Raw genomic sequence first — 57,671 nt, forward strand, 5'->3', positions numbered from 1 at the left:
CCGCTCGGCGACCGCGTTGTCCGACGGCACACCGGTGATGGTGATCTCGTTGCCGCGTACGTGGACGTCGCTGGCGAGGGACTGCTCGACCAGCCGCAGGATCTCGTCGCCTGCGCCGAGCAGGTTGACCATGATCTGCTGGTCCGGGACGGTGATCCTGGTCTGCACCCGGGCCTGCCCGGGAGGTGGAGTGCCGGTCATGGGTCGGCCTGACGGCCTTTCGCACCTGCTTCCATTTCAGCGCCCCGACCCGGTCGGCCGTGGCGGGCGGACTTGCTGCCATCGTATCCGCTCAACGCCCGGCGCAGCGGCTCCATTTCCGCCGGTTGTCACCGGGACAGCAGCGGACCGAGCGGTGCTCCGCCGAGCACATGGGCGTGCACGTGGAACACCTCCTGACCGGCGTACCGGCCGGTGTTGAAGATCAACCGGAAGCCGTCCGCAGCGAGCCCTTCGGCCTGCGCCACTGCGGCCGCCGTGGCCAGCAGCTCGCCCGCGACGGCGGGGTCGGCCGTGGCAAGCGCGGCGACGTCGGGGTGGTGCTGCTTCGGTATCACCAGTACGTGGGTGGGTGCCTGCGGGTGGAGGTCCCGGAACGCGACCGTGTTGACCCCGTCGTACAGCAGGGTGGTCGGCAGTTCCCCGGCGGCGATCCGGCAAAAGACACAGCTGTCGCTCACCCGACGGATGGTAGCGGTGACCGGGGTCCGGCCGGTCCACCGCCGCGCCACCAGCGCCTCAACCACCGCGCTACCAGCGGTCCAGCCGACCGGAGAGCAGGGCGAGTGCCGCGACACCGGCGGTCGACGTCCGCAGCACCGCCGGGCCGAGCCGCACCGGCCGGGCCCCGGCGTCGACGAAGGTGGCCAGCTCGGCGTCGTCGATCCCGCCTTCCGGCCCCACCACCAGCAGCACCGACCCGGTGGTCGGCAGGTCGGCGACGGCCAGCCGCTGCTGCGCCGACTCGTGCAGGACGAAGCTGGCGGCCGACGCCGCGCACCGGGCGGCGACCGCGTCGGTGGGCTCGGCCGGCTGCTGGTCGGACCCGCCGATCGTCGGCAGCCACGGCCGGCGGGCCTGTTTGGTGGCCTCCCGCGCGGTGCCGACCCATCGTTGCCGGGCGCGGGCACCACGGTCGTCGCGCCAGCGGGTCACCGAGCGGGCGGCCGCCCACGGGACGATCTCGTCAACCCCGACCTCGGTCATCGCCTGCACCGCCAGCTCGCCCCGGTCGCCCTTGGCAATGCCCTGCGCCACCACCAGCCGGGGGTCGGCGGCGCTGACCTGCCCGGTGTCGGTGATCCGCAGGTCGAGCTGGTGCCGGCCGACGGCCTCGACCACCGCGTCGGCGACACCGCCGCGCCCGTCGGCGAGCCGCAACCGCTCACCCGGGCGCAGCCGGACCACCGTGGCGGCGTGGTGGCCCTCCGGCCCGTCGAGGGTGTGACCCGGCCCGGTCGGCAGGCGCTCGACGAGAAACAGTGGGGCGCTCACGTCGGATCGGTTCTCCGCTGCTGCTCGGCGGCCGGCGTCGGGTCAGCCGTGGCCGTTGAACGCGTCGCGCATCCGGGAGAAGAACCCGCCCTGCTTGGTCAGCTCGGCGACCTCCTCGCCCCGGGCCTTGGCGAACTCCCGCAGCGTCCGCTCCTGCTCCGCGTCGAGCTTGGTCGGGGTACGCACGTCGAGGTGCACGTAGAGGTCGCCGCGGCCGGTGCCGCGCAGATGCGGCACGCCGCGCCCACGCAGCCGCAGGGTGGCACCCGGCTGGGTGCCCGGCTTGACGTCCACCGGCTCGTCGCTGTCCAGGGTCCGGATGGTCAGCCGGGTGCCGAGCGCCGCGGCGGTCATCGGCACGGTGACCCGGCAGTGCAGGTCGTCACCCTTGCGGGAGTAGACGTCGTGCGGCCGCTCGTGGATCTCGACGTACAGGTCACCGGCGGTGCCCCCGCCCGGCCCGACCTCGCCCTGCTGGGCCAGCCGGATCCGCATCCCGTCCTCCACCCCGGCGGGGATCTTGACGGTCAGCGAACGTCGGGTCCGCACCCGGCCGTCGCCGGAACAGGTGGTGCAGGGGTGCGGAATGACGGTGCCGTAGCCCTGGCAGGCGACGCAGGGCCGGGACGAGACCACCTGGCCGAGGAAGGTCCGTTGCACGGACTGCACCTCGCCGCGCCCGCCGCACGCCTCGCAGGTCGCCAGGTGGGTGCCGGCCGCGGTGCCCGCGCCGGAGCATGTGGTGCAGATCACCGCAGTGTCGACGGTGATCGGCGCCTCGACGCCGAACGCGGTGTCGGTCAGATCGAGCTCGAGGCGCAGGATCGCGTCGGCGCCGGGGCGGGTCCGCGACCGGGGCCCACGGGAGCCGGCCGCCGCCCCGAAGAAGGCGTCCATGATGTCCTGGAAGCCGACGAAGGGCCCGGCCCCGCCGGGGCCGCCGCCGGGCGCGCCGCCGGGTGCCAACGGGTCGCCACCGAGATCGACGATCTGCCGCTTCTGGTCGTCGGAGAGCACCTCGTACGCGGCGTTGATGTCCTTGAACTTGTCAGCCGCCACCGGATCCGGATTGACGTCCGGATGGTACTGCCGGGCCAACTTGCGGTAGGCCCGCTTGATGTCGTCAGCGGAGGCGTCCCGGCTCACGCCGAGAATCCCGTAGTAGTCCTTGGCCACTGCGTCTGGTGTCCTCATGTGTCAGTCTCGCATGTGCAGTTCGCCGGGTCGTATTGATCCTGCCCGCCGGTCAGTTCTGCGCCAGCAGATCGCCGACGTAGCGTGCCACGGCGCGAACCGTGGCGATGGTGCCGGGGTAGTCCATCCGGGTGGGCCCCAGCACGCCGAGGCCACCGACCATGACAGTGCCCGGACCGTAACCGGTGCTGACCACGGATGCGGCCCGCAGATTGTCGATTTCGTTCTCGTCGCCGATGCGGACCCGCAGGGTGCTCGGCTCCACCTCGCCGATCAGTTTGAGCAGGACGACCTCCTCCTCCAGTGCCTCCAGTATCGGGCGCAGGGAGCCCTGGAAGTCGAGTAGTCCCCCTCTGGCCAGGTTAGCGGTCCCGGCCAGGGCGAGGCGTTCCTCGTGCCGCTCGACCAGCGTCTCCAGCAGGACCGTCGAAAGCGTGGTCATCGCCGGTCGCAGGTCCGCTGGCACCTCGTCGACCAACGCCTGGACCAACGGCGGGGTGTCGGAGAGCCGACAACCGTCGAGCTTCTCGTTGGCCAGCCGACGCAGGTCGGTCACGTCGTCGGCACTGATCGGGGCCGGCAGCTCCACCAGTCGCTGCTCGACCCGGCCGGTGTCGACGATCAGGACCAGCATCAGCCGAGTGGTCGAGATCGGCACCAGTTCCAGGTGCCGGACCGACGACCGGGCCAGGCTCGGGTACTGCACCACCGCGACCTGGCGGGTGAGCTGGGCGAGCAGCCGGACGGTGCGGTGCACGACGTCGTCGAGGTCGACGGCGCCGGCGAGGAAACGTTCGATCGCCCTGCGCTCGGCCGGGCTGAGCGGTTTCACCCGGGACAGCCGGTCGACGAACAACCGGTAGCCACGGTCGGTCGGGACCCGCCCGGCGCTGGTGTGCGGCTGCCGGATGTAGCCCTCCTCCTCCAGCACCGCCATGTCGTTACGGACGGTCGCCGGTGACACCCCGAGCTGGTGCCGCTCGACCAGCGCCTTGCTGCCGACCGGCTCCTGGGTGGCGACGTAGTCCTCGACGATCGCCCGGAGCACGTCGAGTTTGCGGTCGTCGAGACCCATCTGCACCTCCTCCGCTGACACCGGTCGGACCGGTCCGAGGCTACGGTCCCGGCCGTCACGGCGGCCGCTGGGTGGCCGGACCGACGACGGACGCCGTTGCTGGCACTCGCCGGTTGTGAGTGCCAGCATACGTCGATCGGGCCGGGCCGGCGATGATCAGTTCGCCGGGCGGGGGCGTACCGGGCGATATGTCACCAAACGCACTCACCCTGTCGGATCGGGCGGTTCGCTCGGGCTCGGATCGGTCGGCCGGCGGGCATCGTAAGGCCGGCCGGCCAACCCAGCGCAAGCCGACCGACCAGCGGAGACGGCCTACCCGGACGGGAAATTCGTCGGCGGGGCTAACTGGCGCGGCTTGATCCCTCCCCCTACCGTGTCGGGCATGACTGAACCACCTCGCCCACCAGGGGAGTACGGTCCCGGCGGCATGCCGCAGGACCCCAACTCCCCGCCGCCACCTCCAGCGTCCTACTCGATGCCGGGCGAGGCCTCCTCTCCCGGATACCCCCCGCCGCCCGGCGGCGCGAGCCCGCCCCCCGGCGGATACCCCCCGCCCGGCGGTTTCCCGCCCGGCGGTCCGGCGTACGGAGGTCAACCCCCGTCCGGCTACGCCACCAACGACGACAAGACCTGGGCGCTGATCGCCCACTTCGGTGGCGCCCTGGGCGCGTTCATCAGCTTCGGACCGCTCGGTTTCGTCGGCCCGCTGATCGCCTACCTGGTCAAGGGTCAGCAGTCACCGGCCGTACGGGCGCATGCGCTGGCCGCGCTCAACTTCCAGATCCTCTGGTCGGCGATCGCCTTCGTGCTGCTCTTCGTCAGCTGGTGCCTGTTCTTCATCCCCAGCCTGGTGGTGTTCGCGATCCAGATCATCTTCGGGATCATCGCGGGCGTGAAGGCCAACGAGGGAACGCTGTACAAGTACCCGATGTCCGCCAACTTCATCAAGTGACGCCGCTCGCCCCCGGATCCGTACCGGCTCCGGGGGCGTCACCGGTGGTGACAACGGGCCACCCACGGAAGGTCGCCCAGCAGCGGTTTCACGGCAGCAGGTCACGGACGATCGCGTCGGCCAGCAGCCGGCCACGCAGGGTCAGTACCGCCTGCCCGGCAGTGAGCGCTTCGGGGTCGAGTAGTCCGTCGTCGCCGGCCCGCCGGGCCGCGACCCGGCCGGCCGGGGCCAGGCGCGCCAGCGGCAGCCCGCTGGCCAGACGCAGCCCCAGCATCACCTCTTCGAACTGCTGCTCGGTGTCGGTGAGTAGTTCCCGGCCGTGGCCGGGCGACCGTCCGGCGGCCAGCCGCTCGGCGTACGACCGGGGATGCCGCACGTTCCACCAGCGGACCCCGCCGACGTGGCTGTGCGCCCCCGGCCCGAGCCCCCACCAGTCGCCGCCGGTCCAGTACAACAGGTTGTGCCGGCACCGGCCGGCGTCCGACCGTGCCCAGTTCGACACCTCGTACCAGTCGAATCCGGCGCCGCTCAGGGCCGACTCGGCGGCGAGGTAGCGGTCGGCGGCGACGTCGTCGTCGGGGTACGGCAGTTCGCCGCGCCGCATCCGGGCCGCCAACCGGGTGCCGTCCTCGACGATCAGCGCGTACGCGCTGACGTGGTCCACCCCGGCCGCCACCACCGCCGCCAGCGACTCGTCGAAGTCCGCCGCGCTCTCCCCCGGCGTACCGTAGATCAGGTCGAGATTGACGTGCTCGAACCCGGCCTCCCGGGCCTCTCGGGCGGCGGTGACCGCGCGGCCCGGCGCGTGCCGGCGGTCCAGCACGGCGAGCACCGCCGCCGCGGTCGACTGCATGCCGAGCGACACCCTGGTGTAGCCGGCGGCGCGCAGCGCCCGCAGCGACGCCGGCGTCACCGACTCGGGGTTGGCCTCGGTGGTGACCTCCGCGTCGGCGGCCAGCCCCCAGGTGGCGTCGATCGCGTCGAGCAGCCGGGCCAGTGCGTCGGCGGGCAGCAGACTCGGCGTGCCGCCGCCGACGAAGACCGTGTCCACCTGCCGAGGCGGCCGGTCAGCCAGGACCTTCGCGGCCAGCTCCAGCTCGGCCAGCACGGCGTCCAGGTACTCCCCGACCGGTGCGCTGCCGCCGAGTTCGGCAGGCGTGTACGTGTTGAAGTCGCAGTAGCCGCAGCGGGTGGCGCAGAACGGCACATGCAGATAGACCCCGAAGCCGCGCCGGCCGCTACGGGCGAGCGCGGATGGCGGTAGCGCCCCGTCGGCGGGCACCGGCGTACCGGCGGGTGGTGCTCCTGGCATGGGACTAGTGTGCCGGCATGGATGAGCCCCGACCCACCAGGTCCGCGCAGCCACTGATCCGCACGGCCACCGCCGCCGGGATCACCACCCTGACCCTGGACAGCCCGGGCAACCGCAACGCGCTGTCCACCCCGCTGATGACCGACCTGCTCGCCGCGTTGTCCGCAGCGGTCGCCGACCCGCAGGTCCGGGTGGTGGTGCTGAGCCACACCGGGCCGGTCTTCTGCTCCGGTGCCGACCTGAAGGAGACCGCTGAGGCGTACGCGACCCGGCAGGTGCCGGTCGGGATGCTCGGCGACGTACTGGCGGCGATGTGGGAATGTCCCAAACCGGTGGTGGCCCGGGTCGGCGGCCCGGCCAGGGCCGGCGGGCTGGGGCTGATCGCCGCGGCCGACATCGCGATCTGCGACGCGGCGGCCACCTTCGCCTTCACCGAGGTACGGCTCGGAGTGGTCCCGGCGGTGATCTCCGCCACCGTGCTGCGCCGGCTGCAGCCACGGGCGGCGGCGCAGCTGTACCTCACCGGTGAACCGTTCGACGGTGCCCGGGCGGCGCAGATCGGTCTGGTCAGCGCCGCCGTACCGGCCGGGGAGCTGGACGCCGCGGTGACGGCGAGCTGCGCCGCGCTCGTCCGGGGCGCTCCGGGCGCCCTGGCCGGCACCAAGCAGCTGCTCCGGCGCACTCCGCCGACGGACATCCGGGCCGAGACGGCCGAGCTGCGCGAGCTCTCCACCGGATACTTCCTCTCCGACGAGGGCCGCGAGGGCGTACGGGCGTTCCGCGACAAACGCGACCCGAGCTGGCTGCCGGGACGGTGAGCACGGATACTCGCCCCGAAACGGGGTAAGTCCGGCGTACGGGGCCGAGGCGTACGGCGTAAGGGTCGGGTACGGCAAGCGCGCGGGGCCCTCTCCCGCTGGACGACACAACCGTCCCTGGTGTACCAAAGGTCCCAGCAATACGCGTGGGGGTGACGGTGCGGGCTCGGACGGTGCTGGTGCTGGTCGCCGTGCTGGCGGCAATCGCCCTGTTGGGCGGGGTCGGCCTGGGCCGGTGGATCGGCGATTTCGCGTTGCCCGGTGGTTATCGGGGTTGCACCGTCGAGCTGCCCGATTCCATGCCCGGGGCCGGCGACGGCCAGTTGCGCCGGGTGACGCTCGATCCGGAGCAGATGGCGAACGCCGCCACCATCGCGGCGATCGGAGTGCAGCGCGGGCTGCCGCCGCGTGCCGTGGTGGTGGCGCTGGCGACCGGGTTCCAGGAGTCCAAGCTGCGCAACCTGACCGGCGGTGACCGGGACTCGGTCGGATTGTTCCAGCAGCGACCCAGCCAGGGGTGGGGCACGGTCGAACAGATTCGCGACACCAGGTACGCGACGAACGCGTTCTACGCCGGCCTGGAACGGATCCGGGGCTGGCAGGACATGCGGGTCACCGACGCCGCCCAGGCGGTCCAGCGGTCGGCCTTCCCCGAGGCGTACGAGAAGTGGACCGACGAGTCGCAGGTGCTCACAGCCGCGCTGCTCGGCGAGGCCACCGGCGCGGTCGCCTGCACGGTGACCCAGGATCCGGTGATGCGGGGTGCCGAGGCGACGGCGGCGCTCACGGACGGTCTGCGGCTGGACTGGGGCGGGCTGGAGTCGCTGCTGCCGGGACCGACCACGCCGTCACTGAGCGTTCCGGCAGAGAACACACAGGCCGGGTGGCGATATGCGCACTGGCTGGTTTCCCATGCCACTGATCACGGCGTCAAAAGGGTCACGTTCGGCGATCAGGAATGGACTGCGGAAGGCGGCAGTTGGTCGTCGATTTCCGGCAGTGAGATCGAGACCGGGCGGGTGATGGCGGAGGTCTTCGCCTGACGTCGACAACTGCCCCCTGGTTGCACATCTTAACTGACAGTTAGCGCAACATGCGGCAAATTATACAATCCGGACATCTCGCACGATGCTCCTGTACCGAAAGTGCGTGCCCCGACACCTCACGTGCGATCAACTGTGGCCGACCACACGGCCCGCGAATTGCTGACAATCGGGCCCGGGCGGGCCGGCCGAGAGGCGGGCTAGGATCGGCATCCGCCAGGCCCAAATGGGCGCACCACCGACAGGACGGGAAAGCTGTGTTCGATTACGGCGGGCGGACCGGTTACGAAGCGATCAGCGACATCGACCGCAAGGAGTTCCACGAGCAGGGCTTCCTCCTGCTGCGCAATGTGCTGACCGAGGACCACCGAGCGGCACTCGAGGCCGCGGTCGACCGGGTGTACGCCGAGGAGAAGGCCGCCGGTAAGACCACCGCCGACGGCACCCTGCACCTGCTGGGCTTCCTGGACCGCGACGAACTCTTCGGCGACCTGCTCACCCATCCGATCGCGTTCCCCTACATGTGGGGGCTGGCCGGTTGGAACATCTACACCCACCACAACCATCTCGACGTCACCCCACCGGCGCTGGAGCCGGAGAAGCCGTACTGGGGGTGGCACCAGGACGGCTACCGGCAGAACTCCGACCCGGAGACGATGGACCCGAACCTGCCCCGGCCGATGTTCTCGCTGAAGGTGGCCTACGTCCTGTCCGACCTGTCGGAGACCGGCCGCGGCGCCACCAAGGTGATCCCCGGCAGCCACCTGCGCAACTCCCTGCCCCGCCCGGCCGACCTCACCGTGCACAACCCGGATCCCGAGGGTACGGTCGAGATCACCGCCAACCCGGGCGACGCGTTCATCTTCGACCGCCGGCAATGGCACTCCCGGTCGACCAACCTGTCCACGATCACCCGCAAGATGCTGTTCATCGGGTACACGTACCGCTGGATCCGCCCGTTGGACGAGTTGCATGTCGACAAGGACGGCCAGTGGTGGGCGAACCGGACCCCGGTGCAGCGACAGCTGCTCGGCGAAGGCACCCACACGGCGAACTACTGGGGCATCAACTGGGACGGCTACATCGACGACGAAATCCCGCTCCGTAAGGAACTCAAGGAGCGTGAGCTGCTCGACCGCAGCATCCCCTGGCTGCGCTGACCAGCGGTCACCGGGTCCGTCGTCGGCATCCGCCCCGCCTGTGCCGGGGATGGGCGCCGACGACGGACCAGGTGCCGTCAGCTGTCGATCGCGCGGTCAGTCCGTCGGCCCGAGCGCTCGGCCAGTCGACCCGGCCAGTCAGTACCGGCTCATGCTGCGGCGGCCACCGACCCCGACGACCAGTGCCACACCGACCGCGGCCAGAATCACCTGCACGAAGAACTCCCGCCAGTCGAAGCCGGCGGTGCTGGCGAAGCCGCCGGCACGGGCGATGACAGTGCCCAGCAGGGCGGCACCGACGCCGATCAGCATAGTCAACCAAATCGGGATGTTCTGCTTGCCCGGCACGACCAGACGGCCGAGCGCACCGATAATGAGGCCGACGATGAGTGCGGTGATGATGCCCATGACGCTCATCTTTTCTCCTCCTTGTCGGAGATGTCGCGTTGTCCTTGGTGACCGCTTAGTTCCCGGCCATCGCGACAACCAAACCGATTCATCTCCGCCGGACGAGCAACCGCGTCAGCGTCCGAAGGATGCCGCCACGTCCCGTACCGCCGCGTCCATGGTCGTGAAGGCCAGCGACGGCGGCTCGGCGAGGGCGAACCAACCACACTCGGTGGCCTCTGCCGGATCAAGCCGGATCCGGTCGCCGACCAGGGTGGCCAGGAAGAAGCACTCCAGCACGCTCAACGTCTCGTCCTGGAACTCGTACTCACCCAGATAGAGGCCGACCAACGCACCGAGCTCGACCTCGACGCCCAACTCCTCCCGGCACTCGCGCAGCGCCGCCGACCGGGGGTGCTCCGCCCCGTCGCAGAACCCGCCCGGGGTCTCCCACTGACCAGCCCGGGGCGGTTTGGCCCGTCGGATGGCCAGAAACCGGGTACGGGCGGGGTCGGTCACCACCACGTTGACCGTCGGCCGGGAACTCTGGAACAGCTGGTAGTCGCAGCCACCGCAGCGAACCGGCGGCGGGCCGGGAAGCCCGGCACCGCACCGCGGGCAGTACGCCGCGCTCGGGCCGTACCCACGGGGGATCACCGCTTGCCGCCGGACTTCCCGTCCGAGCCACCGCCATCCGAGGTGGACAGGGCCGCGATGAACGCCTCCTGCGGCACCTCCACCCGGCCGACCATCTTCATCCGCTTCTTGCCCTCTTTCTGCTTCTCCAGCAGCTTGCGCTTACGGCTGATGTCGCCGCCGTAGCACTTGGCCAGCACGTCCTTCCGGATCGCCCGGATCGTTTCCCGGGCGATCACCCGGCTACCGATCGCCGCCTGGATCGGCACCTCGAACTGCTGGCGGGGGATGAGGTTGCGCAGCTTGGCGGCGATCGTCGTGCCGTAGCTGTACGCCTTGTCCTTGTGCACGATCGCGCTGAACGCGTCCACCGGCTCGCCGTGCAGCAGGATGTCCACCTTGACCAGGTCGGACGGCTGCTCGCCGGAAGGCTCGTAGTCCAGCGAGGCGTAGCCCTTGGTCCGGCTCTTCAGCTGGTCGAAGAAGTCGAAGATGATCTCGGCGAGCGGCAGCGTGTAACGCAGCTCCACCCGGTCGGCGGAGAGGTAGTCCATGCCCTGCAACGAGCCGCGCCGGCCCTGGCACAGCTCCATCACCGCGCCGACGTAGTCGTTCGGGGTCAGTACGGTGGCCCGGACCACCGGCTCGTGCACTTCGGCGATCTTGCCGGTCGGGTACTCGCTCGGGTTGGTGACGGTGGCCGTCTCGCCGTCCTCCATCACCACCCGGTAGACCACGTTCGGGGCGGTCGAGATCAGGTCGAGGTTGAACTCCCGCTCCAGCCGCTCCCGGATGATCTCCAGGTGCAGCAGCCCGAGGAAGCCGCAGCGGAATCCGAAGCCGAGCGCGCCGGAGGTCTCCGGCTCGTACGTCAACGCCGCGTCGTTGAGCTTCAGTTTGTCCAGCGCCTCGCGCAGCGCCGGGTAGTCGGAACCGTCGATCGGATACAGCCCGGAGTACACCATCGGCCGCGGGTCCTTGTAGCCGCCGAGCGGCTCGGTCGCCGGCCGACCGTTGATGGTCACGGTGTCCCCCACCCGGGACTGCCGTACATCCTTCACCCCGGTGATCAGGTAACCGACCTCGCCGACACCGAGCCCGTTCGCCTTGATCATCTCGGGCGAGATCACCCCGATCTCCAGCAACTCGTGGGTCGCGCCGGTGGACATCATCTTGATCCGGTCGCGGGCCTCGATCCGCCCGTCGATCACCCGGACGTAGGTCACCACCCCCCGGTAGACGTCGTACACCGAGTCGAAGATCATGGCCCGCGCCGGTGCCGCCGCGTCACCAACCGGCGGGGTGAACTGGCGGACGATCTCGTCGAGCAGGTACGGAACGCCTTCCCCGGTCTTGCCGGAGACCCGGATGCAGTCGGCCGGATCACCGCCGATCAGATGCGCCAGTTCCTCGGCATACTTCTCCGGCTGCGCCGCAGGCAGGTCGATCTTGTTGAGCACCGGGATGACGTGCAGGTCGTTCTCCAGCGCCAGGTAGAGATTGGCCAGCGTCTGGGCTTCAATCCCCTGCGCCGCGTCGACCAGCAGGACCGCGCCCTCGCACGCGGCGAGCGAGCGGGACACCTCGTAGGTGAAGTCGACGTGCCCCGGGGTATCGATCATGTTGAGCACAGCCGACTCGCCCTGACGTTCACCGGCGCGGATCGTCCAGGGCATCCGTACCGCCTGGCTCTTGATCGTGATGCCGCGTTCCCGCTCGATGTCCATCCGGTCCAGGTACTGGGCCCGCATCTGGCGCGGGTCGACCACCTCGGTGAGCTGGAGCATCCGGTCGGCGAGGGTCGACTTGCCGTGGTCGATGTGCGCGATGATGCAGAAGTTCCGGATGCTGCCGGGTTCGGTGGCACCGGGGGCGTTCACGCCGGAGTCGGGCGTCGGAGGCACGGTGGTCCGTTCTGCTGGGCTGGAGTCCGTCGTCTCAGCCGGCGTCGCCGGCCGCCACCTATGTTCCCACGGCCCGATCGTCGGGGTGGCCATGCCCACCCACCGGGCCACCCACCGGGCCACCCGGGTGGCACCCGCGTGCCGGCCGGGTGCCGCTGCCGGGGTTCGTGGCGGCGGCGCGGCAGGATGGAGGGGTGGCTACAGTGCGGTTGCCCGCTATCCGGTACGACGCGACATCGGTCCGACCCGCCTGGGCGGACCTCCCACCCGACCTACGCGCGGCGATCTGTGGTCGGCTCGGCAGCCCGGTGACCTGGGCGACCAGCGCCGGCGGCGGCTTCACCCGGGGCTTCGCCGCGACACTGACCACCTCCGCCGGTGAGCGGGTGTTCGTCAAGGCGGCGTCGCTGGTCGAGCAGCGACACCTCAGCGACTGGTACGCCCGCGAAGCGGCGCTGACGGCCGAACTCCCGGCCCAGGTGGCGGCGGCCAGACCGCGGTGGACACTCACCACCGCCGGCTACTTCGTACTCTGTCTCGACGCTGTCGACGGCCGGATGCCGGCGCTGCCCTGGGCTCCGGCCGAGCTGGACGCAGCCCTGGCCAGCTGGGCGGGCGCGGCCCGCGCCCTGCGCCGGCCGCCGGCCGGGCTGGTCAACATCGGTCTGCCCGGGCTGGCCGACCTGGCCAGCGCCGACCTGGCCTGGTGGCAGGAGATCGCCGCCGGCCGGGAAGCCATGCCGGTGTTCGATACCGACACCGACGGCGACGGGCTGCTCCGGCGGCACCTGCCAGAGCTGGCGTCGCTGGAGGCGGACCTGCCCCGCCTGGTGTCCGACGACGCGGTCATCCACGGCGACCTGCGTCTCGACAACCTGCTGATCGACCGGACCGGGATGGCGTGGATCTGCGACTGGACCTGGGTGTGTCACGGTCCCGCCTGGTTCGACACGACGAGCCTGCTGGTCACCGCGTACGCCAGCGGCCTCGACGCAGACGCGCTGTTCGCCCGGCACCCGACCGCTGTCGACGCGCCGCCCGGCGGGCTGGACGCTGCGCTGGCGGCGCTCTCCGGCTACTGGCTGACCCGGGCGTCCGCCGGGCCCACCGGCGCCTCGCCGCATGTCCGCGCCCACCAGCGGTTCAGTGGCGAGACGGCGTTGGCCTGGCTGGCCGCCCGGCGTGGTTGGTCCGGCCCGTTTTGGCCGGCGCACCGATGAGCTGGTAACCTTGCCCTTCGCGCGTGGCGACACGCGTCGCCAGCATGCATCCCGGTTGTCGGGCCCGACCATCCGTCGGACTCCGGCACCTGTCCGGACCGCCACTGCGTCGGACCCGGTCACCGGGATGACTCGGGCGGACGCGTACGCCGCAAACGGATTGTCATTTTGGTCGTTTCGATTTCGGATGAGCAGGGCGAGGCTGTCGCGTGGCGAACATCAAGTCCCAGATCAAGCGCAACCGGCAGAACGAGAAGCGTCGGCTGCGGAACAAGTCGGTCAAGTCGGCGCTGAAAACCGCCGTCCGTAAGTTCAACGAGGCCAACGCGAACGGCGACACCGAGCAGGCTGCCGCGCTGATGCGGGAAGCCAGCCGCAAGCTCGACAAGGCCGTCAGCAAGGGCGTGATCCACAAGAACCAGGCGGCGAACCGCAAGTCCGCGATCGCCAAGCGCCTGCAGTCGATCGGCTCCTGACGAACCCGCTCCCACACGGACCAGCCGACCTCGCGAGGTCGGCTGGTCCGTGTGGGGTGACCATTGCCACCAGCCGGGCCCAACCCAGCTGAGCTGCGTCGGTCCCGACCCAACTGGTTCACGTCACTCGGGTGCCGGTGGTTGGTGATCGCTGAGCTGACCGGTGTGAAGCACGTTCAGCAGCACCGTCGGCGCGGCAAGCGCAGCAGCGGTAGCGGAGTTGGCTCCGACGGTCTGCAGGAAGACCGTCGGAGCCGCGAGGGCCGCACAGGTCGCCGCTGACGCAGTAGCCGTCGCGGCTGTCGCCTCGACGTGGGCGCCACCGATCCGCCTGATCCGGATACCGGGGCCGGTCTGGATACCGGGGCCGGTGCCGCCAGCCGGAAACGCCGATCCGGTCCGGGTACCGGTCACCGACCGTACGGGCTGCCCGGCCGCCAAGACCACCTCACGACGGAATATCTCCTGTTCCCGCTCGGGGACCAGCTCCGCCGACCGCTCGACCGCACCGGCGACCAAATCGTTGATCTTTACCATGACGGCCACCGCGACCGGCAGGACCAGCATGCCCCACCAGGGAATGAGTTCCGCCAGGGCGAGCAGCCCACCCAGCACGAAGCTGCCCTCGAAGAAGGCCAGACAGGTCAGCCCGCTGGGCTGCACGTACCGGAGCCGTAGCGCCCGGGCGTAGACCGGTTGGAACTCGTCCTCGATGGCGTCCTGCTCGTCGGCCGGGTCCAAATGGTCACGCGGATCCCGATGGTCGCGGCCGCTCACCGCTGATCACCACCGCTGCGCCGGGCCTGCGCGACCGCGACAACGGCCCGCTCCAGTGCGTAGTCCCGGTCGTCCGACCCGCCCTTGACATCGGCGTTGCACCGCGCCGCCGCGTGCATGGCATCAACCAGGCCTTCCGCGCTCCAGCCCCGGCTCTGCCGTTGCGCACGCTCGATCTTCCACGCGGGCATGCCGAGACTGCTCGCCAACTGGTACGGGCTCCCCCGACCGGCGGACGCGACCCGGGCCACGGTACGGATGCCGTCGGCGATCGCGTCGGCGATCGGCACCGGATCGACTCCGACGTGCAGGGCCCACCGCAGTGCTTCCAGGGCTCCCGACACGTCGCCGATGATCGCCGCGTCCGCCACGGTGAATCCACTCACTTCGGCGCGACCCCGGTAGTACCGGGCCACGGTCGCCGCGTCGACCCTGCCGCCCGTGTCCGCCAGCAGTTGGGCGCAGGCCGCGGACAGCTCTCGCAGGTCGTTGCCGACGGCGGCGAGTAGTGTCTCGGCGGCGTCGTCGGTGCACCGGCCGCCGGCGCGGCGGAACTCGTCTCGGACGAAGGCGACCCGTTCCCGGTGCCCCTTGAGCTTGGCCGCCGGCACCACGGTCGCCCCGGCCGACCGCAGCCCGTCGGCGAAGGCCTTCCCTTTGGCGCCGCCCGCGTGGGTGACCAGCAGCGTCACGTCCGGATCGGGTTGCTTCGCGTACCCGAGCAACGCGGCGGTCAGGTCCTTGCGGGCGTCCTGGCCACTGCGCAGCACGAGCAGTCGCCGACCGCCGAACAGGGACGGGCTGAGCATCTCGGCGACCTCGCCGGCACTGACCGCGCCCGCCTCGTACTCCCGTACGTCGGCGTCGGGATCGGTGGCCCGGGCAGCCTGGACGGCTTCCGTCACAGCCCGAGTGACCAGAAGTTCCTCGTCCCCGAGCACGAGTACCACGGCGGGCGGGGCGGCAATTTTCACGCCCGCCATAGTCGCACGGGTCGTACCACCGAGATCAACCCCCAATTTCTCGCAGAGTAGTTGTTCGATCACGCTCCGATAATAGGGACATTTGCCAGCGAGCTGTCACGAACAGCACCGGAACACCGCAGTTGACTGCGGTCTTCCGTCCCACCCGGATCAGCCGGTACGGGAGTTGATGTCAGCTCTCTGGTGGGAGACCGCGAGCCCGCCGGCACGCCGTACCACCGCGAGATCACCGTCGACATCGGTGCGCAGCACCCGCGCTCCCCGTGCCGACAGCCGGGCGAGCACTCCGGGATCCGGATGCCCGTAGCGGTTGTCGGCACCGACCGGCACCACCGCGACCGCAGGAGCCACCGCGTCCAGGAAGCCGACGTCCTGGAAGGCCGACCCGTGGTGGGCGACCTTGAGCACGTCCGCCCGCAGTCCGGCCGCCCCGAACCGGTCCAGCAACGCTTCCTGCGCGGCGTGCTCGGCGTCACCGGTCAGCAGGATCCGTACTCCGTCCACGACAGCCAGCAGCATCAGCGAGTTGTTGTTCGGATCGGACCTGGTCCCGATGAACGGCTCGGTCGGACCGAGCACCATCAACTCGACCTGGTCACGACGGTAACTCCAGCCGGGCGGAACCGGTCCGACCGCGACGCCTCGGGCCGCCGCCGCCAACTGCACCGCGTCCCGGCCGGCAGCCGGCTCCGGCCACCCGGTGGTCGCCACCGCCGAGACCAGACGGTGCCGCAGGACACCATCGACGCCAGCGACATGGTCGGCGTGGAAATGACTGATCACCAACAGCGGCACCCGGCTGATGCCGAGACGGCGCAGGCACCGGTCGGCAGCAGCCGGGTCCGGTCCGGCGTCGACGACCACAGCGGACCGGGCACCGGCGGGTAGCACCACCACGTCCCCCTGACCCACCGCACAGACCGCGACCACCCAGCCATCCGGTGGCCAGCCCGACGCGGCGAGCCGCACCGGCAGGGCCCCGACCACGGCTCCGACCGCTATGACCGCCAGCACTCGACGAGTGAACCCGTGACGGGCCAGGAGCAGCACGACGACCGTCAACGCGGCAAGAGAGAGCGCACCGAACGCCCCGTCCGGCCACGGCAGCGAACCCGCGGGAACCCGCGCCCCGTACCGGGCCACCGTCACCAGCCACCAGGCCGGCCAGTGACCGAGCCAGGCGAGCAGTTCGGCACCGCCCGGCCAGACCGGTGAGACGACGGCTGTCGCCACCCCGAGCACCGTCGCCGGGGCGATCGCCGGCACCACGAGCAGGTTGGCGGGGACCGCGACCAGGCTGATCAGTCCGGATAGGCCGGCGACGACCGGGGTGCAGGCCAGCTGCGCCGCCGCCGGGATCGCCAACGCGTCCGCCAGCGGAGCGGGTACACCACGGGCCACCATCGCGTCCCGCCAGCCGGGTGCGAACAGCAGCAGACCACCGGTCGCCAGTACGGACAGGGCGAAACCCGCGTCCGAGGCCAGCTCCGGATCGACCACGACCAGGACGGCCACGGTCGCACCGAGCGCCGGCAACGCCGCCCGCCGACGTCCGGTCGCCAGCGCGAGCAGCCCGACCGCACCCATCACCCCGGCCCGTACCACGCTGGGCGAGGGACGGGCCAGGATCACGAAGCCGACCAGCGCCACGGCGCACGCGACCGCTGTCAGGCCGGGACCAGCCCGACACCAGCGCATCCCGAGCAGGACGAACCCGACGACGACCGCGACGTTGGACCCACTCACCGCGACGAGATGGGTCAGCCCGGTGGCCCGGAAGTCCTCCTCCACCGCAGGATCCAGCCGGCTGGTGTCGCCGACGACGAGACCGGGCAACAGGCCACCGGGCTGGTCTGGCAACGGCTCGCAGGCGCGCTGCAGGCCCGACCGCAGGACACCGGCCGCCCGCTGCGCCCAGCTCGAGGACCCGACCGGCGTCGGATCTTCCCCGGTGGACAGCACTGCTGCGGTCAGATCACCACCGCGCGGTGGCGCCAACCGGCCGGCGACCCGCACCCGCTGCCCGGGCAGCAGCCCGTCCCAGGCGTTGCTGGTGCCGAGGACGAGCAACCGCACCGGACCGACCAGCCGGCCGGCGACGCCGTGGTCGGACCCGACGGCCGGCGAGCCGGACAGGCTGGCCAGCCGGACCGGTACCAGCCACAGCGGCGGTCCGGCCACCGCCGACCTGACCCGTCGAGGATCGTCCCGGATCACCAGCTCCGCGGCGACCGCCGCACGGTCGTCGACCAGCGCCGCGAGCGGCCCGGCGTCCCGCGCCGCCACCCGCGCGCCGGCAGCGGCGGCACCGCAGACGACGCCGAGCACCACCGCCATGGCCAGCCAGCCGTACGCGTGGATCCACCTGGTCAGCCGGGGCAGGTCGGCGTAACCGCCGGGCGGCCTGGCAGCGCGGCTGCGGCCGGTGCCCGTACCTCTGGTCAGGTAGACGCCGAGCAGACCGACCAGCGTCACGCCACCGCTGACCAGTGCCACCGCCAGTACGGCCGTGCCGTACACCACGGCGAAGGCTGCCAGCCAGCAGGCCACCGCGAACCCGGCCAGCCGCAGATCAGGCGGCCCGACCCGGTCACCGCCGGACGCCTTCACACTGTCACCAGCTCACGCAGTTGGTCGAACCGCGCGTCGCCGATGCCGCTGACCTTGCGCAGGTCGTTGACGGACGCGAACCCACCCACCCGCTCGCGATGGTCGATGATCCGCTGGGCGAGCACCGGGCCGACTCCCGGCAGCGTCTCCAACTGCTGCTGGCTGGCGGCGTTCAGGTCGACCTTGCCGGTCTCGCCCGGCTGGCCGGCGAGCGGGGCAGGTCCAGTCTCGGCTCCCGGCGGAGGTGTGACCCCGACCACGACGAGCTCGCCGTCCTGGACCGGGCGGGCCAGATTGAGCCAGGCGATGTCGGTGTCGGGCAGTGCGCCACCGGCTGCTTCCAGGGCATCGGCCACCCGGGCACCTGCCGGCAGGGTCACCAGGCCTGGCCGGTGGACCCGGCCGGTCACCGCGACGATCAGCTGTGTCGGCCCGCCGGTGCCGGTCGTCCCAGGTCCTGCCGCAGCGGGGCGGCCCTCAGGACTCGGGCCGGCGGCGACGGCCGACACCGGGGCGCCCTGGGCCGAGGCGCCGTCGGCGGACGGCACCGGCTCGACCTGGGGTCGTGCCCGCCAGGCGAGCAGCGCGGCGCCGGCTACCACCACGACAGCCACGGCGGCGAGCGCCCGCACCCCCCGCCGGCCAGGGTCGAAGGCGGGCAGCCGGGCGGTCGCCCCAGAGAAGGCCGGGTCATCGCCATCGATCGGGTCGCCCGATCCGGCCGGGTCATCGAGGTCGCGGACGGACGAACGGACGGGGTCTACCAGCACCCGTAGGTCGCCGTCGGCGCGGGTCAGTAGGCCGCCGTCGGCGCGGGTCAGTAGGCCGCCGTCGGCGCGGGTCAGCCGGGCCAGCCGACGCTGGACGGTGTCGTCGTCGATCACGTGCAGAAGCTAGGCCGCCGGCCAGGACGGTGGACCGGACTGCGGGCAGGGCTGTGGACGACCGGCGTGTTGTGGACAGTGCCCCGTACCAGACCCGGATCTTGCTATGGGCCGGCGGTCAGGGAGCCCGCCCGCCGGTGCACCACGACCGAGAGCAGACCGGGGCCGGCGTGTGCGGTCACCACCGCCCCGATCTGCGTCACGTGAACGTCCTGGAGCCGGTCGCCCAGCCGGGAGGTCAGTTCGGCACACAGGGCGGCGGCCCGGTCCGGATCGTCGAGGTGGTGCACGGCGACGTCGACCCGCGAGGCGTCGCCGGCCGCGAGACAGGCGAGGTCGACCAGCTTGGCCAGGGCACGGGCGGCGGTACGTACCTTGTCGCGCAGCACGATGTGCCCGTCCGGCACGTGCAGGATCGGCTTGACCGCCAGCGCCGTACCGAGCAGCGCGGATGCCGCCGTGATCCGACCACCGCGCCGCAGATGCTCCAACGTGTCGACGTAGAAAAACGTTCGGGTGCGGGCCGCTGCAGCGGTCGCGGCGGCGCTGACCTCGGCCAGGTCACCCCCGGTAGCCGCCACCGTCGCCGCGGCGAGCGCCGGGAAGCCCAGCCCCATGCCGGTCGAGCCGCTGTCCACCACCGCGACCCGGTCCGGGCCGGTCTGCCGGGCAGCCAGTTCGGCGGCCGCGACCGTGCCGGACAGCCCGGCCGACAGGTGCACCGACACGACCCCGGAGCTACCGGTGCGCAGCAGTCGCCGGTACGTCTCGGCGAACTGCTCGGGCGCGGGTCGCGAGGTGCTGACCGTCGAGCGCCGCGTGGTCAACGCGTGGGCCACCTCGGTCGGGGTCAGATCGAGGCCTTCCCGACGTTCGATGCCGTCGACCAGCACGGTCAGCGGCACCACCGTGAGGTGGTGCCGCTGCGCCAGATCGGCCGGCAGGTAGGCGGTGGAGTCGGTCACGACCGCGACGGACATGCCGGCACGCTAGCTGATCATCGGCAATCGTGCCGGACCAGGCGACCTGTGGGGTCGGACCGGCTGCCGGATCAAGCCGGCGATCAGGTCGGACCGGCTGCCGGGTCAGACCGGGGCGGGAATGTCCCGGGTGCTGCTCACCCCGACGTTGTGTGCCCGCAGTTGCCAGCCCCGCGACTCGTCGTACCGTAGCTCGGTCCAGTGGCAGTTCTGCAGCGGCGCGACGGTACGCAGCACCGGCACCCCCCAGCCGAGCAGATGGCCACAGCCCTGCCGGGCCGCCCCGCCGTGGGTGGCGATCACCACAGTCCCGCCTGGCATCGCGTCAGCCGCGTCCTGCAACGCCTCCCCGACCCGTTTGCCAAGGTCGTCGAGGCTCTCCACAGCGCAGCCGGGCGACGGATCGCCGGCCCGCCAGCGGGCGTGCTCGGCGGGGAACCGTTCCGCGATGGTCGGCATGGTGAGCCCTTGCCAGAGCCCGTACTGCCGCTCCCGCAGCCGGGGGTCGGAACGGACCGGAAGGCCGGTGAGTGCCGCCAGGGCCGCCGCGGTGTCGGCTGCCCGCTGGAGATCGCTGGCGACGATCGCGTCCGGTCGTAGCGCCGCGATCAGCGGCGCGGCGGCGGTGGCCTGGGCCCGGCCGAGGTCGTTGAGGGCGGTGTCGGTCTGGCCCTGCACCCGGTCGGCGGCGTTCCAGTCGGTGTTGCCGTGCCGCCAGACGATCAACCGGGTCACTCGGTGGCCCCGGCTTCGGCCTCGACCAGGTCACGGTCGACGAACGGGATGACCGGACAGTCCTTCCAGAGCCGGTCGAGGGCGTAGAACTCGCGCTCCTCGGTGTGCTGGACGTGCACCACGATGTCGTTGAAGTCGAGCAGCACCCACCGGCCGGCACGGTCGCCTTCACGCCGGATCGGCTTGGCCTTCTCCGGCAGCCGGACCAGGCTCTCCTCGATGGCGTCGACGACCGCCAGCACCTGGCGCTCGTTGGGCGCGGAGGCGAGCACGAAGGCGTCGGTGATCGCCATTCGGTCGGCCACGTCGATGACGACGATGTCCTGCGCCTTCTTGTCGGCGGCGGCCTGGGCGGCCGTCAGGGCCATCTCCCGCGCGCGCTCTGAGGCGCTCATCGGATCACCTCGACAACACTCCTTCAGCTAGACAGCTTCGCTGCTCTAGCCTCTCACACTCGCCCAGCCAGAAAATACGGATATATTACCTATATTGTGACAGCAGGGGGTCATTCACCCGAAGATTCCGTCTCGTACAGCCGACGTTTGGCGATGTACTGCACCACCCCGTCCGGCACGAGGTACCACAGCGGCTTGCCGGCAGCCACCCGCGCCCGGCACTCGGTTGACGAGATCGCCATCGCCGGCACCTCGACCAGGGACACCGTGTCGGCCGGCAGGTGCGCGTCGGACAACTCGAACCCCGGCCGGGTCACCCCGATGAAGTGGGCCAACTCGAACATCGCGTCCGTGTCCTTCCAGGACAGGATCTTCTCCAGGGCATCCGCGCCGGTGATGAAGAACAGCTGCGTCTTCGGCCCGTACACCGAGTGCAGGTCGCGCAGCGTGTCGACGGTGTAGGTCGGGCCAAGCCGGTCGATGTCCGCCCGACTCACCTGGAACGTCGGGTTCGACGCGGTCGCGATCACGGTCATCAGGTACCGGTCCTCAGCCGGGGTGACCGTCAGCCCAGCCTTCTCCCACGGATCCCCGGTCGGCACGAAGACCACCTCGTCGAGCGCGAAGCGCTCGGCCACCTCGCTCGCCGCGACCAGGTGACCCTGGTGGATCGGATCGAAGGTGCCGCCCATAATGCCGACCCGACGGATGCCATCGTCCATCGACGAATCGTATGCCGATGATCTACCCAGCCGGGCTGTCGCGTGGCGTAGGCAACACTTTCGGGGGCCTGCTCCCGCTTTGCGCCTCCGGCGATCACCGCCTACGCCGGTCCGGCACCGGCACCGGCTCTGGACGCGTACCGACGTCGAGCGGCCAACGCCCGGTCCAGTTCATCGGTGGCGTCGGTGACCACCCGACGTAGCCCGGCGGTCAGATCGTCGCGGGCGAGCATCGCGGTTGCCGCCGCCCGGGTCCGCTCGCTCACCGCGAACTGCGGGAAGGCCGTCTCCGCCACCCGGTCGGCGAGCCACGCCGCGCGGCGCCGGGTCGCCGCCGGCAGATCGGCGAAGTACCGGTCCACGTACGGCGCCGTCAGCTCGGTCTGTTCCGGCTGCCAGAACCCTTCGGCGTACGCCTCGACGAGACGGTTGGACAGGCTGGTGTCGGTCACGATCGCCTGCCAGGCACGCTCCTTGCCGGCCGGGTCCGGCACCGCCGCACGGCACTTCGCGGCCCACTGCTCACCGGCCGCGCTGCGGTCCCGGCCGGCCTCGTCGGCGATCTCGGTCGTGCCGACGCCGCCGCACGCCGCCAGCCGGTAGAGCAGCAACCAACGCAGGTCGGCGTCGACCGTCAGCCCGGCGGGCACCGCCCACCCCGCCAACCACCCCCGCAACCAGTCGACGTCCCCGCTGGCGGTGATCGCCCCCCGGGCCGCGGCCAACTGGACCGATGTGCCGGACCCGGCTGCGGCCAGCAGCCGGGTGCAGGCGGTGCCGAGCCGGGACCGCAGCACCGGACGGTCCACCGGGTGCGCGTACCGGTCGATCACCGACCGGCTCAGCCGCAGCACGTCCTCGACGACGACCACCACGGTCTCGGCCGGCAGGGCCAGCTCGATCAGCGCCGCCAGGTCGGCCACCGGCTGCTGGGCGTCACGTACCGCGTCCAGGGTCGCCGTCCACGACACAGCACGGGCCAACGGATCGGTCATTCCGGGCAGCATCGCCGGCAGCGCGGCCGACGAGGCCGGGTCGAGCCGCACCTTGGCGTACGTGAGGTCACCGTCGTTGACCAGCAGTAGGTCGGCCGCCGGCTCACCGACCAACGCCGGCACCAGGGTACGTCCGCCGTCGACGTCCGGGGCCAGGTCCACCGCCAGCCGGCGCCGCCGCACCGATCTCCGCCGGTCCCCGGTCGCCTCGGCATCGAACAACCCCAGTCCGATCCGGTGCGGACGCAGCACCGGATAGGGCTGCGGCGCGGTCTGCACCAGGGCGACCTCCCGGTAGCGGCCGGTCTCGTCGACGATCGTCTCGGCCCGGATCGTGTTCACCTGCGCCTGCCGCAGCCACCGCGTCGCCCAGCCGGACAGGTCGCGGCCACTCGCCTTGGTCAACGCGTCGAGCAGGTCGGCCAGCGTAGCGTTGTCGAACCGGTGGGCGGCGAAATGTGCCCGCAGCCCGGCCAGGAACGGTTCGTCGCCCAGCCAGGCCACCAACTGGCGCAGCACCGACGCGCCCTTGGCGTACGAGATGCCGTCGAAGTTGAGCAACGCCCGCTCGGCGTCCGCGACCTCCTCCGGCGCCACCGGATGGGTCGACGGACGCTGGTCCGCTGCGTACCCCCAGGATTTGTAGCGAATGCCGAACGTCGTCCAGGCGTCGGTGAACCGGGTCGCCTCGGCGGTCACCCGCACCCCGAGGTACTCGGCGAACGATTCGTTGAGCCACAGGTCGTCCCACCACCGCATGGTCACCAGGTCGCCGAACCACATGTGGGCCATCTCGTGGGCGATCGTGGTGGCCCGCCGCTCGCGTTCGCTGTCGGTGACCGCCGACCGGAAGATGTGGTCGTCGCGGAAGGTCACCAGGCCCGGGTTCTCCATCGCGCCGGCGTTGAACTCGGGCACGAACGCCTGGCCGTAGCCGCCGAACGGGTACCGCACGTCGAACAGTTCGTGGAACCGGTCCAGGCACTGCCGGGTGATCGTGAAGATCTCCTCGGCGTCGGCGTCCAGGTGCGCGGCGAGCGAACGTCGGCAGTACAGCGACAGTGGGACCCCGTCGTGCTCGGCGTGGCGGGCGTGGTACGGCCCGGCGATCAGGGTCACGAAGTACGTTGCCAGCGGCGCCGTCGGCGCGAAATCCCACCGGCCGTCCACCGGCGCGCCGACCGGCTGGCCGTTACCGGCCACCGTCCACTGCGGTGGCGCGGTGACCCGCAGCCGTACCGATGCCTTCAGGTCGGGCTGGTCGAAGCAGGCGAAGATGCGCGGCGCGTCGTCCAGGAACGACATGGCGTACAGGTACGTATCGCCGTCGGCGGGGTCCACGAAGCGGTGCAGCCCCTGCCCCGAGTTCGAGTACGCCATCCGGGACTCGACAGTCAGCGTGTTGTGTCCGGCCAGCCCGGTCAGCGGGAACCGGTTGTCGTCGAGCGTCGTCGGATCAAGATCGACCTCGTTGAGCCGTACCCGCGTCAGCTTCACCGCAGCGACCTCGACGAAGGTCGCTGCTCCCGGCGTGGCCCGGAACTCGATCACACTGGTCGACCCGAACTCGGTGTCACCGGCGGTCAGATCGAGGTCGATGGTGTACGACTCGACGGTGATCGTCGCGGCGCGTTCGACGGCCTCGGCGCGGGTCAGGCTCGGCATCCGACCATCCTGCCGCACATCGTGCAACCGGCGGCGGCTAGCCTGTGCCGGTAACCGGGCGTGTACCGCCTGACAAATCCCGCGTGTGTTCCCGTGCAGAAGGAGTCGACGATGGCGCAGCACCCCAAGGGCGATTTCGACCTGTCCCGTGCGGTGTGGCAGCGGGCCGAAGGTGACGACTCCGAGGGCGCGGTCGAGATCGCGTTCGTCGACGACCTGATCGGGATGCGCAACTCGGCCGAGCCGGACGGGCCGATCCTGGTCTTCACCCAGGCCGAGTGGGACGCGTTCGTCGCCGGCGCCCAGGACGGCGAGTTCGACCTGGAGTGACCCGGTGGTCGCGGCGGCCTGGGACGCACGGTCTACCCCGGGTCGCCGCCACCCCAGCTCAACGCGTTGATCCCGGCCGCGCGGTGGAAGCCGGGATGTTCGAGTACGTCGACACAGGTCTCGCTGTCCGGGTCCGGCCCGACCGCCCCGCAGAACAGCGGCTCGGCCAGGTGCCAGGCGTCCGTGTAGGACAGCCGCGCGACGCCGATCGCCACCTCGGGCCGCGGGACCGTCAAACGGCGAGTACTTCCCCTGCTCGATGGCGATGACGGTCTGTCGGGTGACGCCGAGCCGTCTGGCCAGCTCGGCCTGGGTCATCTCCCCGTTGGCAAAGCGCAGGGCCCGGATCGAGTTGGTCACCCTGGTCGGTCTGCCCACGCTTCACCACCCCCGGTGGTACGCGACGATCCCCAGGGTGGTCACCAGGAACGCCCAGGTGCCCTTCTCCTCGTACGACTTGACATCACTAAGGTAAAGGAGACGGAACATGATGTCGCTAGTCTTTGACATGGCCGGACCAGGGGCGCACCCGTAGGTGCAGGATGACCAGGACTACAGCGCGTCGTCGAGCAGGATGCGCCGCTGGTCCGTCGGCGTCACCAGGTGTACGCCGAGCAGCCGCACGCCGGCCTGACCGCACACCTGGTACGCGGTGTGGAACCAGAGCCGGTCCGGGTCGCTGACCGCGCTCGATCCGGACCGGGTGAGCACCACCAGCATCGAGCCGTCACCCGCCCGCTCCGCGAGCGCGTTGGCGAAGATCCCGACCGCCTGGGCGCAGTCGTCCGGGTCGAGCCGCGCCGGCAGGTCGTCGACCGGGCAGTGGACCTGTACACGGTCCTCCTCGTCGCAGAGAACGAACCGCACCCCGCGCCGCCCCCGCTCCCACCGCTCGATAGCGGCGGCGAGATGAGCATCGATAGCCTCGGGACTGTCCAGAACCGGCGAATCGCTCATGACCCGACATCGTCCACCATTCGCCCGGGTTCGGCCACCCCGCCCGCGTCGCCGGGCACCATGAGCCAGGACAGTCAGGCCGCGGCGACCGGAACCCGTTTCTCAAAGCAGACGCTGTACGGATTACCGACGTACTCGCCGTAGACCGGGATCCGGGCGTAGCCCGCCGAGGCGTACAGGTGCATGGCCACCGGCAGGTAGCTGCCGGTCTCCAGCCGGAAGATGGTGTGGCCGGCGGCGTACGCCGACTCTTCCAACGCGGTCAGCAGGTGCCGCGCGATACCCCGACCCCGGTAGGCCGGCCGTACGTACATCCGTTTGATCTCGGCGGTCTGCGCGTCCAACGCCTGGACGGCGCCGCAGGCGACCGCCCGCCCGTCCAGCACGCACACCAGGTACCGGGCGTCGTCGTGTACCTGGTGCCCGACCGGATCGACTGGCCGACCGGCACGCTCCGCCTCAGCCAGCTCGCGCTGCTGGGTCATGATCAGGGCGGCGACCTCCGGGTCGGTAGGCAGACGGCGCTCGATCAACACTCAGTCACGATAGGCAAAGCGCGTTTCCCGAAGGTTTCGTCCAGTTGGCCGGGATCAGGCCTGATTCCGACAACCCGACGTTCAACTGCCACCAACCCGCTTGGTAACAATCAGTTACCTCGATACGTCCGAGTCGTCCTCTGCTGGCCGCTGCCGGCGGGCCTTGCGGTCCGCCAGCCGCTGCGCGGCGCTGGCCCGGCTCGACTGCTCCTCCAGCCGGACATCGGTGCCGCGGGAGCTCGGCACGTACTCGACGTCAGCGAAGTGGCTCGGCTGCCAGTCGAACTCCCATGATCCGATCCTCACCAACGCGCCCGGCTCGGCGCCCGCCTTGGCCAACGCCTCCTCCACGCCCAGCCTGGCCAGCCGATCGGCGAGGAAGCCGACTGCCTCGTCGTTGTCGAAGTTGGTCTGCCGTACCCACCGTTCCGGGCGGGATCCCCAAACCCGGTACGCACCGTCGGCCGCCGGCTCGACGGTGAATCCGGCGTCGTCGACGGCCGCCGGCCGCAGCACGATCCGGGTCGGCTCCAGCTCCGGCGCGGCCGCACGGGCAGCGGCGACCAGTTCCGCCAGGGCGTAGGTCAGCTCCCGCAGCCCTTCCCGGGTCGCCGTACTGACCTCGAACGCCCGCAACCCGCGCGCAACCAGGTCGTTCCGGACCAGCTCGGCCATTGCCCTGCCGTCCGGTACGTCGATCTTGTTGAGCACCACCAGCCGTGGCCGGTCCGCCAGACCGCCGTAGGCGGCCAGCTCCGCCTCGATCGCGTCGATGTCGGCCAGCGGGTCCCGCCCGGGTTCCAGAGTCGCCGTGTCCACCACGTGGGCCAGCACGGCGCACCGCTCGATGTGCCGCAGGAACTCCAGACCGAGGCCCTTGCCGGTGGCCGCACCAGGAATGAGCCCGGGTACGTCGGCGACCGTGAAGGTGTGTTCGTCGGCCCGGACCACCCCGAGGTTGGGCACCAGCGTGGTGAAGGGGTAGTCAGCGATCCTCGGCCGGGCCGCCGAGATCACCGAGATCAGCGACGACTTTCCGGCCGAGGGGAAACCGACCAGGCCCACGTCGGCGACGCTCTTGAGTTCCAGTACGACGTCAAGCTGCTCGCCCGGCTCACCCAACTCGGCGAAGCCGGGTGCCTTGCGCCGGGCGCTGGCCAATGCGGCGTTGCCCCGGCCACCCCGGCCGCCCCGGGCGATCTCCAGGCTGGTGCCGGCACCGACCAGATCGGCCAGCACCTCGCCGTCGAGACCCTGCACACTCGTCCCGTTCGGCACCTTGAGCACCAGGTCGGCGCCTTTGGCACCGTCCCGGTTGCCACCGGCCCCGCCCTTGCCGTTCTCGGCCTTGGCGTGCGGCCGGAAGTGGAAGTCGAGCAGGGTGTGCACCTGAGGGTCGACGACCAGGGTGACGCTGCCGCCGTGCCCACCGTTGCCCCCGTCCGGCCCGCCGAACGGCTTGAACTTCTCGCGGTGGATCGAGACGCAACCGTGCCCACCGTTCCCCGCCAGCACATGCAGTACAACCCGGTCGACGAAGGTCGTCACGGCCCTATCCTCTCCATTGCCGCCGGCGGGACCGGCGGACACGACAAAGCGGGCTGGGACCTCTGGTCCGCAGCCCGCTCGTCAGGTTGCTCGACAAGCGTCAGCCAGCAACGCCAGGGCGCCTGCCTGCGGCGGCGCTGTACGGCAGATGCTACTGCGTCGCCGGAACGATGTTGACCGTCTTGCGGCCGCGCTTGGTGCCGAACTGCACCGAGCCGTCAGCCAGCGCGAACAGCGTGTCGTCGCCACCCCGGCCGACCAGGTCACCCGGGTGGAACTTGGTGCCGCGCTGACGGATCAGAATTTCGCCGGCGCTGACGACCTGACCACCGAACCGCTTCACGCCGAGACGCTTGGCCTGGGAGTCACGGCCGTTCCGCGAGCTGGACGCACCCTTTTTGTGAGCCATGGCTGGTGCCTACTTCCCGTTCGAGATGCCGGTCACCTTGACCTGGGTCAGCGGCTGACGGTGACCCTGGCGCTTGTGGTAGCCGGTCTTGTTCTTGAACTTGTGAATCCGGATCTTCGGACCCTTGGTCTGCGCGGCGATCTCGCCGGTCACAGCGACCTGGGCAAGCTTGGTCGCGTCGGTCACCAGGTCGTCGCCATCGACGAGGAGCACCGCGGGAAGCGTCACCGCGTCACCGGGGGCACCGGTGATCTTCTCGACCTCGATCACGTCGCCCTCGGCGACCTTGTACTGCTTGCCGCCGGTCTTGACGATCGCGTACATCGGACGCGGACTCCTGTCGTTTGTCGCTGGCGGATGGTGTTCGTGGCAGCTCGGTGGACCGTCGGCTACGCCGTGGGGAACGGACGCGGCGGTCTGCGACTGAGCAGTCACGGGCACGCGGGAACCTGGCGCACCGGGTGCGCCACCGGCAAGCGTACGGCATGCCGGTGGCTACCCTCAAATCGACCCCGGTCAGGGACGAGTCCGGCGGCGGGTGCCGCTGCTGCGGCGGACCCGTCGCCGACCGCCGGCGGCGTGATCGCCTGCGGACGCGTCCCGGTCATCGTCGTCATCGGCGAGATCGGGATCGTCCGCCCCGGCCAAGCGGACCGGTGCCGCGCCGTTGCCGGTCTCGACCACCGGATCCACCTCGTAGCGGGACAGGTCGTAGCCCATGGTCTCGTCCTCGTCCTCCGCGGTCGGATCGACCAGCGGTTGCGCCGCCGCGACGGGAACTCTGATCACGCCGGTGGTAGTCGGGGCAGCCTCGGCCTCGGCGACACCGGCGACCACGTCTGCCGGCTCATCCGGCTGGTCCGCCCCGGTCACAGCCGTCACGTCAGGTGCAGAGGTGACGTCAGGGGTATCGGTGACGTCAGGCGCCGGGGATGCCTCGTCCGCCGGTTGGTTGGCCTTGCGACCCCGGCGGCGGCTGCCACCGGTTGCCGCACCACCCGTAACGCTCGTACCACCACCGCTGGCCGGAGCTGCGGCGACCGTCTTCGCCCGGTCCCCGGCCCCGGTACCGCCCGACGATCGCGGCTTCTCCGGCACCGGCTCGGTGTGGATGATCAGCCCGCGGCCCTTGCAGCAGTCACAGGTTTCGCTGAACGCCTCCAGCAGCCCGGCACCGATCCGCTTACGGGTCATCTGCACCAGACCCAGCGACGTGATCTCGGTGACCTGGTGCTTGGTGCGGTCCCGACCCAGGCACTCGGTCAGCCGGCGCAGCACCAGCTCCCGGTTCGACTCCAGCACCATGTCGATGAAGTCGATCACCACGATGCCGCCGATGTCGCGCAGCCGCAGCTGGCGGACGATCTCCTCGGCGGCCTCCAGGTTGTTGCGGGTGACCGTCTCCTCCAGGTTTCCGCCGGCGCCGGTGTACTTGCCGGTGTTCACGTCGATGACGGTCATCGCCTCGGTCCGGTCGATCACCAGGTGACCACCGGAGGGCAGGAACACCTTGCGGTCCAGGCCCTTGAGGATCTGCTCGTCGATGCGCCGCTCGGCGAACACGTCCGCCACCGCGGCGTGCCGGCGCAGCCGGGCCAGCAGGTCCGGCGAGACGTGGGCGAGGTAGGACTCCACCATCTCGTACGCGGTGTCGCCCTGAACGACCAGTTCGCGGAAGTCTTCGTTGAACAGGTCCCGAACGACCCGGATGACCAGGTCCGGCTCCTCGTAGAGCAGCGTCGGCGCGCCACCGGAACCCGCCTTGGCCTGGATGTCCTCCCACTGTGCCTGCAGTCGTTTGACGTCGCGGGACAGCTCGTCCTCGCTGGCACCCTCAGCTGCGGTCCGCACGATCACACCGGCACCGTCGGGCACCAACTTCTTGAGGATGTCCCGTAGCCTCTTGCGCTCGGTGTCCGGCAGTTTGCGGCTGATCCCGGAGGCGTTCCCGTTCGGTACGTACACCAGATGCCGGCCGGAGAGCGCAACGTGACTGGTGAGCCGAGCGCCCTTGTGCCCGATCGGATCCTTGGTGACCTGCACGAGCACCGAGTCACCGGAACGCAGCGCCTGCTCGATGGACCGGGACCGACCTTCCAGGCCGGTGGCGTCCCAGTTGACCTCACCGGCGTACAGCACCGCGTTGCGGCCACGACCCACGTCGACGAAGGCTGCCTCCATGCTCGGCAGCACGTTCTGCACCTTGCCGAGGTAGACGTTGCCAGCCATGGTGCCCGACGAGGCCCGGGTGACGTAGTGCTCGACCAGGACGCCGTCCTCCAGCACGGCGATCTGGGTCCGGTCACCGCGCTGACGCACCACCATGTCCCGGTCGACGGCCTCCCGCCGGGCCAGGAACTCCGACTCGCTGAGGATCGGCGGACGGGTCCGCCGCTGCTCTCGGCCGTCCCGACGGCGCTGCCGCTTCGCTTCCAACCGGGTCGACCCGGTGACGCCCTGCACCTCGTCGACGGTTTTGCGTGGTTCACGAATCTTGACGACGGTCGGCACGCCGTCCTCGGCCCCGGACTCCGCGTCGCCGGAGCCACGGCGTCGGCGGCGACGCCGCCGACGGGTCATGGAGTCGCCATCGCCATCGCCATCGGCGTCGTCGGCCGACCCACCGTCATCGGACGCCTCGGTCTCGTCGCCGGTGTCGGCGTCGCCCTCCTCCGCGCCGCCCTTGCCCCGGCCCCGGCCCCGGCGCCCACGGCGCCGACGACGCCGGCCGGCCGGCGTGTCGTCGTCATCGTCGTCCGTGTCGGCGTCGGTGGTCACCTCAGCGGGCTGCTCCTGCGGTGCCTCTGCGGCCTCGGTGACCGGCTCGGCCGCCGGCTCGCTGTCGGCGCTACGCCGGCCCCGCCGACGCCGCCGCACCGGCTCGTCGTCGCCGGCCGCCTCGGCACCGTCGATGGTCTGGACAGCGGGCTCCACTGCCGCCGGCTGACCAGCGTCGGTGGCGACCGGCGGACTCTGCGGATCGGGTGCCATGAACAGCACGACAGGTGGTCCGGCTGCCGCTCTGCGGCGTCGGGACGACGGCGCGACGCCAGACACCGCAGCGGCGTCGTCGGTCGCCGGGCCGGCCTGGCCCACGGCGGCACCCGGCTCCGCGTCGGAGTCGGCGGCGGCCGGGCCGGGCATCGCCGCCGACTCGGACTTCGCCGACCGGCCGGCTGCTCGGGTCGGCACCGGCTCGGCGGCCGGTGGTGTCTCGGTGGCCGGCGTCGCAGGACCGACCGGCGACGATGTGGCCAGTTGGGCAGCGGCTGCTCCCGGGGCGGGTTCGCTCTCCTCGACCGGCACCACGACTGCCGGCTCGGCCGCCTTCTTCCGCCGGGTCCGAGTGGTCTTCTTGATCGCCGGCTCAGCAGTGGAGTCGGCCGACGGGCCGGCGGTGTCGTCCGGGCCACCCGCGTCAGCGGTATCAGTACCGGTGGTATCCGTACCGGCCTTGTCCGCTGCCGTCGAACGGCGACGGCGGGTCCGGGACACCGCAGCCGGTTCGCCGGTGGCTGGTGCCGGATCAGCCGAACCACCGGTCGTGGCCGCGTCGCCGCCGGCGACCCCCGCCGCGGCCTTGCTGGTCCGCCGCCGCGTCGTGCGGGCGGTTGTGGATCGGGTCACATCAGCGGGAGCGCCGGCCGGTTCGGTACCGGTCCGGTCCCCGCCCTCTGGCTCGTTTTCGAGCATTGGACGTTCTCCAGTTCTGGCCGCCCCGGGCGCGGGTGAGCGCTGCCACGCAGGGTTGCCGCAAAAAGTGATCCGGCGGACGCGCCGCTGAGCTTCCGGCCCGGTGGGGCGAGAGACCCGGAGGCAGACCGCCGAAGTCTGGCTTACTGAGCGCCGGCCGGAACACGGCTGGCGTTCACCGATGGCTGCCCAGCTCGATCCGCCTCCAACGGATCGACGATCTCCCCCTGCGCGGTCAGTGTTCCCTGAGCTAGCCGGGTCACTCGGGGCGGCACCGGCGGCTCCAGGTCGGCCATGACGCGCAGGCCGGAGAGGACGTCATCGGGTCGTACCGACGGGGTGACCTGCCGGACGACTAGGTCGAGTATCGCACACGGCACCGAGCTGACCTCGGAAGGTAGGCCGCTGCCCGGACCGGCACCCGGTCCGTCGGTGTTGTCGGACCGGTCGGCGACCACGATCCGCACCACTGCGGCACGGGCGTCGAAGGTCCGCCGGCCCTGCTTGGTCAACCGCTCCACCAGCACCTCCTCGGCGGCGGTGAACGTCGCCACCGCCCGGCCGGCCGACTCCGGATCGACCTCGGGCAGCTCGATCCGCCATCGCGACGCGTCGATCCGGTCGGCCAGGCTACCGCCGGCCGCCTCAACCGCCTCCAGTACGTCGAGGCCGGGCGACAGCGCAGCGTCGAGCGCCACCCGCAGCCGGTCGGGGTCGACCTGCTGCTGCAGACCGATCTCCAGATACTCGGCCTCACTGGCGACGCCGGTCGGGGCCGCGCTCGCGTAGGAGATCTTGGGGTGCGGGGTGAATCCCTGAGAGAAGGCGACCGGGACACCGCCGCGGCGCAGTGCCCGTTCGAACGCCCGGGCGAAGTCGCGGTGCGAGGTGAACCGCAGCGGGCCGCGCTTGGCGTACCGGATCCGGATCCGTTGCACGACCGGCGCCTGGCCGCCTGCCGGTTGTGGCTTCCTGCTGATCGTGATGCTCCTCGGAAGGGGTAGGGAACGTCGTCATCCTCACCCGGATGGGTGCGGCGCGCCAGTCAGCCCGCCGCCGGGGTCCGCAGGCCGGTGTTGACCGGCGTCAGCGGCAGCAGTTTCTGCCCGGTCGGACCGATCTGGATCTCAGTATCCATTGACGGACAGACACCGCAGTCGAAACAGGGCGTCCACCGGCAGTCATCCTGCTCATACTCGCCCAACGCGTCCTGCCAGTCCTGCCAGAGCCAGTCCTTGTCCAGCCCGGAGTCCAGGTGGTCCCAGGGCAACACCTCGGTGGTGTCCCGTTCGCGAACCGTGTACCAGTCCAGATCGACCCCGTACGCCGGCAGCGTGTCGGCGGCCGCGTCGACCCACCGCTGGTACGAAAAGTGCTCGCTCCAGCCGTCGAACCGGCCGCCGGACTCCCAGACCCGGCGGATCACCGCGCCGACCCGCCGGTCACCGCGCGACAGCAGCCCTTCGATCAGCGACGGCTCGCCGTCGTGGTAACGGTAGCCGATCGCCCGACCGAGCGACCGGTCCGCGTTGATGGCCTGCTTGAGCAGCCGCAGCCGGTTGTCGATCACCTCCGGGTGCTGCATCGACGCCCACTGGAACGGGGTGTGCGGCTTGGGCACGAACCCGCCGATCGAGACGGTGCACCGGATGTCCTTGGAACCGGTCGCCGCCCGACCCGCCTTGATCACCTCGTGGGCGAGCCGGGCGATCTGCAGCACGTCGTCGTCGGTCTCGGTGGGCAGCCCGCACATGAAGTAGAGCTTCACCTGACGCCAGCCGTTGGTGTACGCGGTCACCACGGTCCGGATCAGGTCCTCCTCCGAAACCATCTTGTTGATCACCCGGCGGATCCGCTCCGAGCCGCCCTCCGGGGCGAACGTCAGCCCGGTACGCCGACCGTTGCGGGACAGCTCCTGCGCCAGCTCGATGTTGAACGCGTCAACCCGGGTGGACGGCAGCGACAGCGACACGTTCGTGCCGGCGTACTGCTCGGCCAGGCCGGAGCACATGTCGCCGATCTCCGAGTGGTCGGCCGAGGACAGCGACAACAGACCGACCTCGTGGAAGCCGGAGTACTCCAGGCCGTCGGCGACCATCTGCCCGACCGTGGTGATGGACCGCTCCCGCACCGGACGCGTGATCATGCCCGCCTGGCAGAACCGGCAACCGCGCGTACAGCCGCGGAAAATCTCTACCGCGTAGCGTTCGTGGACCGTCTCGGCCAGCGGGACGATCGGCTTCTTCGGGTACGGCCAAGCGTCCAGGTCCATGGTGGTGCGCTTGTGCACCCGGAACGGCACGTCAGCCCGGTTCGGCACCACCCGCTGGATCCGGCCGTCCGGCAGGTAGTCCACGTCGTAGAAGCGCGGTACGTAGATGCTCTCCGTACGGGCCAGCCGCAGCAGCAGCTCGTCGCGCCCACCCGGCGACCCTTCGGCCTTCCACCGCCGGACGATGCCGGTGATCTCCAGCACGGCTTCCTCGCCGTCGCCGAGCACCGCCGCGTCGATGAAATCGGCGATCGGCTCCGGGTTGAACGCGGCATGCCCACCGGCCAGCACCACCGGGTGTGAGTCGTCCCGGTCAGCGGCGGACAACGGGATCCCGGCCAGGTCGATCGCGGTCAGCAGGTTCGTGTAGCCCAGCTCGGTGGCGAACGAGACACCGAACACGTCGAAGTCGCCGACCGGCCGGTGCGCGTCAACGGTGAACTGCGGCACGCCGTGCGCCCGCATCAGCCGTTCCAGGTCCGGCCAGACCGCGTAGGTCCGTTCGGCCAGCACGTCGGGCTGCTCGTTGAGCACCTCGTACAGGATCTGCACGCCCTGGTTCGGCAGGCCGACCTCGTAGGCGTCCGGATACATCAGCGCCCAGCGCACGGCTGCGGCCTCCCAGTCCTTGGCCACCGCGCCGAGCTCGCCGCCGACGTACTGGATCGGCTTGCTGACCTGGGGCAGCAACGGCTCCAACCGGGACCAGACCGACCTGGCCGTCGGGCCACCCACGGTCGCCGTCGGGGCAGCGCCTGCCGGGACAACCATCAAACCTCCTCCAAACCGCACCGGACACCGGGTCAACCACCCACAGTACGCGGGCGGGGCGGCCGGGCTAGCCGCACGGTACTAACCTCGAACGGGTCCGAGAGGAGATGCATCTGCGATGCGGCAGCCGCAACCGGATGAAGGTCCGACCACGGACCAGCCAGCCGGGGCGGGCGGGTCCGACCCGGCCACGTCACCCGCCACGTCACCGGCCCCGTGGCGGGGCTCGGCAGCGGTGCCGCCACCGCGGCCGCGCCAGCGCTGGTGGCAGCGGGACGCCCCCCGGACGGATCAGCCACCACCCCGTGACCCGACCCTGCAGCTACCACCCGACGGGTACGCCGAAGACGATCCAGCGACCCGCACCCCGGTCGACCCGTGGGCCGCCGCCGACCCCTGGCCAGCGGGTCAACCGACCGACCCGCCCGACGAATGGCCCGGTGCCAACCCGCCGACGCCGGAACCGGCGGCCTTCCCCCCGCCGGTGGCCCCACCCGCGCCCACCTCGCCCCCGGACACGCCACCACCGGTCGCCGGTCCGCACCCGCCGAACCCGAGCCGGCTCCCGGTGACCCGACCACCGGTCACCGGGCCACCGGTCACCGGGCCACCGGTCACCGGGCCACCGGTCACCGGGCCACCGGTCACCGGGCCACCGGCGCCGACCGGAAAAGCGGCCCGTCGGCAGCGCCGACAACAACGCCGACGACGGCGCTGGCCATGGAAGACGACGCTGTTCACCCTGCTCACCGTCGCCTGTTGCTGCGGCTGTCCGGCCTACTACGGCAAGCCGCTGTGGGACCAGTACCCGGCGAACGCCGCGCTCCCCGGGCAGGTCGCCGACCTGCGACTCAGCGACGACGGCTCCAGCCAGGAGACCGCCGCCCGGTTGGAAGGTGAGATGCGCACCGCCCATCTGCTTGCCGAGGACACCTTCGCCGGTGTGTACCGGGACGGCAACGGCAAGCTCGTGGTGCTCTACGGCATCACCGGTTTTCGGATGACGCCGGGCAGCGACCTGGACAGCGAGGTCGGCCGGATCAGCGACGCGTACCAGATGGATACCGTCGAGACGTTCGAGACCGGCACCCGGGGCACCCACCTGAGCTGCGGAACCGGCGTCTCCGACGGCGACGACGTGGTGGTCTGCGCCTGGGCCGACCACGGCAGCCTCGGCACCGCGCTGTTCACCCGCCGGTCGGTCGAGGAGAGCGCGACGTTGACCGGGCAACTACGCGCCCAGGCGATCAGCCGGGAGTGACCCGGGAGTGGCTCAGCCGGCGGCGTCGCCGTTACCGTTGCCCGGCTGGCCGTCGCTGGTCCTCGCCCCACCGGCGGTACGCGGTGGCGCGTACCGGGGCACGTACTCCTGGCCGGTGAGCTGCTGAATCTCGCTCATCACCTCGTCGGTGATCCGACGCATCTCGGAGCGGTCATCGCCGCGCCCGGTGAAGTCGAGCGGCTTGCCGAACCGGACCGTGACCGTGCCCCGGCTCAGCTTCGGCCAGTGCGACCCGATCGGCTGGATCTGCGCGGTGCCGACGAACCCGACCGGGACGACCGGCACCCCGGCGGCCAGCGCCAGCCGGGCCACCCCGGTCCGGCCCCGGTACAGCCGCCCGTCCGGCGAACGGGTGCCCTCCGGGAAGACGGCCACCTGCCGGCCGGCCCGCAGCAGCGGGATCGCGCCGTCGAAGGCGCTCAGCGCCGCCCGCCCGCCGCCGCGTTCCACCCGGATCGCGCCGAGCCCGGTCACCAGGCCTTTGGTCAGCAGCCCACGGAATCCGGTGCCGTCGAAGTACTCGGCCTTGGCCCAGAACGCCACGTGCCGGGGCAGCACCGCGCCGAGGAAGTACTCGTCGGCGACGGACAGGTGGTTCGCGGCCAGGATCACCCCGCCGGTGGTGGGGATGTTCTCCCGCCCTTCCACCTTGGGTCGCCAGCCCAGCAACAACGCTGGTCCGACAGTGACTTTGCCGATCGAATACAGCGGCGGCACGGATCCTCCGGCGACGGGACAGGCATGGGTGGGTCGGACAGACACGGTAGCGGACGGGATCCCGCCCGGACCGGTCAGACCCGCTGCACCCGCACCGACACCGGCTCACCGTCGCCCACCTCACCGGCGAATCCCCCCGCCGGGCCGGCCCCGGACGGGTCGACCGTCACCTCGTCGGCGAGCACCTCACCGGCGACGAAGTCCTGGTACGCCCGTACCGCCGCCGCCACCTCGGCCCCGGCGACCACAGTGACCCGAACCCGGTCGGTGATCCGCAGGTCGGCCTCCCGCCGGGCCTGCTGGATCACCCGGACCAGGTCCCGGGCCAGCCCTTCGGCGGCCAGCTCCGGCGTGACGGTGGTGTCCAGCACCACCACCCCCTGCCCGGCCGGCAACGGTGCGGAATGCTCCGGGTCGGCGGCGACCAGCTTCAACTCGTACTCCCCGTCGGCCAGCCGGACCCCGGCGGCGACCGGCGCGCCGTCGTCGCCCAGCGCCCAGTCGCCGGACTTCACCGCCCGGATCACCGCCTGTACCTGGCCGCCGACCCGGGGGCCGAGCACCCGGGGCACCACGGTCAGCACCTGCTGGCAGTGGTCGGCGACGGCGTCGGTGAACTCCACCGACTTGACATTGACCTCGTCGGCGACCAGGTCGGCGAACGGCCGCAGTTGTGGCGCGGCGGCGCTGGCCACGGTCAGCGCCGGCAACGGCAGCCGGACCCGCAGATTACGGGCCTTGCGCAGCGACAGCCCGGCCGAGCAGACCTCGCGGACCGCGTCCATCGACGCGACCAGGTCGTGGTCGGCGGGGAACTCGCCGGCGGCCGGCCAGTCGGTCAGGTGCACCGACCGTTCACCGGTCAGCCCGCGCCAGATCTCCTCGCTGGTCAACGGTGCCAACGGCGCCACCACCCGGGTGAGCGTCTCCAGCACGGTGTACAGGGTGTCGAACGCGTCGGTGTCGCCGGACCAGAACCGGTCCCGGGACCGGCGGACGTACCAGTTGGTCAACGCGTCGAGGTAGGTACGCACGCTGGCGCAGGCACCGGAGATGTCGTAGCCGTCCATCTGCCGGGTGGCCTCGTCGACCAGTTCACCGGTCTTGGCCAGCACGTACCGGTCGAGCAGGTGGGTGCTGTCGGTACGCCGGGTCGCGGTGTAGCCCTCCGCGTTGGCGTACAACGCGAAGAAGTACCAGACGTTCCACAGCGGCAGCAGCACCTGCCGGACGGCGTCGCGGACGCCGCTCTCCACCACCGCCATGTCGCCGCCGCGCAGCACCGGCGAGGCTATCAGCATCCAGCGCATCGCGTCCGAGCCGTAGGTGTCGAACACCTCGTACACGTCCGGGTAGTTGCGCAGGCTCTTGCTCATCTTGCGCCCGTCGGCGCCGAGCAGGATGCCGTGGCTGACGCAGTTGCGGAAGGCCGGCCGGTCGAACAACGCGGTGGCCAGCACGTGCATGGTGTAGAACCAGCCACGGGTCTGCCCGATGTACTCGACGATGAAGTCGCCCGGGTAGTGGTGCTCGAACCACTCACGGTTCTCGAACGGGTAGTGCACCTGGGCGAACGGCATCGACCCGGACTCGAACCAGCAGTCGAGCACCTCCGGCACCCGGCGCATCGTGGACCGTCCGGTCGGGTCGTCCGGGTTGGGCCGGGTCAGCTCGTCGATGCCGGGCCGGTGCAGGTCGGCCGGGCGTACGCCGAAGTCACGCTCCAGCTCGTCGAGCGAGCCGTACACATCGACCCGCGGATAGGCCGGGTCGTCCGAGCGCCACACCGGGATCGGTGAGCCCCAGAACCGGTTCCGGCTGATCGACCAGTCCCGCGCTCCGGCCAGCCACTTGCCGAACGAGCCGTCCTTTACGTGCGCCGGCGTCCAGGAGATCTGCTGGTTCAGCTCCACCATCCGGTCCCGGAAGGTGGACACGGCCACGAACCACGACGACACCGCCTTGTAGACCAACGGCGTGTCACAGCGCCAGCAGTGCGGGTACGAGTGGGTGTAGGTGTCGTGGCGCAGCAGCAGGCCCCGGTCGCGCAGCTCACGGATGATCGGCTTGTTGGTGTCGAAGACCTGCTCCCCCGCGTACGGCGGGACCAGGGCGGTGAACCGGGTGTGGTCGTCGACGGTGACGATCGTCGGGATGCCGGCGGCGTTGCAGGTGTTCTGGTCGTCCTCACCGAACGCCGGGGCCATGTGCACCACCCCGGTGCCGTCCTCGGTGGTGACGAAGTCGGCGCCGAGGACCTGGTAGGCGTTCGGGCCGGCCCGGTCGACCAGGTAGTCGAACAGCGGGGTGTAGCGGCGTCCGACCAGGTCGGCGCCGCGGACCGTGCCGACCCGCTCGAACCCGTCCAGTTCCTTGGCGTACGCCTCGACCCGTGCCGCCCCCAGCAGGTACCGCTGCCCGTCGCGCTGCAGCACCGCGTACTCGATGTCCGGGCCGACGGCGAGGGCCAGGTTCGACGGCAGCGTCCACGGCGTGGTGGTCCACACCCCGATCCGTTCCGGCTCGCCACCGGGCTGCGCCGGCGCCAGCTCGAACCAGACGGTGACGGTCGGGTCCTGCCGGTCGCGGTAGACGTCGTCCATCCGGGTCTCGGTGTTGCTCAGCGGCGTCTCACAGCGCCAGCAGTAGGCCAACACCCGGAAGCCCTCGTAGACCAGCCCCTTGTCATACAGGGCCTTGAAGGCCCACATGACGCTCTCCATGTAGTCCAGGTCGAGCGTCTTGTAGTCGTTGACGAAGTCGACCCAGCGGGCCTGCCGGGTGACGTAACGCTCCCAGTCCTGCGTGTAGGTCAGCACCGAGCTGCGGCAGACGTCGTTGAAGCGCTCCATGCCCAGCTCGACGATTTCCGCCTTCGTGGAGATGCCGAGCTGGCGTTCGGCCTCGACCTCGGCGGGCAGCCCGTGGCAGTCCCAGCCGAAGCGGCGCTCGACCCGCCGGCCGCGCATCGTCTGGTAGCGCGGCACCACGTCCTTGACGTAGCCGGTGAAGAGGTGGCCGTAGTGCGGCAGGCCGTTGGCGAACGGCGGGCCGTCGTAGAAGACGTACTCGTTGGCGCCGTCCGGACCCGGGTCACGCTGGTCGACGCTGGCTTCGAAGGTCTTGTCCGCCGTCCAGTAGTCCAGGACACGGCGCTCCACCTGGGGCAGGTCCGGACTGGCCGGCACGCCGGTGGCGGGGTCGGTCATCGGGTACGCCATGGTGGTGCCCTCTCCTCGCGCAGCTCACTGTCTCGTGGTCTGCGAGGACGAACCCGTCGCGGGTCGCCGACTGCTGCCGGACGTCGCCACGGTGGGCCGCGGTACCACCTCGCTTGGCGGTCGCCGAGGTGCGCGACCGCCCGCTCATCGGCCGGCTGTGACGGGCCGGACCCGTCCGGTTCTACTGGGGCCGCCGCTGCCGGGCAGTGGTAGCCGGTTCTTCCGGAGGCTCACCGGTGATGGCCGGGTCGTCGCCTTTGGGTTGCCTTCAGTTTTGAGCGTATCCCACCCGTCGAGCTGGTTTCCGTCCGCCTGCCACTTCCGGTTTCAGCGGGCGGACGAGGCCGGCAGGGTGGCCGACCAGAGCGAACGGCCGTCCCGGTCGCGCAGGTGCACGGTGAACGCCCGGGATTCGCCGTCGACGAACACCTCGCCGTAGTGCTGGAAACCATCGGCCGGTGAGGTGTTGGCCCGCGGTGGGGCGTTGACGAACACCGCCTCCGGGCCGAACGTACCGTCGAGGGTGTTCGGGCCGAACGCCCCGGCGTGCGCCGGGCCGGAGACGAACTCCCAGAACGGGGTGAAGTCGGCCACCGCTGCCCGTGCCGGATCGTAGTGATGGGCGGCGGTGTAGTGCACGTCAGCGGTGAGGAAGACGATACCGGTGACACCGGCCCGGTGCGCCGCGCCGAGAATCTCGGCGAACTCCAGCTCCCGCCCGGCCGGCGCGCCGCCGTCGCCCTGGGCGATGCCTTCCTGGGCTGCGCCACCGTCCGGCACGATCAGGCCGAGCGGCAGGTTGTTGGCGATCACCTTCCAGGTGGCCGTCGACCGGGTGAGCTCGCGGATCAGCCACTGCCGTTGCTGGGTGCCGAGCAGGCCCCGATGCGGGTCGGCGTAGGTGTTGCCGTCGTTGGGGTCCTTGTAGGTGCGCATGTCGAGGACGAACACGTCCAGCAGCGGCCCGTAGCGGACCACCCGGTACAGCGGTCCGTCGTCCGGGGTCGGCAGCCACTCGTGGAACGCCTGCCGGGACCGGGCGGCCAGCACGTCGACCCGGGTCTCGGTGTAACGCGGGTCGGTGAGGATCTCGCCCGGGTACCAGTTGTTGGTCACCTCATGGTCGTCCCACTGGTTGAGTTGCGGCACCTCGGCGGCGAACGACCGCAGCTGCGCGTCGAGCAGGTTGTAGGCGAACTGGCCACGGAACTCGGTGAGCGTCTCGGCGACCTTGGACTTCTCCGGGGTCACCAGGTTGCGCCACACCCGCCCGTCCGGCAGGGTCACCGTCTCAGCGAGCGGGTTGTCGGCGTACACCGTGTCGCCGCTGCACAGGAAGAAGTCCGGCCGGCCACGCCGCATCGCCTCGAAGATCCGCATCCCGCCGAAGTCCTCGCTGATCCCCCAGCCCTGGCCGGCGATGTCCCCGGTCCAGACGAACCGCACGTCGTCGACCCGACCCCGGGTGCCGCCGACCGGCCGGCCCCGGTGGTGTCCGTGGTGACCACCGGCGCGGGGTGCGGTGCTCAGCGAACCGGTCAACGGTTCGCTGACCAGGCTGGGACGGTGCAGACTCTCCACCCGCACCCGGTAGTGCAGCCGCTCGCCGGCGGGCAGGCCACGCAGCCGTACCTTGCCGGTGTAGTCGCCGCGGCTGTCGAGCACCGGGCCGCGTACCCGCCGGGCGTCGCGCAGGTCCGGCCGGCGGCCGACTTCGACGATCAGCCGGCCGACCCGGTCCGCGCGGGTCCAGACGACGGCCTCGCCGGGGCCGGCCACGCCGCTCTGGACGCCGTGGGTGAGCACCGGCCGGCCGGTGGGGTGCCAGGCCGGCGCCGCAGGCCGGCCCGACGCTGCGGGCCCGCTGGCGGCCGCGCCGGCTCCGCCGAGCAGCGCGCCGCCAGCGAGTCCGGTGCCGCCGGCCAGTCCGGCCCGCAGCAGGGTACGGCGGTCGAATGGGTTCATCGAATCCTCCTGGGAAGTCCGGTGTCCCCAAGAGGTCTATCGATGAAATGTGGCGAGATCCCCCGAATCAGGTGGCCAGCACACGAACCGGCCGACAACCTGCGGCTGATCGACCGGGGTCAGCCCAGGTCGGGGAACCAGAGCTTGATCTCGCGGGCCGCGCTCTCCGGGGAGTCCGAGGCGTGCACCAGGTTCTCCCGGTTGGACAGCGCCAGGTCGCCGCGAATGGTGCCGGCCGTCGCCTTTCGCCCGTCGGTGGTGCCGATCAGCCCACGGACCACATCGATGGCCTGGTCACCGGCGAGCACCAGGGCGACCAGCGGCCCGCCGGTCATGAACTCCTTCAGCGGCGGGTAGAACGGCTTGTCCACATGGTCGGCGTAGTGCGCGCCGGCCAGGTCCTCGTCCATCCGGCGCGACTGCAGGGTGACCAGGTACAGTCCCTTACGCTCGAACCGGCCGAGGATCTCGCCGACCAAGCCGCGCCGGACCGCGTCCGGCTTGATCAACACGAGGGTACGTTCGACATCGGTGGGGCTGGACACGCTGGCTCCTTATCGACGGACCGGCAGCGCTCCCCTGCGGAGCGATCCGGTACGGACTGGCGCTGCCAGCCTAGTGGGTCCACGCCGCCCCGCGCGTCATGATGGAGGGCCAGGGGACGGACGAGGACCGGCGGCTACCGACGCCACCGGTCGTGGCTCTTCCATCCTCGCCGGGCCCGGCCTAGCCTGGCCTTGACGCAGGGAGGTCTACTGTGGCGAACGGCCATCGATCGGTTTCCACCGCCCGCAAGCTCATCGGCACGGTGCTGGGCACTTTCGCCACGTTCATCATCCTCTTCGGCGCAGGCATGACCAGCTGGGCGATCGCCGCGCTGGGCGTGGCGCTGCTGGTGCTCGCGGTCAGCCTGGTGCTGATCACCGCGTTCCCCGGCACTGAGCGCGCCTGGGTGGCTGGCATCGCCCACGTCCGCAGCGTCTCCGAGCCGCCGGCCTCCTCCACCTACGGCCGCTGCGAACTGCAGATCCTGGTGGACGCGCCGGGCGTACCGCCACGGTCGGTCAAGGTCCGCGACCCCCGGGTGCCGGTGGCGAAGTGGCCCGACCCCGGTGCCACGCTGCCGATCATGGTCGCCATCGACGACCAACGTCACGTACGGATCATCTGGGACGACGTGCTCACCCACGCCGAAGCCGCCGCGCAGCGGGCCGACCTGCCGCCGGAGTTCGACGAGCCCGATTTCAGCACCCTCGACGACGACCTGCTCGACGTCGATGAGGAGCCGCCGTGGGTGCGGCGACGCTCCGACGACCTGTTCCTCGACCCGGACACCACCCGGACCGCCGATCTCGGTGCGGGGCTGCGCGACGACGATCCGGCCGAGCCCGCCGGTCCGGCCGACGATCCGCGTCAGCGCCAACGCGACCCGGCGGAGAACCCCCGCCCGGACTTCGCCACCCCAGGGTTCGACCCGGACATCGAACCGTCCGAGCCGGAGGATCCCGGCAACCCCGGCAAGGACCCCGGCAAGGTCGGCGACCCCGTCGTGGTGAGCCAGTCTCCGGGCGGCCACAAGGTGGTGGACGGCACGGTGGTGGACCCGCAGCCGGTGCCGCTGCCGCGCCGTGCCCGGCCACGGCCGTACTCCCCACCCGCCGAGCCGGAGGCCGGCACGGTCACCGCCGGAGCGGACCGGGGCCGGGCCGCCGCCGAGGCCCGCGCCGAGTCACCGACCGCCACTGGGACGGCGCTGGCCGACCAGCCCGACCCGGACGCAGACGACCCCGACGGCGGGTCGGTGCCCGACCCGGACGGACCGCTCGCCGACCTGGCCGCCGCCGGCCCCGACACCCTGGCCGGCGAACCGGCCGACGATCACGGGCCGATTCACGGCGTCGGTCTGACCCTGCTCGTCGCGGACCTCGACCGGTCGGTCGAGTTCTACCGCGACATGCTCGGCTTCTTCGAGATCGACGGCGGTGACGGAAACGCAGTGCTCGCCTCCGGGCAGACCCGCCTGGTGCTGCGGTCGGTGCCCGAGGTCGCCCCGGTCAACCGTCGGCTCATGCACCTCAACCTAGAAGTCGACGGCCTGCAACGGATGCACGACGAACTCAAGGCCAAAGGGGTGCGGTTCACCTACGCGCCCCGGGCAGTCAACCGTGGTGCCCGGTTGGAGCTGTGGGCAGCCGCTTTCCGCGACCCGGACGGCCACGGCATCGCCATCATCGAGTGGCGTGACCGCGACCAGCCGACGTCCGACGCCGACGTGTCGCAGTGACCCCGGCGACGGCTGTGGTCAGCTGAGAATGACCCGCCGGACGTGCCACACGTACGCCCAGACGATGCCGAACAGCACCCCCACCACCAGCAGCGACCAGTGCAGCAGACCGGCGAGCAGGACCAGCCCCTGCAGCACGGTGCCGGCGTACCAGGCCCAGCGGCGCCGCAGCAGACCGGCGAGCAGCACCGCGCCGACGGCGAGGACGGCGCTGGCCACCATGGCCGCCGGGACGGAGCCGTCGCCCAGCATCCGGATCGGCTGGATCGCCAGCACCAGCACCAACGCTTCCAGGCCGAGAGTCGCCGCGCCGAGCCCGCGCGCGGCGGCCGACGGGTTGCGCAACCCGGACTGACGCGGCGGCAGCCCGGCTGGGTCGTCGCTCACGGATTCGTCGCTCACCGGGCCGTCGCTCACCGGGTCAGCAGCCGGCGTGCGTCGGCCACCGTCACCACCGACCCGGTGATCAGGACCCCCACCCCGCTGAGCTCCCCGTCGAGGTCGGCCTCGGCCAGCTCCACCGCCGCTTCGATCGCGTCCGGCATCTGCTGGGTCACCCGTACCCGGTCCACGCCGAACGCCTCGACCGCGAGGCCGGCCAACTGACCGACCGGCATCGCCCGCGGCGACGTGTTGCCGGTCACCACCAGCGCGTCCGCCACCGGCTCCAGCAGATCCAGCAGCGCCTCGGCGTCCTTGTCGGCCAGCACGGCGAGTACCACCACGAGCCGCCGGAACGCGAACTCCTCCTGCACCGCGGCGACCGTAGCCGCCATCCCGTGCGGGTTGTGGGCGCCGTCGAGCAGGATCGTCGGCGCGCTGCGTACCCGCTCCAGCCGGCCTGGTGACGACACCCCGGCGAAGCCCTGCCGGACCGGCTCGGCGTCCAACGTCCGGCCCGGACCGGCACCGAGGAACGCCTCCACCGCCGCCAGCGCCAACGCCGCGTTCTGCGCCTGATGCGCCCCGTGCAGCGGCAGGAACACCTCGTCGTACCGGCCGCCGAGCCCCTGCAACGTGAGCATCTGCCCGCCGACCGCGACAGCGCGGTGGACCACTCCGAACTCGCCGCCCTCCCGGGCGATGGTTGCCCCCACCTCGGCGCACCGGTCCAGGATCGGCCCGGCCGCCTCCTCCGGCTGCACCGCGGTGACCACCGTCGACCCGGCGTGCACGATGCCGGCCTTGGCCCAGGCGATGTCGGTGAGGGTGTCACCCAGCCACTCGGTGTGGTCCAGACCGATCGGCGTCATCACGCAGACACCGGCGGACAGCACGTTGGTGGCGTCCTCGGCGCCGCCCAGCCCGACCTCCACCACCGCCACGTCGACCGGGGCGTCGGCGAACGTCGCGAACGCCAGCGCCGTCGTCGTGTCGAAGTACGTCAGCGGCTCCGCTGCCTGCTTGTCAACCAGGCCGGCCAACGGCGCGACCTCCCGGTACACTGCGGCGAATCGCTCCTCGCTGACCGGCTCACCGTCCAGGCTGATCCGCTCCCGCACCGTCTCCAGGTGCGGACTGGTGTAGCGGCCGGTGTGCAGCCCGAAGGCCCGCAGCAACGAGTCGATCATCCGGGCGGTCGAGGTCTTGCCGTTGGTCCCGGTCAGATGGATCGACGGGTACGCCCGCTGCGGGCTGCCCAGCAGGTCCAGCAGCTGGCCGATCCGGTCCAGGTCGAACACCATCCTGGTGAAGCCCCGGTCGGCGAGCTCCTGCTCGACCCGCGCGAACTCGCCACCCGGCCGCTGCTTCGCGCCGCCGGTGGCTCCAGGTCGACGTACCGTCACGACTGCTCACCGTCGGCGGCCGGCAGCGCGGCGAGCGCTCCGGCGATGCGGGCCAGCTCCGCCTCGGCCGCCGTCAACCGGGTACGGATCTTGTCCACCACCGGGGCAGGTGCTTTGTCGACGAACGCGCTGTTGCCCAACTTGGCCCGACACTGCTCGGCTTCCCGCTTGGCCGCCGACCGGTCCTTGGTCAACCGGGCGCGTTCAGCCGCCACGTCGATCGAACCGCGGGTGTCGAACTCGACCCCGACCTGCGCGGTCACGGCAAGCTTCGCGGTGGCCGAGAACTCGACGGCCGGTTCGTCCAGCCGGGTCAGCGACCGGATCAGCGGCTCGTGCCCGCCGACGCCCGCGTCGGCCAGACCGGTCAGCCGGGCGCTGACCCGTTGGGTTGGCCGCAGCCCCTGATCCGACCGGAACCGGCGGACCTCGGTGACCACCCGCTGCACCACGGCCAGCTCCGCCTCCGCCGCCGGATCGTGCCACGCCGGATCGGCGACCGGCCAGGAAGCCACCATCAGACTGCCGGCCACCGGCTGGCCCGACCCGGCCAGCGCCGACCACAACTCGTCGGTGACGAACGGGGTAACCGGGTGGAGCAGCCGCAGCAGCTGGTCGAGCACGTGGCCGAGCACCCGGCGGGTCCGGTCGGCGGCCCCCCCGCCGGCACCCAGCACCGGCTTGCTCAGCTCCAGATACCAGTCGCAGACGTCGTCCCAGGCGAAGTGGTAGAGCGTGTCACACGCCTTGGCCAGCTCGAACGCCTCGAACTGCTGGTCGACCTGGGCCGTCACCTCCTGCAGTCGGGACATGATCCACCGGTCGGTCATGCCCAGGTCCGCCGGATCGGGCAGGTCGCCGGTCAGGTGCGCGCCGTTGAGCAGCGCGAACCGGGTGGCGTTCCACAGTTTGTTGCAGAAGTTGCGGGAACCCTGGCACCACTCCTCGCTGATCGGCACGTCGGCGCCCGGGTTGGCGCCCCGGACCAGGGTGAACCGGGTTGCGTCGGCACCGAACCGGTCGATCCAGTCGAGCGGGTCGACGACGTTGCCGTACGACTTGGACATCTTCTTGCCGAACTGGTCCCGGACCATGCCGTGCAGGGCCACCACGTCGAACGGCTGCCGGCCTTCCATCGCGTACAGCCCGAACATCATCATCCGGGCCACCCAGAAGAACAGGATGTCGTAGCCGGTCACCAGCACGCTGGTCGGGTAGAAGGTCCGCAGGTCGTCGGTCTGGTCCGGCCAGCCGAGCGTGGAGAACGGCCACAGCGCGCTGGAGAACCAGGTGTCGAGGACGTCCTCGTCCTGCCGCCAGCCGGCACCGGCCGGCGGCTGCTCGTCGGGTCCGACGCAGACGACCTCGCCCGCCGGGCCGTACCAGACCGGAATCCGGTGCCCCCACCACAGCTGCCGGGAGATGCACCAGTCGTGCATGTTGTCGACCCAGGCGAAGTAGCGTGCGGCCAGCTCCGGCGGCTCCACCCGGGTCCGACCGTCACGCACCGCGTCCCCGGCCGCCTTCGCCAGCGGGCCGGTCCGGACGAACCACTGCAACGACAGCCGCGGCTCGACCGTGGTCCGGCACCGCGAACAGTGACCGACCGCGTGCACGTACGGCCGCTTCTCGGCCACCACCCGCCCTTCGGCCCGCAACGCCGCGACGATCGCCGGCCGCGCCTCGAACCGGTCGAGTCCTTCGAACGGTCCGGCCGCCGTGACCACCGCCCGCTCGTCAAGGATGGTCAGACTCGGCAGCCCGTGCCGTTGGCCGATCTCGAAGTCGTTGGGGTCGTGCGCCGGGGTCACCTTCACCGCGCCCGTGCCGAACGTCGGATCGACGTGCGCGTCCGCGACGATCGGGATCCGCCGACCGGTCAACGGCAGCTCAACCTCGGTGCCGACGAGATGACGGTAGCGGTCGTCGTCCGGGTGCACCGCCACAGCGGTGTCGCCCAGCATCGTCTCGACCCGGGTGGTGGCCACCACGATCGACGCGTCGCCCTCGCCGTACCGGATGGAAACCAGCTCGCCGTCGTCGTCGCTGTGTTCCACCTCGATGTCGGACAGGGCGGTTCGGCACCGCGGGCACCAGTTGATGATGCGCTCGGCGCGGTAGATCAGCTCGTCGTCGTAGAGCCGTTTGAAGATGGTCTGCACCGCCCGGGACAGACCTTCATCCATCGTGAAACGTTCCCGGTCCCAGTCGACCGAGTCCCCGAGACGGCGCATCTGCCCGAGGATGGTGCCGCCCGACTCCGCCTTCCACTGCCAGACCCGGTCGATGAACTGGTCCCGGCCGAGGTCGTGCCGGGACAGCCCTTCGGCGGCGAGCCGCCGCTCCACGACGTTCTGGGTGGCGATCCCGGCGTGGTCCATGCCGGGCAGCCAGAGCGCCTCGAAGCCCTGCATCCGCTTGCGTCGGATCAGCGTGTCCTGGATCGAGTGGTCGAGTGCGTGCCCGACGTGCAGCGACCCCGTGACGTTCGGCGGCGGCAGCACGATGGTGAACGGCGGCTTCCCGCTACCCGCGTCGGCGCGGAAGTATCCCTCGGCTACCCACCGCTCGTACCGCCGCTGTTCGACCTCGCCCGGAGCGTACTGGGCCGGCAACATGGGAGCAGCGTCGTGATGGGGTTGCGAAGTTTCGGTCACCCATCGAGTTTACGGAGCCAGCGCGCCTGGATTCACGCAGGCCCGGTTGCGGCTGACCGGCGGCCCCGGCCCACTTGGCGGGCCGACGGGCCACACCCACCGCTGCGCGGACCCGGTGACGTACGGTGTCGGGCATGGTCGACGACATACTCGGCGGACGGCGGCCGGCCCACCAGGAACCGGAAGACCGTCAGGAACCGTTCGACGTCACCCCGGACGCCCAGCCGACGCCGGGCGACGGAGACGGCCGCAGCCGAGGTGCCCGGGCCGGGCGCGGCCGGCGCGTCGCCGTCATCGGCTCGCTCGCCGCGATCGGTGTGCTGGGCGCCGGTCTGCTCGGTTCGACCGGCCTACGCATCGTCGCGCAGAAGGATGCCAGCCTGAGCGCTCCGACCCAGGCGGCCGGGCTGGTCCGCGACGACGGGGAACAGGCCAGGAGTACGGCCGATTACCTGCACAGCGCCTTCGCCGCCGGTATCGACCTGGACCGCAGCACGGCCGCGGTCTACCGGGACCCGTCGGCGGCGGACCGCAGCGTCCTGATCTTCGGTGGCACCGCCCTGCTCTGGTCACCCGAGCACGACCTGGACGCGCTGCTGGAGATCGTCGGTGATGAGGAGGGTTCGGTGACCGGCGTCCACCAGGTGCCGGCCGGGACGTACGGCGGGGTGATGAAGTGTGGCAGCACGCCCACCGACGACCAGGAGATGCCGGTCTGCGGGTGGGCGGACCACGGGAGCATCGCGGTTGCTCTGTTCCCGGGACGCACCGTCGACGAGTCCGCCGCGCTGCTCGCGGACCTGCGCATGGACCTCCAGCAGCGGGACTGACGTCCGCGCTGCGGTTCTCGGCACAGCCGGTGCGGGGGTCTGTGCCTTCTGTCCGGGGGCCGTCGTCTGCGGACTTTCCCGGAAAACACTTGTGGGCCACCCGTACGGGTGGCCCACAAGTAAAGATGTCCGGCGGTGACCTACTCTCCCACACCCTCACGAGTGCAGTACCATCGGCGCTGGAGAGCTTAGCTACCGGGTTCGGAATGTAACCGGGCGTTTCCCCTCCGCCATAACCGCCGTAACCCTAACAACAAACCAAACACACACAAGTGTTCGTTTGCCCAGAATCACACAGTGGACGCGTACATCTTCGAAGTCAAGTCCTCGGCCTATTAGTACCGGTCAACTGAACCAGTTACCTGGCTTACATCTCCGGCCTATCAACCCAGTCATCTACTGGGAGCCTTACCCCACAAAGTGGGTGGGACACCTCATCTTGAAGCGAGCTTCCCGCTTAGATGCTTTCAGCGGTTATCCCTTCCGAACGTAGCCAACCAGCCGTGCCCCTGGCGGGACAACTGGCACACCAGAGGTTCGTCCGTCCCGGTCCTCTCGTACTAGGGACAGCCCTTCTCAAGTATCCTACGCGCGCGGCGGATAGGGACCGAACTGTCTCACGACGTTCTAAACCCAGCTCGCGTACCGCTTTAATGGGCGAACAGCCCAACCCTTGGGACCTGCTACAGCCCCAGGATGCGACGAGCCGACATCGAGGTGCCAAACCATCCCGTCGATATGGACTCTTGGGGAAGATCAGCCTGTTATCCCCGGGGTACCTTTTATCCGTTGAGCGACACCGCTTCCACACGCAAGTGCCGGATCACTAGTCCCGACTTTCGTCCCTGCTCGACCTGTCAGTCTCACAGTCAAGCTCCCTTGTGCACTTACACTCAACACCTGATTGCCAACCAGGATGAGGGAACCTTTGGGCGCCTCCGTTACCCTTTAGGAGGCAACCGCCCCAGTTAAACTACCCACCAGACACTGTCCCTGAACCGGATCACGGTCCGAAGTTAGAAACCCAAATCAACCAGAGTGGTATTTCAACAACGACTCCACCGATACTGGCGTACCAGCTTCACAGTCTCCCACCTATCCTACACAAGCTAATTCGAGTACCAATGTCAAGCTATAGTAAAGGTCCCGGGGTCTTTCCGTCCTGCCGCGCGTAACGAGCATCTTTACTCGTAATGCAATTTCGCCGGGCCTGTGGTTGAGACAGTAGGAAAGTCGTTACGCCATTCGTGCAGGTCGGAACTTACCCGACAAGGAATTTCGCTACCTTAGGATGGTTATAGTTACCACCGCCGTTTACTGGCGCTTAAGTTCTCAGCTTCGCCCCGAAGAGCTAACCGGTCCCCTTAACGTTCCAGCACCGGGCAGGCGTCAGTCCATATACATCGAATTACTTCTTCGCATGGACCTGTGTTTTTAGTAAACAGTCGCTTTCCCCTGGTCTCTGCGGCCATACAACGCTCCACCCGAAAAGAGCTTCACGTCTCCGGCCCCCCTTCTCCCTAAGTTACGGGGGCAATTTGCCGAGTTCCTTAACCACAGTTCGCCCGATCGCCTCGGTATTCTCTACCTGACCACCTGTGTCGGTTTGGGGTACGGGCCGCTAGAAGCTCGCTAGAGGCTTTTCTCGGCAGCATAGGATCACTGACTTCACCTGAATCGGCTCGGCATCACGTCTCAGCCTCACGCACCACGGATTTACCTATGATGCAGCCTACACGCTTACCCCGGCACAACCACCGGCCGGGATCAGCTACCTTCCTGCGTCACCCCATCGCTTGACTACTACCCGCCAGGTTCCCGCGCTCCCTCAGATCAGTCCGAAAACCTCACCAAGTTCGGGCAGTTAGCACAACGAGGTTCATCATGGGCGCTCCTTCGCGGGTACGGGAATATCAACCCGTTGTCCATCGACTACGCCTCTCGGCCTCGCCTTAGGTCCCGACTCACCCAGGGCGGATTAGCCTGGCCCTGGAACCCTTGGTCATCCGGCGGAAGGGTTTCTCACCCTTCTTTCGCTACTCATGCCTGCATTCTCACTCGTGCCGCGTCCACAGCTGGGTCACCCCGCTGCTTCACCCCCGGCACGACGCTCCCCTACCCATCCACACACCTGCACCAACCCAAAAAAGGATCAGCGAAGTACACGCGTGAATGCCACAGCTTCGGCGGTGTGCTTGAGCCCCGCTACATTGTCGGCGCGGAACCACTTGACCAGTGAGCTATTACGCACTCTTTAAAGGGTGGCTGCTTCTAAGCCAACCTCCTGGTTGTCTAAGCGACCCCACATCCTTTTCCACTTAGCACACGCTTAGGGGCCTTAGCTGGTGATCTGGGCTGTTTCCCTCTCGACTACGAAGCTTATCCCCCGCAGTCTCACTGCCGCGCTCTCACTTACCGGCATTCGGAGTTTAGCTGATTTCGGTAAGCTTGTAGGCCCCCTAGACCATCCAGTGCTCTACCTCCGGCAAGAAACACGCGACGCTGCACCTAAATGCATTTCGGGGAGAACCAGCTATCACGGAGTTTGATTGGCCTTTCACCCCTAACCACAGGTCATCCCCCAACTTTTCAACGTTGGTGGGTTCGGCCCTCCACGCGGTCTTACCCGCGCTTCAGCCTGCCCATGGCTAGATCACTCCGCTTCGGGTCTAGAACATGCGACTCAAACGCCCTCTTCAGACTCGCTTTCGCTACGGCTACCCCACACGGGTTAACCTCGCCACATGCCACTAACTCGCAGGCTCATTCTTCAAAAGGCACGCCGTCACCCCGAAAGGCTCCGACGGATTGTAGGCGAACGGTTTCAGGTACTATTTCACTCCCCTCCCGGGGTACTTTTCACCATTCCCTCACGGTACTCGTCCGCTATCGGTCACTAGGAAGTATTTAGGCTTACCAGGTGGTCCTGGCAGATTCACGGCAGATTTCAGGGGTCCGCCGCTACTCGGGAACATCCACAGAAGACCAGAAGTTTTCACCTACCGGACTATCACCGTCTACGGCTGGCTTTTCCACACCATTCAGCTAACAACTGGCTTTATCACTTCTCGACCGAATGTCAGTCCGATCAGCAGAGTCCCACAACCCCGACCACGCAACCCCTGACAGGTATCACACGCAGCCGGTTTAGCCTCATCCGCTTTCGCTCGCCACTACTCACGGAATCACTATTGTTTTCTCTTCCTGCGGGTACTGAGATGTTTCACTTCCCCGCGTTCCCTCCACACACCCTATGAGTTCAGGTGCAGGTGACACCACATGACTGATGCCAGGTTTCCCCATTCGGACACCCTGGGATCACAGCTCGGTTGACAGCTCCCCCAGGCCTATCGCGGCCTCCCACGTCCTTCATCGGCTCCTAGTGCCAAGGCATCCACCGTTCGCCCTTGACAACTTGACCACAAAGATGCTCGCGTCCACTGTGTAATTCTCAACAAACGACCAACCCGCAACCCCCAGCCCCACACCAGCACCACCACACACGATGGCCGGTATGCAAGACCAGGCCGCGCCTGGCACCAGAGACAACAACCCACCACGTGGCCTGTTCCCTCAGGACCCAACAGGATGCCCACCATCCACACCAGCCGCACCAACACCACCCTCCACACCCCCACCCGAAAGCAGAAGCAGTACTAGCAGCATCAGCCGTTGCCGACACGAACTCACCAGTGTCTCCGCCAAATGAGCACCCCCACCCCACACTCGGAGGCGGCAGGCTCCCTACCCGACCTTCGCCGGGAGAGCGCTCCTTAGAAAGGAGGTGATCCAGCCGCACCTTCCGGTACGGCTACCTTGTTACGACTTCGTCCCAATCGCCAGCCCCACCTTCGACAGCTCCCTCCCACAAGGGGTTGGGCCACCGGCTTCGGGTGTTGCCGACTTTCGTGACGTGACGGGCGGTGTGTACAAGGCCCGGGAACGTATTCACCGCAGCGTTGCTGATCTGCGATTACTAGCGACTCCGACTTCACGGGGTCGAGTTGCAGACCCCGATCCGAACTGAGACCGGCTTTTTGGGATTCGCTCCACCTCACGGTATCGCAGCCCATTGTACCGGCCATTGTAGCATGCGTGAAGCCCTGGACATAAGGGGCATGATGACTTGACGTCATCCCCACCTTCCTCCGAGTTGACCCCGGCAGTCTTCGATGAGTCCCCGCCATAACGCGCTGGCAACATCGAACAAGGGTTGCGCTCGTTGCGGGACTTAACCCAACATCTCACGACACGAGCTGACGACAGCCATGCACCACCTGTGACCGCCCCCGAAGGACCCCACATCTCTGCAGGTTTTGCGGCCATGTCAAACCCAGGTAAGGTTCTTCGCGTTGCATCGAATTAATCCGCATGCTCCGCCGCTTGTGCGGGCCCCCGTCAATTCCTTTGAGTTTTAGCCTTGCGGCCGTACTCCCCAGGCGGGGCGCTTAATGCGTTAGCTGCGGCACAGAGAACCGGAGAGGCCCCCCACACCTAGCGCCCAACGTTTACAGCGTGGACTACCAGGGTATCTAATCCTGTTCGCTCCCCACGCTTTCGCTCCTCAGCGTCAGTATCGGCCCAGAGACCCGCCTTCGCCACCGGTGTTCCTCCTGATATCTGCGCATTTCACCGCTACACCAGGAATTCCAGTCTCCCCTACCGAACTCTAGCCTGCCCGTATCGACTGCAAGCCCACAGTTGAGCTGTGGGTTTTCACAGTCGACGCGACAAGCCGCCTACGAGCTCTTTACGCCCAATAAATCCGGACAACGCTCGCGCCCTACGTCTTACCGCGGCTGCTGGCACGTAGTTGGCCGGCGCTTCTTCTGCAGGTACCGTCACTTACGCTTCGTCCCTGCTGAAAGAGGTTTACAACCCGAAGGCCGTCATCCCTCACGCGGCGTCGCTGCATCAGGCTTCCGCCCATTGTGCAATATTCCCCACTGCTGCCTCCCGTAGGAGTCTGGGCCGTGTCTCAGTCCCAGTGTGGCCGGTCGCCCTCTCAGGCCGGCTACCCGTCGTCGCCTTGGTAGGCCATCACCCCACCAACAAGCTGATAGGCCGCGAGCCCATCCCAAGCCGAAAAACTTTCCACACACCACCATGCGGCAGCATGTAATATCCGGTATTAGCCCCGGTTTCCCGGGGTTATCCCAAAGCCTGGGGCAGGTTGCTCACGTGTTACTCACCCGTTCGCCGCTCGAGTACCCCGAAGGGCCTTTCCGCTCGACTTGCATGTGTTAAGCACGCCGCCAGCGTTCGTCCTGAGCCAGGATCAAACTCTCCAACAAAAACTTGTGAAGAAATCAAACCCGGCATTATAAAATGCCAAGGAATCACCAACCAGAAAACCACCACAAACGCAGCAGTCAACCAGCCGGGAACCAAACAAACTTTGGCACTGGCTTATCAAGCACCCTGTTGAGTTCTCAAAGAACAAACACACACCAGCAGAACCACCCACACCAAGCAGGCAACCCCACCAGGGCCATCCGTCCCACCCGACTTCCGCCGGGCAACTTCTCTACCCTACCCGGTTGGGTTCGCGTTGTCAAGAGCTAGTTTCAACTCTCTCGCACCACCCGGATTCCCCCGCGCTTGATCCAGCCGCTTCGCGGCTGTCTTTGGTCGGGGTGTCCAGCAGACCGGCCCGCCTCGTTACCCGAGGCTCGGCCCGGCTCCCTGCCGGCTTCCTACCTTACCCGGTCGGTTTCGCAATCTCAAGTCCGGCTTGCCGGTGAGTCGCACCGCCCGCCCAGTCTGGTTCGGTGGTCTCCCACCCCATCCTGGCTGTCTGCGTTTCCGGCCGTTTTGTCCGTGTCCCGCTGACAGAGAGAAAGTTACGCGGCGCCGCGGCGGAACGCAAGTTGATCTTGAAGATTCCTGGCGTGTTCCACATATGCACAGGTCAGTGCGGGTGCAACCGGATGGGTTCGGGTCCTGACTCGGCCAGCTGTCCGGCGGCTGACCTACGCGGCGTGAGGTTCCTGGGTACCGGAAATGCCGCGTTGCGGTGCGCCCCTTCGGCGACGCCGACCTCTTCGAGCTGGCCGCCGGTCCCCCGCGCAGCGGCCGACCGTGTAACAGTGGCTCTCATGACTGTCGAAGGACCACAGGCCATCGACGCCATCTCCGCCCTACTGCTGCCGTTCTGGCAGATCGTGATCGGCGCTGTGGTGGTGGTGGCCGTGATCGTCTCGATCCACCGGCTCATCCTTCGCGGGCCGTCCCGGATGACGAAGGCGCTGCTGATCCTCGGCGGCACGATCATCAGCCTCGCGGTGATCGGCGTACTCACCTCTGGTGGTTGACGCTGCGGCCGACGTAGCCGGCGGTCCCGGCGGCACTCGTCGCCCGCCGGCGTCAGAACCGGCGGTTAGCCAGGCTCGGCAGCTCGCGCCGGATGGACTCCACCCGCTCTGGGTCGAGATCAGCGAATACGACACCGGGGACATCCGGCGCCTGGGCGACGACGACGCCCCAAGGGTCGACCACCATGCTGCGGCCGAAACAGGTACGGCCCGGCTCATGCTCGCCGATCTGGCCGGCCGCCAACACGTAGCACTGGTTCTCGATCGCCCGGGCGCGGAGCAGAACCTCGAAGTGGTCCCGCCCGGTGTGCAGCATGAACGCTGCCGGCACCACCAGGACCTGGGCGCCCAGCTCGGTCGCCAGCCGCCGGTACAGCTCAGGGAACCTCAGGTCGTAACAGATCGACAGACCGATCCGGATGCCGTCGCACTCCACCACGACCGGGTCGGCACCGGGTGCCACCCTGCTCGACTCGTGGTAGGAGACCCGACCGGGAATCTCGACGTCGTACAGGTGGATCTTCCGGTAGGTGGCGGCCAGCTGGCCGCCACGGTCGAAGACCAGGCAGGTGTTGAACGTCCGGTCCGGATCGGGCCCGCGTTCGTGGTAGGAGCCGACAACCACCCACATCCCGAGATCGCGCGCGGCGTCGGCGAAGAACCGTCCGACCGTGCCGTCGACGGGCTCGGGGGCGGGCAGCCCTGCCGCGGTGCCGAGGTAATCGACGTACTCGGGAAGCACCGCGAGATCGGCGCCGCCGGCGGCGGCCGACGAGAGCAGACCGTACGCGGTCGCCAAGTTGGCGGCCTGATCGGAGCGACTGTTCAGCTGGCAGACAGCGACACGCACGGCGGTGCTCCCTGGTTGCGTTGCGGCTAGGCCGACTTCTCCTCGCGGTCGCGCCGACGCCGGCCGGTGAACTCCCGGGGCACGATCGTCGGGTTGACGTTCTCCAGCACTGCCTCGCGGGTAATCAGGACCCTGGCGGCGTCCGGGTTGCTCGGCACCTCGTACATCACGGAGAGCAGCACCTCCTCCATGATCGCCCGCAGGCCACGGGCACCGGTGCCGCGGAGCATCGCCTGATCAGCGATGGCCTCCAACGCGCCTGGATCGAACTCCAGCTCGACGTTGTCCAACTCAAACAGACGTTGGTACTGGCGGACCAGGGCGTTGCGGGGCTGGGTCAGGATCCGGACCAGGGCCTCACGGTCCAGGCTGCGGACGTTGGTGATCACTGGGAGCCGGCCGATGAACTCCGGGATCAACCCGAACTTGAGCATGTCTTCCGGCATCACCTGGGTGAGGATGTCGTCGGTGGACCGCTCGGACACTGCCCGGAGCCGGGCCCCGAAGCCGGTGCCGCCCTGCCCGGTGCGCGACTCGATGATCTGGTCCAGGCCGGCGAACGCACCGCCGCAGATGAACAGCACGTTGGTGGTGTCGATCTGGATGAACTCCTGGTGCGGGTGTTTACGCCCGCCCTGGGGCGGCACGTTGGCCACCGTACCCTCGAGAATCTTCAGCAGGGCCTGCTGGACGCCCTCGCCGGAGACGTCCCGGGTGATCGACGGGTTCTCCGACTTACGGGCGATCTTGTCGACCTCGTCGATGTAGATGATCCCGGTCTCGGCCCGCTTGATGTCGTAGTCGGCCGCCTGGATCAGCTTGAGCAGGATG

General features: G+C 69.7%; 47 protein-coding genes, 3 rRNA genes and 1 pseudogene (2 of these 51 cut by a window edge). 11 read left to right on the plus strand and 40 right to left on the minus strand.

Annotated elements, in window-relative coordinates; all coding sequences use genetic code 11:
* From O7610_RS12975 to hrcA, 5 genes are all read right to left on the minus strand, one after another.
* A protein-coding gene (locus tag O7610_RS12975) for a PhoH family protein (RefSeq protein ID WP_281551002.1) crosses the window boundary here: on the minus strand, window positions 1–201 show its beginning. Its footprint begins 858 nt before the window's first position; the window shows 201 of its 1,059 coding nt (coding positions 1–201); the start codon lies at window positions 199–201; the stop codon falls past the left edge of the window.
* A 128-nt stretch (window positions 202–329) separates the two neighbouring features.
* Window positions 330–680 (minus strand): histidine triad nucleotide-binding protein, encoded by a 351-nt coding sequence (locus tag O7610_RS12980; protein WP_281551003.1) that lies wholly within the window; start codon window positions 678–680, stop codon window positions 330–332.
* Window positions 681–750: 70 nt separating this feature from the next.
* The gene (locus O7610_RS12985; protein WP_281551004.1) at window positions 751–1,494 is read right to left on the minus strand and encodes a 16S rRNA (uracil(1498)-N(3))-methyltransferase; all 744 of its coding nucleotides are present in this window, start codon (window positions 1,492–1,494) and stop codon (window positions 751–753) included.
* Window positions 1,495–1,536: 42 nt separating this feature from the next.
* A complete protein-coding gene (gene dnaJ, locus O7610_RS12990) occupies window positions 1,537–2,670 on the minus strand; it encodes a molecular chaperone DnaJ (protein WP_281555662.1) in 1,134 nt (377 codons plus the stop codon).
* 70 nt (window positions 2,671–2,740) lie between these two features.
* Window positions 2,741–3,763, minus strand: coding sequence for a heat-inducible transcriptional repressor HrcA (hrcA, locus tag O7610_RS12995; protein ID WP_289213380.1), 1,023 nt, complete (start codon window positions 3,761–3,763; stop codon window positions 2,741–2,743).
* 382 nt (window positions 3,764–4,145) lie between these two features.
* On the opposite strand from hrcA, the gene O7610_RS13000 reads away from it, so the two are divergent.
* Window positions 4,146–4,715: a DUF4870 domain-containing protein gene (locus O7610_RS13000; RefSeq protein ID WP_281551006.1), complete on the plus strand. Its 570-nt coding sequence runs from the start codon at window positions 4,146–4,148 to the stop codon at window positions 4,713–4,715.
* A gap of 88 nt (window positions 4,716–4,803) precedes the next feature.
* Here O7610_RS13000 and hemW read toward each other — a convergent pair whose 3' ends face one another.
* Complete coding sequence (gene hemW / locus O7610_RS13005) at window positions 4,804–6,027, minus strand: radical SAM family heme chaperone HemW (protein WP_281551007.1); 1,224 nt, start codon at window positions 6,025–6,027, stop codon at window positions 4,804–4,806.
* A 17-nt stretch (window positions 6,028–6,044) separates the two neighbouring features.
* Here hemW and O7610_RS13010 point away from each other — a divergent pair, with 17 nt between their 5' ends.
* The 3 genes from O7610_RS13010 (at window position 6,045) to O7610_RS13020 (ending at window position 9,048) form a co-directional block, all read left to right on the plus strand.
* Window positions 6,045–6,845: an enoyl-CoA hydratase-related protein gene (locus tag O7610_RS13010; protein WP_281551008.1), complete on the plus strand. Its 801-nt coding sequence runs from the start codon at window positions 6,045–6,047 to the stop codon at window positions 6,843–6,845.
* Window positions 6,846–6,997: 152 nt separating this feature from the next.
* Window positions 6,998–7,888 carry a hypothetical protein gene (locus tag O7610_RS13015; protein ID WP_475051923.1) on the plus strand — a complete coding sequence of 297 codons (891 nt, stop codon included), beginning with the start codon at window positions 6,998–7,000 and terminating at the stop codon, window positions 7,886–7,888.
* A 257-nt stretch (window positions 7,889–8,145) separates the two neighbouring features.
* Window positions 8,146–9,048, plus strand: coding sequence for a phytanoyl-CoA dioxygenase family protein (locus tag O7610_RS13020; RefSeq protein WP_281551009.1), 903 nt, complete (start codon window positions 8,146–8,148; stop codon window positions 9,046–9,048).
* A gap of 138 nt (window positions 9,049–9,186) precedes the next feature.
* On the opposite strand, the gene O7610_RS13025 is transcribed toward O7610_RS13020, so the two are convergent.
* The 3 genes from O7610_RS13025 to lepA form a co-directional block, all read right to left on the minus strand.
* Complete coding sequence (locus tag O7610_RS13025) at window positions 9,187–9,465, minus strand: GlsB/YeaQ/YmgE family stress response membrane protein (RefSeq protein ID WP_281551010.1); 279 nt, start codon at window positions 9,463–9,465, stop codon at window positions 9,187–9,189.
* Between the two features lie 105 nt (window positions 9,466–9,570).
* Window positions 9,571–10,092, minus strand: a complete 522-nt coding sequence (locus tag O7610_RS13030) for an NUDIX hydrolase (RefSeq protein WP_281551011.1) — start codon at window positions 10,090–10,092, stop codon at window positions 9,571–9,573.
* Window positions 10,089–11,975 (minus strand): translation elongation factor 4, encoded by a 1,887-nt coding sequence (gene lepA, locus O7610_RS13035; RefSeq protein ID WP_281551012.1) that lies wholly within the window; start codon window positions 11,973–11,975, stop codon window positions 10,089–10,091. Before lepA ends, O7610_RS13030 begins: the two co-directional genes overlap by 4 nt.
* A 194-nt stretch (window positions 11,976–12,169) precedes the next feature.
* Between lepA and O7610_RS13040 the strand changes: the two genes are divergently transcribed.
* Window positions 12,170–13,195 (plus strand): phosphotransferase, encoded by a 1,026-nt coding sequence (locus O7610_RS13040; RefSeq protein WP_281551013.1) that lies wholly within the window; start codon window positions 12,170–12,172, stop codon window positions 13,193–13,195.
* Between the two features lie 209 nt (window positions 13,196–13,404).
* Window positions 13,405–13,671, plus strand: a complete 267-nt coding sequence (rpsT, locus tag O7610_RS13045; RefSeq protein ID WP_278170679.1) for a 30S ribosomal protein S20 — start codon at window positions 13,405–13,407, stop codon at window positions 13,669–13,671.
* Between the two features lie 123 nt (window positions 13,672–13,794).
* Here rpsT and O7610_RS13050 read toward each other — a convergent pair whose 3' ends face one another.
* The 9 genes from O7610_RS13050 to pepN all read right to left on the minus strand — a co-directional run bounded on the left by O7610_RS13050 (window position 13,795) and on the right by pepN (window position 24,417).
* Window positions 13,795–14,448, minus strand: coding sequence for a hypothetical protein (locus O7610_RS13050; RefSeq protein WP_289213381.1), 654 nt, complete (start codon window positions 14,446–14,448; stop codon window positions 13,795–13,797).
* Window positions 14,445–15,431, minus strand: a complete 987-nt coding sequence (gene holA, locus O7610_RS13055; RefSeq protein ID WP_281551015.1) for a DNA polymerase III subunit delta — start codon at window positions 15,429–15,431, stop codon at window positions 14,445–14,447. Before holA ends, O7610_RS13050 begins: the two co-directional genes overlap by 4 nt.
* 150 nt (window positions 15,432–15,581) lie before the next feature.
* The gene (locus O7610_RS13060) at window positions 15,582–18,041 is read right to left on the minus strand and encodes a ComEC/Rec2 family competence protein (RefSeq protein ID WP_289213382.1); all 2,460 of its coding nucleotides are present in this window, start codon (window positions 18,039–18,041) and stop codon (window positions 15,582–15,584) included.
* Entirely contained in the window at window positions 18,038–18,811 is a 774-nt protein-coding gene (locus O7610_RS13065; protein ID WP_475052199.1) for a ComEA family DNA-binding protein, read from the minus strand. Before O7610_RS13065 ends, O7610_RS13060 begins: the two co-directional genes overlap by 4 nt.
* 218 nt (window positions 18,812–19,029) lie before the next feature.
* Window positions 19,030–19,905: a DegV family protein gene (locus O7610_RS13070; protein ID WP_289213384.1), complete on the minus strand. Its 876-nt coding sequence runs from the start codon at window positions 19,903–19,905 to the stop codon at window positions 19,030–19,032.
* A 105-nt stretch (window positions 19,906–20,010) separates the two neighbouring features.
* A complete protein-coding gene (locus tag O7610_RS13075; RefSeq protein WP_281551018.1) occupies window positions 20,011–20,640 on the minus strand; it encodes a histidine phosphatase family protein in 630 nt (209 codons plus the stop codon).
* The gene (gene rsfS / locus O7610_RS13080; RefSeq protein ID WP_281551019.1) at window positions 20,637–21,035 is read right to left on the minus strand and encodes a ribosome silencing factor; all 399 of its coding nucleotides are present in this window, start codon (window positions 21,033–21,035) and stop codon (window positions 20,637–20,639) included. The genes O7610_RS13075 and rsfS overlap by 4 nt, the downstream gene beginning before the upstream one ends.
* Before the next feature lie 110 nt (window positions 21,036–21,145).
* Complete coding sequence (nadD, locus tag O7610_RS13085; protein ID WP_281551020.1) at window positions 21,146–21,757, minus strand: nicotinate-nucleotide adenylyltransferase; 612 nt, start codon at window positions 21,755–21,757, stop codon at window positions 21,146–21,148.
* A 101-nt stretch (window positions 21,758–21,858) separates the two neighbouring features.
* Window positions 21,859–24,417 carry an aminopeptidase N gene (gene pepN, locus O7610_RS13090; protein ID WP_281551021.1) on the minus strand — a complete coding sequence of 853 codons (2,559 nt, stop codon included), beginning with the start codon at window positions 24,415–24,417 and terminating at the stop codon, window positions 21,859–21,861.
* Window positions 24,418–24,528: 111 nt separating this feature from the next.
* Here pepN and O7610_RS13095 point away from each other — a divergent pair, with 111 nt between their 5' ends.
* Window positions 24,529–24,747, plus strand: a complete 219-nt coding sequence (locus tag O7610_RS13095) for a DUF397 domain-containing protein (RefSeq protein ID WP_281551022.1) — start codon at window positions 24,529–24,531, stop codon at window positions 24,745–24,747.
* Window positions 24,748–24,779: 32 nt separating this feature from the next.
* Here O7610_RS13095 and O7610_RS13100 read toward each other — a convergent pair whose 3' ends face one another.
* From O7610_RS13100 to O7610_RS13140, 10 genes and pseudogenes are all read right to left on the minus strand, one after another.
* Complete coding sequence (locus O7610_RS13100; RefSeq protein ID WP_281555820.1) at window positions 24,780–24,983, minus strand: hypothetical protein; 204 nt, start codon at window positions 24,981–24,983, stop codon at window positions 24,780–24,782.
* A 13-nt stretch (window positions 24,984–24,996) separates the two neighbouring features.
* A pseudogene (locus O7610_RS30640) lies at window positions 24,997–25,065 on the minus strand (helix-turn-helix domain-containing protein); the annotation flags it as partial.
* 234 nt (window positions 25,066–25,299) lie between these two features.
* Complete coding sequence (locus O7610_RS13105) at window positions 25,300–25,704, minus strand: hypothetical protein (protein ID WP_148083506.1); 405 nt, start codon at window positions 25,702–25,704, stop codon at window positions 25,300–25,302.
* Window positions 25,705–25,778: 74 nt separating this feature from the next.
* Window positions 25,779–26,240 carry a GNAT family N-acetyltransferase gene (locus tag O7610_RS13110; protein ID WP_281551023.1) on the minus strand — a complete coding sequence of 154 codons (462 nt, stop codon included), beginning with the start codon at window positions 26,238–26,240 and terminating at the stop codon, window positions 25,779–25,781.
* A gap of 114 nt (window positions 26,241–26,354) precedes the next feature.
* On the minus strand, window positions 26,355–27,788 hold the full coding sequence (gene obgE, locus O7610_RS13115; protein WP_281551024.1) for a GTPase ObgE: 1,434 nt from the start codon (window positions 27,786–27,788) through the stop codon (window positions 26,355–26,357).
* A gap of 151 nt (window positions 27,789–27,939) precedes the next feature.
* Window positions 27,940–28,197: a 50S ribosomal protein L27 gene (gene rpmA, locus O7610_RS13120; protein WP_123602997.1), complete on the minus strand. Its 258-nt coding sequence runs from the start codon at window positions 28,195–28,197 to the stop codon at window positions 27,940–27,942.
* A gap of 9 nt (window positions 28,198–28,206) precedes the next feature.
* Window positions 28,207–28,521: a 50S ribosomal protein L21 gene (rplU, locus tag O7610_RS13125; RefSeq protein WP_123602998.1), complete on the minus strand. Its 315-nt coding sequence runs from the start codon at window positions 28,519–28,521 to the stop codon at window positions 28,207–28,209.
* Between the two features lie 192 nt (window positions 28,522–28,713).
* Window positions 28,714–31,890 (minus strand): Rne/Rng family ribonuclease, encoded by a 3,177-nt coding sequence (locus O7610_RS13130; protein ID WP_289213385.1) that lies wholly within the window; start codon window positions 31,888–31,890, stop codon window positions 28,714–28,716.
* Between the two features lie 143 nt (window positions 31,891–32,033).
* Window positions 32,034–32,789: a TIGR03936 family radical SAM-associated protein gene (locus tag O7610_RS13135; protein WP_475052194.1), complete on the minus strand. Its 756-nt coding sequence runs from the start codon at window positions 32,787–32,789 to the stop codon at window positions 32,034–32,036.
* A 146-nt stretch (window positions 32,790–32,935) separates the two neighbouring features.
* Complete coding sequence (locus tag O7610_RS13140; RefSeq protein WP_289213386.1) at window positions 32,936–34,933, minus strand: TIGR03960 family B12-binding radical SAM protein; 1,998 nt, start codon at window positions 34,931–34,933, stop codon at window positions 32,936–32,938.
* Window positions 34,934–35,051: 118 nt separating this feature from the next.
* Here O7610_RS13140 and O7610_RS13145 point away from each other — a divergent pair, with 118 nt between their 5' ends.
* The gene (locus tag O7610_RS13145) at window positions 35,052–36,194 is read left to right on the plus strand and encodes a hypothetical protein (RefSeq protein ID WP_289213387.1); all 1,143 of its coding nucleotides are present in this window, start codon (window positions 35,052–35,054) and stop codon (window positions 36,192–36,194) included.
* A gap of 12 nt (window positions 36,195–36,206) precedes the next feature.
* Here O7610_RS13145 and O7610_RS13150 read toward each other — a convergent pair whose 3' ends face one another.
* The 4 genes from O7610_RS13150 to ndk form a co-directional block, all read right to left on the minus strand.
* On the minus strand, window positions 36,207–36,932 hold the full coding sequence (locus tag O7610_RS13150) for a lysophospholipid acyltransferase family protein (protein WP_289213388.1): 726 nt from the start codon (window positions 36,930–36,932) through the stop codon (window positions 36,207–36,209).
* 74 nt (window positions 36,933–37,006) lie between these two features.
* Window positions 37,007–40,153, minus strand: coding sequence for an isoleucine--tRNA ligase (ileS, locus tag O7610_RS13155; RefSeq protein WP_289213389.1), 3,147 nt, complete (start codon window positions 40,151–40,153; stop codon window positions 37,007–37,009).
* A 327-nt stretch (window positions 40,154–40,480) separates the two neighbouring features.
* Window positions 40,481–42,118: an alkaline phosphatase D family protein gene (locus O7610_RS13160; protein ID WP_289213390.1), complete on the minus strand. Its 1,638-nt coding sequence runs from the start codon at window positions 42,116–42,118 to the stop codon at window positions 40,481–40,483.
* A gap of 119 nt (window positions 42,119–42,237) precedes the next feature.
* Entirely contained in the window at window positions 42,238–42,663 is a 426-nt protein-coding gene (gene ndk / locus O7610_RS13165) for a nucleoside-diphosphate kinase (protein WP_281551032.1), read from the minus strand.
* Window positions 42,664–42,875: 212 nt separating this feature from the next.
* Here ndk and O7610_RS13170 point away from each other — a divergent pair, with 212 nt between their 5' ends.
* The gene (locus tag O7610_RS13170; protein ID WP_281551033.1) at window positions 42,876–44,402 is read left to right on the plus strand and encodes a VOC family protein; all 1,527 of its coding nucleotides are present in this window, start codon (window positions 42,876–42,878) and stop codon (window positions 44,400–44,402) included.
* Window positions 44,403–44,420: 18 nt separating this feature from the next.
* Here O7610_RS13170 and O7610_RS13175 read toward each other — a convergent pair whose 3' ends face one another.
* The 3 genes from O7610_RS13175 to O7610_RS13185 all read right to left on the minus strand — a co-directional run bounded on the left by O7610_RS13175 (window position 44,421) and on the right by O7610_RS13185 (window position 48,807).
* Window positions 44,421–44,804 (minus strand): DUF4233 domain-containing protein, encoded by a 384-nt coding sequence (locus O7610_RS13175; protein WP_289213391.1) that lies wholly within the window; start codon window positions 44,802–44,804, stop codon window positions 44,421–44,423.
* A gap of 11 nt (window positions 44,805–44,815) precedes the next feature.
* Window positions 44,816–46,087: a bifunctional folylpolyglutamate synthase/dihydrofolate synthase gene (locus O7610_RS13180; protein ID WP_289213617.1), complete on the minus strand. Its 1,272-nt coding sequence runs from the start codon at window positions 46,085–46,087 to the stop codon at window positions 44,816–44,818.
* A gap of 98 nt (window positions 46,088–46,185) precedes the next feature.
* Window positions 46,186–48,807, minus strand: coding sequence for a valine--tRNA ligase (locus O7610_RS13185; RefSeq protein WP_289213392.1), 2,622 nt, complete (start codon window positions 48,805–48,807; stop codon window positions 46,186–46,188).
* A 173-nt stretch (window positions 48,808–48,980) separates the two neighbouring features.
* Between O7610_RS13185 and O7610_RS13190 the strand changes: the two genes are divergently transcribed.
* Complete coding sequence (locus O7610_RS13190) at window positions 48,981–49,676, plus strand: hypothetical protein (RefSeq protein ID WP_289213393.1); 696 nt, start codon at window positions 48,981–48,983, stop codon at window positions 49,674–49,676.
* 127 nt (window positions 49,677–49,803) lie between these two features.
* Here the strand turns inward: O7610_RS13190 and rrf are convergent.
* The 3 genes from rrf to O7610_RS13205 form a co-directional block, all read right to left on the minus strand.
* A 5S ribosomal RNA gene (rrf, locus tag O7610_RS13195) occupies window positions 49,804–49,920 on the minus strand.
* 71 nt (window positions 49,921–49,991) lie between these two features.
* A 23S ribosomal RNA gene (locus tag O7610_RS13200) occupies window positions 49,992–53,097 on the minus strand.
* Window positions 53,098–53,453: 356 nt separating this feature from the next.
* Window positions 53,454–54,970 (minus strand): 16S ribosomal RNA (locus tag O7610_RS13205).
* The 16S, 23S and 5S rRNA genes sit together here, the layout of an rRNA operon.
* An 804-nt stretch (window positions 54,971–55,774) precedes the next feature.
* Between O7610_RS13205 and O7610_RS13210 the strand changes: the two genes are divergently transcribed.
* A complete protein-coding gene (locus O7610_RS13210) occupies window positions 55,775–55,990 on the plus strand; it encodes a hypothetical protein (RefSeq protein ID WP_281551037.1) in 216 nt (71 codons plus the stop codon).
* A gap of 52 nt (window positions 55,991–56,042) precedes the next feature.
* Here O7610_RS13210 and O7610_RS13215 read toward each other — a convergent pair whose 3' ends face one another.
* Together O7610_RS13215 and clpX are read right to left on the minus strand one after the other, a co-directional pair.
* Complete coding sequence (locus O7610_RS13215) at window positions 56,043–56,840, minus strand: carbon-nitrogen hydrolase family protein (protein ID WP_281551038.1); 798 nt, start codon at window positions 56,838–56,840, stop codon at window positions 56,043–56,045.
* Window positions 56,841–56,866: 26 nt separating this feature from the next.
* Window positions 56,867–57,671, minus strand: the 3' portion of a protein-coding gene (gene clpX, locus O7610_RS13220) for an ATP-dependent Clp protease ATP-binding subunit ClpX (RefSeq protein ID WP_281551039.1). The gene runs 485 nt beyond the window's last position; 805 of the gene's 1,290 nt are visible here — the last part of the coding sequence; its start codon lies off the right edge, out of view — the gene reads right to left on this strand; its stop codon occupies window positions 56,867–56,869.

Source organism: Solwaraspora sp. WMMA2065, assembly GCF_030345075.1.
Lineage (GTDB): Bacteria > Actinomycetota > Actinomycetes > Mycobacteriales > Micromonosporaceae > Micromonospora_E.

Excerpts from the sequence above, each read along its gene's own strand:
- rplU (WP_123602998.1), bottom strand. The coding sequence starts at position 28,521 with ATGTACGCGATCGTCAAGACCGGCGGCAAGCAGTACAAGGTCGCCGAG.
- O7610_RS13180 (WP_289213617.1), bottom strand. The coding sequence starts at position 46,087 with ATGGTGTTCGACCTGGACCGGATCGGCCAGCTGCTGGACCTGCTGGGC.
- O7610_RS13025 (WP_281551010.1), bottom strand. The coding sequence starts at position 9,465 with ATGAGCGTCATGGGCATCATCACCGCACTCATCGTCGGCCTCATTATC.
- O7610_RS13145 (WP_289213387.1), top strand. The coding sequence starts at position 35,052 with ATGCGGCAGCCGCAACCGGATGAAGGTCCGACCACGGACCAGCCAGCC.
- nadD (WP_281551020.1), bottom strand. The coding sequence starts at position 21,757 with ATGGACGATGGCATCCGTCGGGTCGGCATTATGGGCGGCACCTTCGAT.
- O7610_RS13070 (WP_289213384.1), bottom strand. The coding sequence starts at position 19,905 with ATGTCCGTCGCGGTCGTGACCGACTCCACCGCCTACCTGCCGGCCGAT.
- rpmA (WP_123602997.1), bottom strand. The coding sequence starts at position 28,197 with ATGGCTCACAAAAAGGGTGCGTCCAGCTCGCGGAACGGCCGTGACTCC.
- hrcA (WP_289213380.1), bottom strand. The coding sequence starts at position 3,763 with ATGGGTCTCGACGACCGCAAACTCGACGTGCTCCGGGCGATCGTCGAG.
- holA (WP_281551015.1), bottom strand. The coding sequence starts at position 15,431 with ATGGCGGGCGTGAAAATTGCCGCCCCGCCCGCCGTGGTACTCGTGCTC.
- O7610_RS13130 (WP_289213385.1), bottom strand. The coding sequence starts at position 31,890 with ATGCTCGAAAACGAGCCAGAGGGCGGGGACCGGACCGGTACCGAACCG.
- O7610_RS13160 (WP_289213390.1), bottom strand. The coding sequence starts at position 42,118 with ATGAACCCATTCGACCGCCGTACCCTGCTGCGGGCCGGACTGGCCGGC.
- O7610_RS13210 (WP_281551037.1), top strand. The coding sequence starts at position 55,775 with ATGACTGTCGAAGGACCACAGGCCATCGACGCCATCTCCGCCCTACTG.
- rsfS (WP_281551019.1), bottom strand. The coding sequence starts at position 21,035 with ATGAGCGCCTCAGAGCGCGCGCGGGAGATGGCCCTGACGGCCGCCCAG.
- hemW (WP_281551007.1), bottom strand. The coding sequence starts at position 6,027 with ATGCCAGGAGCACCACCCGCCGGTACGCCGGTGCCCGCCGACGGGGCG.
- pepN (WP_281551021.1), bottom strand. The coding sequence starts at position 24,417 with ATGCCGAGCCTGACCCGCGCCGAGGCCGTCGAACGCGCCGCGACGATC.
- O7610_RS13010 (WP_281551008.1), top strand. The coding sequence starts at position 6,045 with ATGGATGAGCCCCGACCCACCAGGTCCGCGCAGCCACTGATCCGCACG.
- O7610_RS13105 (WP_148083506.1), bottom strand. The coding sequence starts at position 25,704 with ATGAGCGATTCGCCGGTTCTGGACAGTCCCGAGGCTATCGATGCTCAT.
- ileS (WP_289213389.1), bottom strand. The coding sequence starts at position 40,153 with ATGGCGTACCCGATGACCGACCCCGCCACCGGCGTGCCGGCCAGTCCG.
- O7610_RS13190 (WP_289213393.1), top strand. The coding sequence starts at position 48,981 with ATGGTCGACGACATACTCGGCGGACGGCGGCCGGCCCACCAGGAACCG.
- O7610_RS13095 (WP_281551022.1), top strand. The coding sequence starts at position 24,529 with ATGGCGCAGCACCCCAAGGGCGATTTCGACCTGTCCCGTGCGGTGTGG.
- O7610_RS13000 (WP_281551006.1), top strand. The coding sequence starts at position 4,146 with ATGACTGAACCACCTCGCCCACCAGGGGAGTACGGTCCCGGCGGCATG.
- O7610_RS13185 (WP_289213392.1), bottom strand. The coding sequence starts at position 48,807 with ATGTTGCCGGCCCAGTACGCTCCGGGCGAGGTCGAACAGCGGCGGTAC.
- O7610_RS13140 (WP_289213386.1), bottom strand. The coding sequence starts at position 34,933 with ATGGTTGTCCCGGCAGGCGCTGCCCCGACGGCGACCGTGGGTGGCCCG.